The organism is Aeromonas sp. S9(2024), assembly GCF_041403185.1.
Taxonomy (GTDB): domain Bacteria; phylum Pseudomonadota; class Gammaproteobacteria; order Enterobacterales; family Aeromonadaceae; genus Aeromonas; species Aeromonas enteropelogenes.
In genome coordinates, this window is record NZ_JBGLRE010000005.1 from 55,623 (window position 1) to 111,309 (window position 55,687).

General features: G+C 59.1%; 57 protein-coding genes and 2 pseudogenes (2 of these 59 only partly in view). 37 read left to right on the forward strand and 22 right to left on the reverse strand.

The window, feature by feature from the left end; genetic code table 11:
• Together ACB028_RS10010 and lpxL are read right to left on the reverse strand one after the other, a co-directional pair.
• Positions 1-1,392 carry the 5' portion of a PTS mannitol transporter subunit IICBA gene (locus ACB028_RS10010; RefSeq protein WP_223379203.1) on the reverse strand. It extends 537 nt beyond the left edge of the window, so 1,392 of the gene's 1,929 nt are visible here — the first part of the coding sequence; it begins with the start codon at positions 1,390-1,392; its stop codon lies beyond the left edge, outside the window.
• Positions 1,393-2,032: 640 nt separating this feature from the next.
• A complete protein-coding gene (lpxL, locus tag ACB028_RS10015; RefSeq protein ID WP_042025896.1) occupies positions 2,033-2,956 on the reverse strand; it encodes an LpxL/LpxP family Kdo(2)-lipid IV(A) lauroyl/palmitoleoyl acyltransferase in 924 nt (307 codons plus the stop codon).
• 204 nt (positions 2,957-3,160) lie between these two features.
• Here lpxL and hldE point away from each other — a divergent pair, with 204 nt between their 5' ends.
• Positions 3,161-4,588: a bifunctional D-glycero-beta-D-manno-heptose-7-phosphate kinase/D-glycero-beta-D-manno-heptose 1-phosphate adenylyltransferase HldE gene (gene hldE, locus ACB028_RS10020; protein WP_042025895.1), complete on the forward strand. Its 1,428-nt coding sequence runs from the start codon at positions 3,161-3,163 to the stop codon at positions 4,586-4,588.
• A gap of 101 nt (positions 4,589-4,689) precedes the next feature.
• Here hldE and tolC read toward each other — a convergent pair whose 3' ends face one another.
• Positions 4,690-6,012, reverse strand: coding sequence for an outer membrane channel protein TolC (gene tolC / locus ACB028_RS10025; RefSeq protein WP_026456748.1), 1,323 nt, complete (start codon positions 6,010-6,012; stop codon positions 4,690-4,692).
• Positions 6,013-6,321: 309 nt separating this feature from the next.
• Between tolC and nudF the strand changes: the two genes are divergently transcribed.
• From nudF to ACB028_RS10085, 12 genes and pseudogenes are all read left to right on the forward strand, one after another.
• Entirely contained in the window at positions 6,322-6,963 is a 642-nt protein-coding gene (nudF, locus tag ACB028_RS10030; protein WP_026456747.1) for an ADP-ribose diphosphatase, read from the forward strand.
• Between the two features lie 96 nt (positions 6,964-7,059).
• A complete protein-coding gene (locus ACB028_RS10035; RefSeq protein ID WP_342017673.1) occupies positions 7,060-7,509 on the forward strand; it encodes a DUF1249 domain-containing protein in 450 nt (149 codons plus the stop codon).
• 22 nt (positions 7,510-7,531) lie between these two features.
• Positions 7,532-8,350, forward strand: coding sequence for a 3',5'-cyclic-AMP phosphodiesterase (gene cpdA / locus ACB028_RS10040; protein WP_223379197.1), 819 nt, complete (start codon positions 7,532-7,534; stop codon positions 8,348-8,350).
• A gap of 10 nt (positions 8,351-8,360) precedes the next feature.
• Entirely contained in the window at positions 8,361-8,948 is a 588-nt protein-coding gene (locus ACB028_RS10045; RefSeq protein ID WP_371144197.1) for a YqiA/YcfP family alpha/beta fold hydrolase, read from the forward strand.
• Positions 8,949-8,950: 2 nt separating this feature from the next.
• Entirely contained in the window at positions 8,951-9,574 is a 624-nt protein-coding gene (locus ACB028_RS10050) for an NUDIX hydrolase (RefSeq protein ID WP_371144198.1), read from the forward strand.
• Positions 9,575-9,610: 36 nt separating this feature from the next.
• Positions 9,611-9,724 (forward strand): annotated as a pseudogene (locus ACB028_RS10055) (GFA family protein); the annotation flags it as partial.
• Between the two features lie 114 nt (positions 9,725-9,838).
• On the forward strand, positions 9,839-11,725 hold the full coding sequence (gene parE / locus ACB028_RS10060; protein ID WP_042072642.1) for a DNA topoisomerase IV subunit B: 1,887 nt from the start codon (positions 9,839-9,841) through the stop codon (positions 11,723-11,725).
• A gap of 20 nt (positions 11,726-11,745) precedes the next feature.
• A complete protein-coding gene (locus ACB028_RS10065) occupies positions 11,746-12,057 on the forward strand; it encodes an antibiotic biosynthesis monooxygenase (RefSeq protein WP_335837437.1) in 312 nt (103 codons plus the stop codon).
• 63 nt (positions 12,058-12,120) lie between these two features.
• Entirely contained in the window at positions 12,121-14,412 is a 2,292-nt protein-coding gene (gene parC, locus ACB028_RS10070; RefSeq protein WP_335837436.1) for a DNA topoisomerase IV subunit A, read from the forward strand.
• A gap of 1,385 nt (positions 14,413-15,797) precedes the next feature.
• Positions 15,798-16,214 (forward strand): annotated as a pseudogene (locus ACB028_RS10075) (alpha-amylase family glycosyl hydrolase); the annotation flags it as partial.
• Positions 16,215-16,504: 290 nt separating this feature from the next.
• The gene (locus tag ACB028_RS10080) at positions 16,505-16,828 is read left to right on the forward strand and encodes a hypothetical protein (protein ID WP_223379184.1); all 324 of its coding nucleotides are present in this window, start codon (positions 16,505-16,507) and stop codon (positions 16,826-16,828) included.
• 64 nt (positions 16,829-16,892) lie between these two features.
• Entirely contained in the window at positions 16,893-17,105 is a 213-nt protein-coding gene (locus ACB028_RS10085; protein ID WP_026457462.1) for a hypothetical protein, read from the forward strand.
• A gap of 139 nt (positions 17,106-17,244) precedes the next feature.
• Here ACB028_RS10085 and ACB028_RS10090 read toward each other — a convergent pair whose 3' ends face one another.
• On the reverse strand, positions 17,245-17,496 hold the full coding sequence (locus ACB028_RS10090) for a hypothetical protein (protein ID WP_042025886.1): 252 nt from the start codon (positions 17,494-17,496) through the stop codon (positions 17,245-17,247).
• Positions 17,497-18,241: 745 nt separating this feature from the next.
• On the opposite strand from ACB028_RS10090, the gene tnaC reads away from it, so the two are divergent.
• The 3 genes from tnaC to ACB028_RS10105 all read left to right on the forward strand — a co-directional run bounded on the left by tnaC (position 18,242) and on the right by ACB028_RS10105 (position 21,250).
• Positions 18,242-18,316: a tryptophanase leader peptide gene (gene tnaC / locus ACB028_RS10095; protein ID WP_223380490.1), complete on the forward strand. Its 75-nt coding sequence runs from the start codon at positions 18,242-18,244 to the stop codon at positions 18,314-18,316.
• Positions 18,317-18,495: 179 nt separating this feature from the next.
• Positions 18,496-19,953 (forward strand): tryptophanase, encoded by a 1,458-nt coding sequence (gene tnaA / locus ACB028_RS10100; protein WP_338611283.1) that lies wholly within the window; start codon positions 18,496-18,498, stop codon positions 19,951-19,953.
• 82 nt (positions 19,954-20,035) lie between these two features.
• Entirely contained in the window at positions 20,036-21,250 is a 1,215-nt protein-coding gene (locus ACB028_RS10105) for an aromatic amino acid transporter (RefSeq protein ID WP_371144199.1), read from the forward strand.
• Between the two features lie 199 nt (positions 21,251-21,449).
• Here ACB028_RS10105 and ACB028_RS10110 read toward each other — a convergent pair whose 3' ends face one another.
• From ACB028_RS10110 to ACB028_RS10150, 9 genes are all read right to left on the reverse strand, one after another.
• On the reverse strand, positions 21,450-21,890 hold the full coding sequence (locus ACB028_RS10110) for a hypothetical protein (protein WP_197064454.1): 441 nt from the start codon (positions 21,888-21,890) through the stop codon (positions 21,450-21,452).
• Positions 21,891-22,231: 341 nt separating this feature from the next.
• Entirely contained in the window at positions 22,232-23,134 is a 903-nt protein-coding gene (locus ACB028_RS10115; protein ID WP_371144200.1) for a hypothetical protein, read from the reverse strand.
• A gap of 11 nt (positions 23,135-23,145) precedes the next feature.
• Positions 23,146-23,913, reverse strand: coding sequence for a hypothetical protein (locus ACB028_RS10120; RefSeq protein ID WP_042025944.1), 768 nt, complete (start codon positions 23,911-23,913; stop codon positions 23,146-23,148).
• Between the two features lie 12 nt (positions 23,914-23,925).
• Positions 23,926-24,456 carry a hypothetical protein gene (locus ACB028_RS10125; RefSeq protein ID WP_371144201.1) on the reverse strand — a complete coding sequence of 177 codons (531 nt, stop codon included), beginning with the start codon at positions 24,454-24,456 and terminating at the stop codon, positions 23,926-23,928.
• A 6-nt stretch (positions 24,457-24,462) separates the two neighbouring features.
• Positions 24,463-24,747, reverse strand: a complete 285-nt coding sequence (locus ACB028_RS10130) for a J domain-containing protein (protein ID WP_026458058.1) — start codon at positions 24,745-24,747, stop codon at positions 24,463-24,465.
• Between the two features lie 299 nt (positions 24,748-25,046).
• Positions 25,047-25,568: a protein disulfide oxidoreductase gene (locus tag ACB028_RS10135; protein WP_354688476.1), complete on the reverse strand. Its 522-nt coding sequence runs from the start codon at positions 25,566-25,568 to the stop codon at positions 25,047-25,049.
• A 3-nt stretch (positions 25,569-25,571) separates the two neighbouring features.
• Entirely contained in the window at positions 25,572-26,318 is a 747-nt protein-coding gene (locus ACB028_RS10140) for a DsbA family protein (RefSeq protein ID WP_371144202.1), read from the reverse strand.
• A gap of 10 nt (positions 26,319-26,328) precedes the next feature.
• Positions 26,329-28,383: a protein-disulfide reductase DsbD family protein gene (locus ACB028_RS10145; protein ID WP_371144203.1), complete on the reverse strand. Its 2,055-nt coding sequence runs from the start codon at positions 28,381-28,383 to the stop codon at positions 26,329-26,331.
• A gap of 51 nt (positions 28,384-28,434) precedes the next feature.
• Positions 28,435-28,809 (reverse strand): hypothetical protein, encoded by a 375-nt coding sequence (locus ACB028_RS10150; protein ID WP_201979716.1) that lies wholly within the window; start codon positions 28,807-28,809, stop codon positions 28,435-28,437.
• A gap of 164 nt (positions 28,810-28,973) precedes the next feature.
• Here ACB028_RS10150 and ACB028_RS10155 point away from each other — a divergent pair, with 164 nt between their 5' ends.
• From ACB028_RS10155 to pspG, 4 genes are all read left to right on the forward strand, one after another.
• Positions 28,974-29,702, forward strand: a complete 729-nt coding sequence (locus ACB028_RS10155) for a 1-acylglycerol-3-phosphate O-acyltransferase (RefSeq protein WP_371144204.1) — start codon at positions 28,974-28,976, stop codon at positions 29,700-29,702.
• A 211-nt stretch (positions 29,703-29,913) separates the two neighbouring features.
• Positions 29,914-30,576 (forward strand): phage shock protein PspA, encoded by a 663-nt coding sequence (pspA, locus tag ACB028_RS10160; RefSeq protein ID WP_026457502.1) that lies wholly within the window; start codon positions 29,914-29,916, stop codon positions 30,574-30,576.
• A gap of 2 nt (positions 30,577-30,578) precedes the next feature.
• A complete protein-coding gene (locus ACB028_RS10165) occupies positions 30,579-30,785 on the forward strand; it encodes a PspC domain-containing protein (protein WP_026457503.1) in 207 nt (68 codons plus the stop codon).
• A 45-nt stretch (positions 30,786-30,830) separates the two neighbouring features.
• Positions 30,831-31,049 (forward strand): envelope stress response protein PspG, encoded by a 219-nt coding sequence (gene pspG / locus ACB028_RS10170; protein WP_042025875.1) that lies wholly within the window; start codon positions 30,831-30,833, stop codon positions 31,047-31,049.
• 75 nt (positions 31,050-31,124) lie between these two features.
• On the opposite strand, the gene ACB028_RS10175 is transcribed toward pspG, so the two are convergent.
• The gene (locus ACB028_RS10175) at positions 31,125-31,460 is read right to left on the reverse strand and encodes a GIY-YIG nuclease family protein (protein ID WP_342013164.1); all 336 of its coding nucleotides are present in this window, start codon (positions 31,458-31,460) and stop codon (positions 31,125-31,127) included.
• A gap of 44 nt (positions 31,461-31,504) precedes the next feature.
• Here ACB028_RS10175 and ACB028_RS10180 point away from each other — a divergent pair, with 44 nt between their 5' ends.
• On the forward strand, positions 31,505-32,239 hold the full coding sequence (locus tag ACB028_RS10180; RefSeq protein ID WP_124240270.1) for an ABC transporter substrate-binding protein: 735 nt from the start codon (positions 31,505-31,507) through the stop codon (positions 32,237-32,239).
• Here ACB028_RS10180 and rarD read toward each other — a convergent pair.
• Positions 32,221-33,108, reverse strand: coding sequence for an EamA family transporter RarD (gene rarD, locus ACB028_RS10185; RefSeq protein ID WP_042025872.1), 888 nt, complete (start codon positions 33,106-33,108; stop codon positions 32,221-32,223). The two genes, ACB028_RS10180 and rarD, sit on opposite strands and share 19 nt — an antisense overlap.
• Positions 33,109-33,206: 98 nt before the next feature.
• Between rarD and ACB028_RS10190 the strand changes: the two genes are divergently transcribed.
• Complete coding sequence (locus tag ACB028_RS10190) at positions 33,207-33,788, forward strand: uracil-DNA glycosylase family protein (protein ID WP_342017686.1); 582 nt, start codon at positions 33,207-33,209, stop codon at positions 33,786-33,788.
• A gap of 13 nt (positions 33,789-33,801) precedes the next feature.
• Here the strand turns inward: ACB028_RS10190 and ACB028_RS10195 are convergent, their stop codons facing one another.
• Positions 33,802-34,659: a DMT family transporter gene (locus ACB028_RS10195; protein WP_342017687.1), complete on the reverse strand. Its 858-nt coding sequence runs from the start codon at positions 34,657-34,659 to the stop codon at positions 33,802-33,804.
• A 91-nt stretch (positions 34,660-34,750) separates the two neighbouring features.
• Here ACB028_RS10195 and ACB028_RS10200 point away from each other — a divergent pair, with 91 nt between their 5' ends.
• On the forward strand, positions 34,751-35,668 hold the full coding sequence (locus ACB028_RS10200) for a LysR substrate-binding domain-containing protein (RefSeq protein WP_042071046.1): 918 nt from the start codon (positions 34,751-34,753) through the stop codon (positions 35,666-35,668).
• Between the two features lie 97 nt (positions 35,669-35,765).
• On the opposite strand, the gene znuB is transcribed toward ACB028_RS10200, so the two are convergent.
• Together znuB and znuC are read right to left on the reverse strand one after the other, a co-directional pair.
• The gene (gene znuB / locus ACB028_RS10205; protein ID WP_026456077.1) at positions 35,766-36,545 is read right to left on the reverse strand and encodes a zinc ABC transporter permease subunit ZnuB; all 780 of its coding nucleotides are present in this window, start codon (positions 36,543-36,545) and stop codon (positions 35,766-35,768) included.
• A 21-nt stretch (positions 36,546-36,566) separates the two neighbouring features.
• On the reverse strand, positions 36,567-37,331 hold the full coding sequence (gene znuC / locus ACB028_RS10210; protein WP_026456078.1) for a zinc ABC transporter ATP-binding protein ZnuC: 765 nt from the start codon (positions 37,329-37,331) through the stop codon (positions 36,567-36,569).
• Positions 37,332-37,426: 95 nt separating this feature from the next.
• Between znuC and znuA the strand changes: the two genes are divergently transcribed.
• Positions 37,427-38,341, forward strand: a complete 915-nt coding sequence (znuA, locus tag ACB028_RS10215) for a zinc ABC transporter substrate-binding protein ZnuA (RefSeq protein WP_371144205.1) — start codon at positions 37,427-37,429, stop codon at positions 38,339-38,341.
• A 73-nt stretch (positions 38,342-38,414) separates the two neighbouring features.
• On the forward strand, positions 38,415-39,089 hold the full coding sequence (locus ACB028_RS10220) for a transglutaminase-like cysteine peptidase (RefSeq protein WP_371144206.1): 675 nt from the start codon (positions 38,415-38,417) through the stop codon (positions 39,087-39,089).
• Here ACB028_RS10220 and ACB028_RS10225 read toward each other — a convergent pair.
• Together ACB028_RS10225 and ACB028_RS10230 are read right to left on the reverse strand one after the other, a co-directional pair.
• On the reverse strand, positions 39,084-40,013 hold the full coding sequence (locus ACB028_RS10225) for a TAXI family TRAP transporter solute-binding subunit (RefSeq protein WP_371144207.1): 930 nt from the start codon (positions 40,011-40,013) through the stop codon (positions 39,084-39,086). The two genes, ACB028_RS10220 and ACB028_RS10225, sit on opposite strands and share 6 nt — an antisense overlap.
• Complete coding sequence (locus tag ACB028_RS10230; RefSeq protein WP_371144208.1) at positions 40,010-41,308, reverse strand: LapD/MoxY N-terminal periplasmic domain-containing protein; 1,299 nt, start codon at positions 41,306-41,308, stop codon at positions 40,010-40,012. The genes ACB028_RS10225 and ACB028_RS10230 overlap by 4 nt, the downstream gene beginning before the upstream one ends.
• A gap of 260 nt (positions 41,309-41,568) precedes the next feature.
• Between ACB028_RS10230 and mepM the strand changes: the two genes are divergently transcribed.
• Positions 41,569-42,906, forward strand: a complete 1,338-nt coding sequence (gene mepM, locus ACB028_RS10235) for a murein DD-endopeptidase MepM (RefSeq protein WP_026456082.1) — start codon at positions 41,569-41,571, stop codon at positions 42,904-42,906.
• Between the two features lie 75 nt (positions 42,907-42,981).
• Here mepM and ACB028_RS10240 read toward each other — a convergent pair whose 3' ends face one another.
• On the reverse strand, positions 42,982-43,926 hold the full coding sequence (locus ACB028_RS10240; RefSeq protein WP_268855395.1) for a D-2-hydroxyacid dehydrogenase: 945 nt from the start codon (positions 43,924-43,926) through the stop codon (positions 42,982-42,984).
• Between the two features lie 163 nt (positions 43,927-44,089).
• Here ACB028_RS10240 and ACB028_RS10245 point away from each other — a divergent pair, with 163 nt between their 5' ends.
• From ACB028_RS10245 to ACB028_RS10265, 5 genes are all read left to right on the forward strand, one after another.
• Entirely contained in the window at positions 44,090-44,671 is a 582-nt protein-coding gene (locus ACB028_RS10245) for a YjaG family protein (RefSeq protein ID WP_042071060.1), read from the forward strand.
• A 467-nt stretch (positions 44,672-45,138) separates the two neighbouring features.
• Entirely contained in the window at positions 45,139-46,329 is a 1,191-nt protein-coding gene (gene nhaA, locus ACB028_RS10250) for a Na+/H+ antiporter NhaA (RefSeq protein WP_026456084.1), read from the forward strand.
• The gene (locus ACB028_RS10255; RefSeq protein WP_371144209.1) at positions 46,326-46,730 is read left to right on the forward strand and encodes a hypothetical protein; all 405 of its coding nucleotides are present in this window, start codon (positions 46,326-46,328) and stop codon (positions 46,728-46,730) included. Before nhaA ends, ACB028_RS10255 begins: the two co-directional genes overlap by 4 nt.
• Positions 46,717-47,649 (forward strand): transcriptional activator NhaR, encoded by a 933-nt coding sequence (nhaR, locus tag ACB028_RS10260; RefSeq protein ID WP_042025859.1) that lies wholly within the window; start codon positions 46,717-46,719, stop codon positions 47,647-47,649. Before ACB028_RS10255 ends, nhaR begins: the two co-directional genes overlap by 14 nt.
• Positions 47,650-47,697: 48 nt before the next feature.
• Positions 47,698-48,000, forward strand: a complete 303-nt coding sequence (locus ACB028_RS10265; protein WP_026457879.1) for a metalloregulator ArsR/SmtB family transcription factor — start codon at positions 47,698-47,700, stop codon at positions 47,998-48,000.
• A gap of 49 nt (positions 48,001-48,049) precedes the next feature.
• On the opposite strand, the gene rpsT is transcribed toward ACB028_RS10265, so the two are convergent.
• Entirely contained in the window at positions 48,050-48,313 is a 264-nt protein-coding gene (gene rpsT / locus ACB028_RS10270) for a 30S ribosomal protein S20 (RefSeq protein ID WP_042025858.1), read from the reverse strand.
• A 191-nt stretch (positions 48,314-48,504) separates the two neighbouring features.
• On the opposite strand from rpsT, the gene murJ reads away from it, so the two are divergent.
• From murJ to ispH, 6 genes are all read left to right on the forward strand, one after another.
• Positions 48,505-50,070, forward strand: a complete 1,566-nt coding sequence (murJ, locus tag ACB028_RS10275) for a murein biosynthesis integral membrane protein MurJ (RefSeq protein ID WP_225634013.1) — start codon at positions 48,505-48,507, stop codon at positions 50,068-50,070.
• A gap of 61 nt (positions 50,071-50,131) precedes the next feature.
• On the forward strand, positions 50,132-51,106 hold the full coding sequence (gene ribF / locus ACB028_RS10280) for a bifunctional riboflavin kinase/FAD synthetase (protein WP_042025856.1): 975 nt from the start codon (positions 50,132-50,134) through the stop codon (positions 51,104-51,106).
• Positions 51,106-53,967: an isoleucine--tRNA ligase gene (ileS, locus tag ACB028_RS10285; RefSeq protein ID WP_371144210.1), complete on the forward strand. Its 2,862-nt coding sequence runs from the start codon at positions 51,106-51,108 to the stop codon at positions 53,965-53,967. Before ribF ends, ileS begins: the two co-directional genes overlap by 1 nt.
• Positions 53,967-54,482, forward strand: a complete 516-nt coding sequence (gene lspA, locus ACB028_RS10290) for a signal peptidase II (RefSeq protein WP_371144211.1) — start codon at positions 53,967-53,969, stop codon at positions 54,480-54,482. Before ileS ends, lspA begins: the two co-directional genes overlap by 1 nt.
• Positions 54,479-54,931: an FKBP-type peptidyl-prolyl cis-trans isomerase gene (gene fkpB, locus ACB028_RS10295; RefSeq protein ID WP_042071069.1), complete on the forward strand. Its 453-nt coding sequence runs from the start codon at positions 54,479-54,481 to the stop codon at positions 54,929-54,931. Before lspA ends, fkpB begins: the two co-directional genes overlap by 4 nt.
• On the forward strand, positions 54,931-55,687 hold the 5' portion of the coding sequence (gene ispH / locus ACB028_RS10300; RefSeq protein ID WP_026455784.1) for a 4-hydroxy-3-methylbut-2-enyl diphosphate reductase. Its footprint extends 179 nt past the window's final position; the window shows 757 of its 936 coding nt (coding positions 1-757); the start codon lies at positions 54,931-54,933; its stop codon lies off the right edge, out of view. Before fkpB ends, ispH begins: the two co-directional genes overlap by 1 nt.

The window sequence follows — 55,687 nt, forward strand, 5'->3', positions numbered from 1 at the left end:
GCTTTGTACCAGCTCCTGATAGAGCGCGTTGTCGAGGAAGTTGGTGAGCGAAATGTGATGGGCGTGCGGCGCATGGCGGCGGGCCCGCTCGGTCAAATCTTGGTGGGTGATGACCCAGTCCACCTGATCATCGAGCTGATCGATGGCGCGGTTGGTCACGCTGATGTCGAGACCGGCGGCCTGCACCCGTTTGCGCAGCATGCCGGCACCCATGGCGCTGGAGCCCATGCCCGCATCGCAGGCAACCACGATATTGCGTACCGCCATCAGTTCGCCATTGCTCTTCTTGGCGGGGGCGCTTTCCGGTTTGCCGCCTTTCATGGCTTTCATCTTGCGAGTGGCTTCATCCAGCGCATCGGCCTCGTCGGCTTCCGGCTGCTGGGCACGGACAAAGACGGCGGCGACCAGGAAGGAGACGGTAGTAGCGGCAGCGATGGAGAGCAGCACGCCCACCAGAGAAGCCTTGGGTGTCATCAGCAGCACGGCGAATATGGAGCCCGGAGACGCCGGGGAGACCAGACCCGCGTTGAACAGGGTCAGGGTGAAGACCCCTGTCATGCCACCGGCGATGACGGCCAGAATGAGGCGCGGATTCATCAGTACGTACGGGAAGTAGATCTCGTGGATGCCACCGAAGAAGTGGATGATGGAGGCGCCGGCGGCAGATTGCTTGGCGGCGCCGCGACCGAACACCATGTAGGCCAGCAGCACGCCCATGCCAGGGCCCGGATTCGCTTCGATCAGGAAGAAGATGGAGCGACCCTGCTCGGTGGCTTGCTGGATCCCCAGCGGCGAGAAGATGCCGTGGTTGATGGCGTTGTTGAGGAACAGGATCTTGGCCGGTTCGACGAAGATGGAAGTGAGGGGCAGCAGGTTGTTGTCCACCAGGAAGCCGACGCCACCGGCCAGCATGCCGGAGAGCACCTTGACGAAGGGACCGATCACGAAGAAGGCGAGGATGGCCAGCAACATGCCGATGAGACCGGCGGAGAAGTTGTTGACCAGCATCTCGAAACCGCTCTTGACGCGTCCGTCCATCGCCTTGTCGAAGCGCTTGATGGCCCAGCCGCCGAGGGGGCCAACCATCATGGCACCCATGAACATGGGGATGTCGGTACCGACGATGACCCCCATGGTGGTGATGGCGCCCACCACACCGCCCCGCTCACCACCCATCAGCTTGCCGCCGGTGTAGCCAATCAGCAGCGGCAGCAGGTAGGTGATCATGGGACCGACCAGCTTGGCCAAGGTTTCGCTCGGCAGCCAGCCGGTGGGGATGAAGAGGGCGGTAATGAACCCCCAAGCGATGAAGGCGCCTATGTTGGGCATGACCATATTGGACAGGAAGCGTCCAAAATTCTGTATCTTGACTTTGGTATCCGGTGATAACATGACGGCACCCCGTTTTAAGCCTGTTTGATTGAAAGTAGTAGTCGGGATGACGGGTTTTGCCGAACCCCCATCCCTAGTCGTCTAAGCAACTTCAATCTACCAGCTTGCGATCAAATTAGGCTGAAAACGGGGTGTCTTGTGATCTACATCTCACATACCCCGGGGTGGCACATCTATTCATAGTGACGCCGATCACATTAAATTTATGTAATTCGGCTACATTTCGACATTTCCTGTTTTTTACTCCCATTTTTTGTGATCGATATCACCATTTATCGTTTGCGCAAGATACTGCAATAGATGATCTGTATCACAAATTTAATTTTTGCATCCAAACGAGGCTTGCTGGCGAGTGCAACTATTCGGGGTGGTAGCAATCGATTTCTGGCGATCAAATCCTGCTCACCAATGAATCAATAAATTTGTAACCCACTTTCAGTTTTTGCCCTAAGTAACTAGGTCTCGTTCGTTTAGCATCAGGTGTTACTTGCAGAGGGGAGAAAGGGATTTATGTGAGCGTCGATTTCTCTTGCCAAAGGCCGTTTGATGAGGGCGATGAGAGAGCATCGAGGTTCGTGGAAGGCCCATAAAAAAACCGCCAGCAGGCGGTTTTTTTATGGGCTTTTTATCACAGGGGGCGTTAGTAGAAGCCGGCGTCCTCGGGGGAGGGGCGGGTCTTGAAGCGGCGGTGCAGCCACATGTATTGCTCCGGCGCCTGCCGAACGGCGGCTTCTATTTCCCTGTTGGCACGGGCGGCATCGGCCAGGTCATCGCCAGTGGGGTAATCGGCCAGCGGTGCCCCTATGTGCAGGGTGTAGCCCTCTTTGGTGCGGATGTTGTAGCAGGGCAGGGTGACGGTGTTCTTCACCCGCGCCAGGGTGGCGGTGCCTGTGATGGTGGCGGCCTGCTCCACCGCGAAGTAGGGTACGAACACGCTGGCATGAGCACCGTAGTCGTGATCCGGCGCGTACCAGAGCGCATCGCCGTTGCGCAGCGCCTTGATCATCCCCTTCACGTCGGTGCGATCCACCAGGTATTTGTTGGAGGCACAGCGGCCATGGTACTGGGCATATTCCAGCACCGGGTTGGTGTTGGGGCGATAGACGCCGACCCCGGGACGTACCAGACCGAAGCAGCGGGCATTGAGCTCCAGAGTCAGGAAATGACAGGAGAGCAACAGCATGCCCTGGCCCTGTTCCACGGCGGCGATGACGTGCTCTTCTCCTTCTACCTTCATCAGATTGCGCATCCGCCAGTCCGGCCAGAACCAGGCGATGCCCACTTCGAAGATGGCGCAGCCGACGCTCTCGAAATTCTGCACAAGCAGCTTCTCCCGCTGATCCTTGGTCAGCTCGGGCATTGCCAGCTCCAGATTGCGGCGGGCAATTCTGACCCGCGATTTGAGCACCTTGGCGGCGAGACGACCGAGGTGGCGCCCCAGCCACATCTGGCTGCGCCACGGCAGCAGTGTCAGCAGCCAAAGCAGGGAGAGGCCGAACCAGCTGGCCCAGTAACGGGGATGAAACAGGCGGGGCTCAAGGCGGGGAGCGTTGTCGTGTGCCATGGCTAATCTCTTGTTCGCAAACACAATCGGGAGATTCTATCCGAAAAGGGGGCGAGTGGGCGAATGGCCGTGCGCTGGTCAGAGGGGTCGTTGCGTCCGCTTTACGTGACAAGGGTTGGCAACCGCGTTCGGCTTTTTCTACACCGGCTAAAAGAGTGTGATAAAATCGGCGGCTGATTTTTCAGGTTTTGAGAGTCTATACAGATGAAGATCACCCTGCCCGAGTTTGAAAAAGCCCGCATTCTGGTCGTTGGCGATGTCATGCTTGACCGCTATTGGCATGGCCCCACCGGCCGGATCTCGCCCGAGGCACCGGTGCCCGTGGTCAAGGTTGAGCACATCGAGGAGCGCCCGGGCGGCGCTGCCAACGTGGCCCTCAACTCCGCCGCGCTGGGTGCCCAGGCTGTGCTGCTGGGCCTGACCGGTCAGGATGAGGCGGCCGATGCCCTGGCTGGCCAGATGGCCGGCGTCAAGGTCGCCTGTGACTTCGTGCGTCTGGCCGACTATCCGACCATCACCAAGCTGCGGGTGCTGTCGCGCAACCAGCAGTTGCTGCGCCTCGACTTTGAAGAGGGCTTCCATGCGGTCGATGCGTCCCTGCTGATGGGCAAGGTGGAGCAGGCGCTGCCGAACTCCGACGTGATGATCCTCTCCGACTACGGCAAGGGTGCCCTCAACGACGTGCCCGGCATGATCAAGCGTGCCCGCGCCGCCGGTATCCCGGTGCTGGTCGATCCCAAGGGAACCGACTTCGAGAAGTATCGTGGTGCCACCCTGCTGACCCCCAACATGTCCGAGTTCGAGGCCGTGGTAGGTAAGGTGAAGAGTGAAGACGAGCTGGTCGCCAAAGGCCTGGAACTGGTCAAGCGTTTCGAGCTGGATGCCCTGCTGGTGACCCGTTCCGAAAACGGCATGACCCTGATCCGCGAAGGGCAGCCCGAGCTGCACCTGCCGGCCCAGGCTCACGAGGTCTATGACGTCACCGGTGCCGGCGATACCGTGATCTCCACCCTGGCTACCTCACTGGCGGCAGGCAAGAGCCTGGATGAAGCCTGTGCCCTGGCCAACACGGCTGCCGGCATCGTGGTCGGCAAACTGGGTACCTCCACCGTCAGCCCGGTGGAGCTCGCCAACGCGCTCTACACCGAGCAGGAAACCGGCTTCGGCGTCATGTCCGAGGCCCAGCTGAAGGTGGCCGTGCGCGCCGCCCGCCTGCGCGGCGAGAAGGTGGTGATGACCAATGGCTGCTTCGACATCCTGCATGCCGGTCATGTCTCCTATCTGGCCAATGCCGGCAAGCTGGGGGATCGCCTGATCGTGGCGGTCAACACCGACGAGTCGGTGCGCCGCCTCAAGGGGCCGGGCCGTCCGGTCAACCCCACCGAGCGTCGCATGGCGGTGCTGGCTGCGCTGGGTGCCGTGGACTGGGTGGTGCCGTTTGGTGAAGACACGCCGCAGCGTCTGATCGCCGAGATCCTGCCAGATCTGCTGGTCAAGGGTGGCGACTACAAGCCGGAAGAGATCGCCGGTTACGCCGAGGTGACTGCCAACGGTGGCGAAGTGCGTGTTCTCAACTTCGAAGACGGCTGCTCCACTACCGACATCATCAAGACCATCCGCGAACGCGGTTAAGGTCGAGCGGTGCCCGCTAAGGCTGGCCCGGCTTCCTGACCTGGCAACGGGCAGCAAAAAGGCGACCTTATGGTCGCCTTTTTCATATCCGGGTCATGCTATCAGGCCTTGGGTTTGGCGCTGGCGGGCATCAGTCCCTGGTTCACTTCTACCAGATCCTGCTCTTCCAGGATGCCGGCCGCCTGTTTCAGGCTCAGGATGTTGAGGATGTAGTTGTAACGGGCGGCAGAGAGCTTCTGCTTGGCGTCGTACAGCTTGCGGGTGGAGTCCAGCACGTCGACGATGGTACGGGTACCGACCTCATAACCGGCTTCGGTCGCCTTCAAGGCGCTGTCGGCGGAGATGACGGACTGGCTGTAGGCACGTACCGAGCCGATGCTGGCGTTTACGTTGTTGTAGGAAGAGCGCACAGTGCTCTGCACCGAGCGGAAGTTCTTCTCCAGCAGCTCGCTTGCGGCCACATAGTTGAACTGTGCCTGTTTGACCTGGGAGCTGGTGGCGCCGCCGCTGTAGATGGGCAGCTTGAAGGTCAGCCCGACATTGGCCTGGTTGCCATTGCTCTCGGGGTTGATCACTTCATCCTTGTAGTCGGTATTGCTGGCGGAGAGACCGGCACCCAGATCCAGAGTCGGTTCGTGGCCGGTCTTTGCCAGATCGATCTGCTCCTTGGCGATGTCTTTCGCGATGCGGGCACTGTGCAGTTGCAGGTTCTTGTCCAGCGCCAGCTCCAGCCACTTGTCGGAGCCGAAAGCGGTCTTCTGCGGGCTGAAGCGTTCGGTGTTGAGCACATCCAGCGAACGATGGTCGATACCGGTCAGCTCGCGCAGGGTCTCGTAGCTGTTGTCCAGCTCGTTCTCGGCGCTGATCTCGTCCGCCAGCGCCTGGTCACGGGAGGCTTCGGCTTCATGCACGTCGGTGATGGCGGTCAGACCCACTTCGAAACGCTGCTGGGTTTGCTCCAGCTGACGCTCTACGGCCACCTTGTTGGCACGCACGAACTCCAGGGTGTCCATCGCCTTGAGTACGTTGAAATAGGCCTGGGCGGTACGCAGCATCAGGTTCTGGATTTCAAGGTTGTAGGCGACGTCAGACTGGGTGGCACTCTTCTCGGTCAGATCCAGGTTGACCCAGTTGCTGCGACGATAGATGGACTGATCCAGAGAGAGGGAGCCGCTGGCGGTGGTACCGGTCTGGGTATCGTTCTTGTTCTGCAGGTAGTTCAGACCGGCGCCCAGGTTGATCTGGGGCAACAGGGCTGCGCGGGATTCATTGATCTTCTCGAAGGCTTGGTCGCGTACTGCCTTGGATTGCAGTAACTGCGGGTCTTTGAGCTGGGCCTGTTGGTAGATGTCGAGCAGGTTCTCGGCATGGGCACCGGCACTGACGCCCAGCAACACCATGACGGACAAGAGTGTTCTTTTCATAGATCGTTTTAACCTTATGTAGTAACCCAAAATGGTTGCTGGAAGAGGGCAAATATTGTCACCGACCAAGCTTGATTGCAGCTTAATCACTCTACTAGTTAGCAAAATTTAATGCCAAGAGTCTCCGGTCCAGTGACGGGAACGTCAAGAACCGAACGCTATTTTCTCCTCCCTGTGCCTAGCCAAATGGTCTGTGGCTGCTAAAATCCACCCCTCATTGACCTTGGTGCAGAGAGTGAATGAATGTTCATTCATGTTCCTCGGATTTTATGGTCAAACAGATTCAAGTCAAGCTGACGGGAGCCTCGTATGTCACAGCATCCCCTGCCGCAGGATCGGCATTATGCCGCCGAAGACGTAAAAATAATTTCAAAATCATCGGGTTATAACGGCTTCTTCAAGGTGAACGTTTATCGTTTGCAGCACAGGTTATTTGCTGGTGGCTGGAATCAACCCATAGTCCGCGAGCTGTTCGAGCGGGGCCACGCCGCCGCGCTGCTCCCTTATGATCCGGTACGCGACCAGATTGTGCTGGTGGAGCAGTTCCGCATCGGCGCCATGGAAACCAGTCGCACCCCCTGGCTGCTGGAGCTGGTGGCCGGCATCATAGATGAAGGGGAGACTGCCGAGGCCGTGGTACGTCGCGAAGCGGTGGAAGAGGCCGGCATCGAGGTGGGTCGCTGCGAGCACGCCATCAGCTATCTGGTGAGTCCGGGTGGCAGCACGGAGCGGATCGAGGTCTATGTGGGCGAGGTGGATGCCAGCAAGGCCGAGGGACTGCACGGTCTGGCGGAAGAGGGGGAAGATATCCGGGTGCATGTGGTGAGCCGCGAGCAGGCCTATGCCTGGCTCAAGGAGGGGCGCATCGACAACGCCGCCTCCGTCATCGCCCTGCAGTGGCTGGCTCTCAATCATGGCGAGCTGCGCGCCCGCTGGTTGGCGGATCGCTGAGATGGCGATGACCCGGCTTCAGGCCAGCGTTCACATGCCAGATCTGCTCGCCTGCGAGTTCAACTACCCGTGGGATTGGATTGATGGAGCTGCAACATGGCGTTAGTCCAGAGCCCGTTCAAACGCTATGTGCCTGATTTGATGTCCTTGCAGCGCACCTGTGAGGTCAACTACATGGCGCTGATGAAATTGCTGCCCCCGGGTGGAGAGGTAGGGGCCGAGCGGCGCTACCGGGTCGGCAACGATCTGCAGTTCCAGCTTACCGTCTGTGGCGAGAGCCGCTTCACCAGCGAGGTGTTGCTGAGCCAGCACAACCCCGAATTGCCCGAATATCTGCAGGCGCAAATAGAGATTCGTTTGTATCATGATGTGCGAATGGCGGAAGTGTGTGCAACGCAACAGATTTCTCGTTTGCAACCACGTTATGATTATCCCAATAAAAAGATGCACCAGCGGGATGAAAAGGAGCAGGTAAATCTGTTTCTGGCCGAATGGCTGAAATTTTGTCTCAGACATGGTACCAGTCCGATCAATATCTCCAGTTGAACAAATATAAAGAAGCGTGATTTTGGAAACAGAGCTACCTCAGGCGCAGGATGGCAGTGTGCACCTGCTGCAAATTACCGATACCCATCTTTTCGCCAGCGCCGAGGGTCGGCTGCTGGCTGTGCGCACCGCAGAGAGCCTGGCCGCCGTGCTGGATCAGGTGCAGGCCAACGCCCACCCTTACGACCTGATCCTGGCCACCGGCGATCTGTCGCAGGATCACAGTCCGGAGTCCTACCAGCGCTTCGCCACCATGATGGCGCCGCTCTCCCGCCCCATCTACTGGCTGCCCGGCAATCATGACGACAGCCCCCTGATGACGGAGCACCTGCATGCCGCCGGGATCAGCGAGGCCAAGCAGCTGGTGGGCGAGCACTGGCAGGTGATCCTGCTCGACACCCAGGTGCGCGGCAAACCTCACGGCATGATTGGAGATCACCAGCTGGAGGCGCTCGACAACGCCCTGCGCCAATATCCGGATCGTCACGCCCTCATCGCCCTGCACCATCAGGCGGTGCCGGTAGGCTGCGCCTGGCTGGATCAGCACAACCTCAAAAACGCCGACGACCTGTTTGCCGTGCTGGCCCGCCACCCGCAGCAGAAGACCATACTGTTTGGTCACGTTCATCAGGAGTTCGACGAGGTGCACCGCGGGGTGCGGCTGATTTCCAGCCCCTCCACCTGCATCCAGTTCAAGCCGCTCTCCGATGGTTTCGCGTTGGACGAGTCCGGCCCGGGCTGGCGCTACCTCACCCTCTACCCGGATGGCCGCATCGCCAGCCAGGTGTGGCGTCTGCCGGTCGGCCAGTTTGTGCCTGACCCCAATGCCACCGGTTACTGAGGAGCACTGCATGAAGCCCGTCCTCCTCTACCTGCACGGTTTCAACTCCTCGCCGGGTTCCGCCAAGGCGCAACAGATGGCGGCCTGGGTGGCAGAACACAGGCCCGATATCGAGGTGGTGATCCCGGCCCAGCCCAATACTCCGGCGGCGGCCTGGGCGGCCATCGAGCAGACCATCGCGGATCTTGTGGCTCGCCATGGCGCTGCGCTGCGGCTCGGCGCCGTGGGCAGCTCTCTCGGCGGCTTTATGGCGACCAGGGTCAGTGAGTTGTATGGCTGCCGCGCGGCCCTGATCAATCCGGCGGTACGACCCCATGAGCTCCTGTGCGACTATCTTGGCCCCCAAACCAATCCCTATACCGACGAGCGCTACGAGCTGTTGCCGGCGCACATGGACGAGCTGAGAGCGCTGGCGGTGCCGGTGACCGCCCCCGAGCGGCTCTGGGTGCTGCAACAGCAGGAAGATGAAGTGCTGGACTATCGCAAGGCGCTGGAGGAGTACCGCTTCGCCCGCCTGTCGCTGGAGTGCGGTGGTAACCACGCCTTCGTGGCGTTCGAGCGTTACCCCGCCCAAATCGTCCGCTTCCTCGGGCTCTGATCATGCCACCGCCGCTGGCCGCCTTTCTGGAACAGGTACTGGCCACGGCCCAGACTGGGCTCACCTACTCCAAAGACCCTTTCGATATCGGCCGCTTCGAGGCGCTGAGAGCGGCCACGGTTGCCCTTATTGTCAGCCAGAGCGAGCTGGCCCCCGAGGCCATCGGCGACTGGATCGCCCTCGACACTGGCTATCCCACCCCCAAGCTGGATGTGCGTGCTTTCATCGTGGATGAGGCAAGACGGATCCTGCTGGTGCAGGAGCGCAGCGACGGCGGCTGGACCCTGCCAGGTGGCTGGTGCGATATCGGCGACTCGCCGGCAGCTGCCGTGGTGCGGGAAGTGGTGGAAGAGACCGGCCTCGAGTGCCGGGCGGTGCAACTGCTGGCCCTGTTCGACAAGCTCAAACACCCCCATCCGCCCCAGCTGCCCCACGCTCACAAGGCCTTCTTCCTGTGCGAGGTGACCGGCGGCCAGCTGCTCACCGAAACCGATGAAACTCGGGGGGCGGCCTATTTCCCCATCGAGGCACTGCCCCCACTCTCCCGCCACCGGGTGGTGGAATCCCAGCTGCATACCCTGCACCGGCATGTGCAAGAGGGGCGGTGCGATACCCTGTTCGATTGATTCACTCGGCACGTGGATTGGCGGCAAGGAGGCAAGATGATCAAGCGTATTGGCAATACCCCCATTCAGGTGAAGCACAAGGCCAGCTGCGATTGCGGGGCCCTGGTGCTGGAACTCAGCTTGCCGTACGGCATGGTGATGCCTCGCCGATGAGTCAAAAGCGGGCCGCGCGCCTATTCAGATCAAGCTTTCTGTGCGGGGCGTTTGTCCTGATCCCGCCTAGCAGTTAAGATTCCCTCCAAACGTCAATTCGCAAGGCCCTCCATGTCTACTCAATACAATGCGGATGCCATTGAGGTCCTCAATGGCCTTGAACCGGTGCGTCGTCGCCCCGGCATGTATACCGACACCACCCGGCCCAATCACCTCGGCCAGGAGGTCATCGACAACAGCGTCGACGAGGCGCTGGCGGGGCATGCCCGCAATCTGGAGGTGATCCTCCACGAGGATCAGTCCCTCGAGGTGATCGACGATGGCCGCGGCATGCCGGTCGACATCCACCCGGAGGAAGGGGTGTGCGGGGTGGAGCTGATCCTCTGCAAGCTGCACGCGGGGGGCAAGTTCTCCAACAAGAACTATCAGTTCTCCGGCGGTCTGCACGGGGTGGGGATATCGGTAGTGAACGCCCTCTCCGATCGGGTCGAGGTGACGGTGCGCCGCGACGGCCAGGTCTATGACATCGCCTTCGAGCGTGGCGACAAGGTGCAGGAGCTGACTATCACAGGCACTTGCGGGCGCCGCAACACAGGTACCCGGGTGCGTTTCTGGCCGCAGGCGAGCTATTTCGACTCCCCCAGGTTCTCGGTCTCCAAGCTCGAACATCTGCTCAAGGCCAAGGCCGTGCTCTGCCCTGGCCTCACCATCAAGTTCCTCGACAAGAACACCGGCATCAAGCTGGAGTGGTGCTACGAAGACGGCCTCAAGGATTATTTGATCGACGCGGTCAAGCAGTTCACCTGCTTGCCGGAGCAGCCCTTCGTCGGTACCTTCAGCACCGATCAGTCGGCGGTGGACTGGGCCCTGTGCTGGCTGCCGGAAGGGGGCGAATGCCTCGCCGAATCCTATGTGAACCTGATCCCCACCGCCCAGGGCGGTACCCACGTCAACGGCCTGCGTCAGGGCCTGCTCGACGCCATGCGCGAGTTTTGCGAGTTCCGCAACCTGTTGCCGCGCGGGGTCAAGCTGACCCCGGAAGACATCTGGGATCGCTGCGCCTACATCCTCTCCATCAAGATGCAGGATCCGCAGTTTGCCGGCCAGACCAAGGAACGGCTCTCCTCGCGCCAGAGCTCGGCGTTCGTCTCCGGCGTGGTGAAGGATGCCTTCAGTCTTTACTTGAACAGCAACACCGAGCTGGCGGAACAGCTGGCCGAGCTCTGCATCTCCAGCGCCCAGCGCCGGATGCGCGCCGCCAAGACGGTGGTGCGCAAGAAGATTACCCAGGGCCCGGCCCTGCCCGGCAAGCTCACCGACTGCGGCTGCGCCGATCCCATGCAAGGCGAATTGTTCCTGGTGGAGGGTGACTCCGCGGGCGGCAGCGCCAAGCAGGCGCGGGATCGCGAATTCCAGGCCATCATGCCCCTGCGCGGCAAGATCCTGAACACCTGGGAGGTGGAGGCCGGTCAGGTGCTTGCCTCGCAGGAGGTGCACGATATCTCGGTGGCCATCGGTCTCGATCCCGACTCCAACGATCTTTCTGGCCTGCGTTACGGCAAGGTGTGCATCCTGGCGGATGCAGACTCCGACGGTCTGCACATCGCCACCCTGCTCTGCGCCCTCTTTGTGAAGCACTTCCGCGCCTTGGTGGAACAGGGCCATGTCTATGTGGCCATGCCACCTCTCTACCGGATCGACATCGGCAAGGAGGTGTTCTACGCCCTCGACGAGGACGAGAAGAACGGCGTGCTGCAGCGGGTCGAGGCCGAGAAGAAGAAGGGCAAGGTGATGGTGACCCGATTCAAGGGCCTGGGCGAGATGAACCCCAAGCAACTGCGGGAAACCACCATGGATCCCAACACCCGTCGCCTGGTGCAGCTCACCATGGACGAAGGGGAAGAGACGTTGCAGCTGATGGACATGCTGCTGGCCAAGAAGCGCGCCGGTGATCGCCGCGAATGGCTGGAAGAGAAGGGCAACCTCGCCGAAGTGTGAGAGCCGGACAAGGAGCACAGATGATAGCCAATACCCCGGAACCCCCTTACTACGCGGTGATCTTCACCTCGGAGCGCACCGACGTGGACGAGGGCTACGCCGCCATGGCCGAACGCATGCTGGCACTGGCCCGCACCCAGCCGGGTTTTCTCGGTGTGGAGTCGGCCCGTGACGGGGTGGGCATCACTGTCTCCTACTGGCGCGATCTCGAGTCGATCCGCCACTGGAAGGGCGATCTCGAGCACCAGGAGGCCCAGCGCCTCGGCCGCGAGCAGTGGTATCGCACCTTCAAGACACGCATTGCAAGGGTGGAGCGCGATTACGCTCTGTAACGCGCCCTTGCCCACGATTTTGGCGGCCACGGCCGCGACCCAAATAACCAAGAGAAGCACCACATGAGTGATCTAGAGCTCAGTCTGGACGGGGTAGAGCGCCAGCCCATGCGCGCCTTTACCGAGCAGGCTTACCTGAACTACTCCATGTACGTCATCATGGACAGGGCCCTGCCCCATATCGGCGACGGCCTCAAGCCCGTGCAGCGGCGCATCATCTATGCCATGAGCGAGCTGGGGCTCTCCGCCCTCTCCAAGCACAAGAAGTCGGCCCGTACCGTGGGTGACGTACTCGGTAAGTACCATCCCCACGGCGACAGCGCCTGTTACGAAGCCATGGTGCTGATGGCCCAGCCTTTCTCCTACCGCTACCCGCTGGTGGACGGTCAGGGCAACTGGGGCGCGCCGGACGATCCCAAATCCTTCGCCGCCATGCGTTATACCGAGGCGCGCCTGTCGCGCTTCTCCGAGCTGCTGCTCTCCGAGCTCGGCCAGGGCACGGTGGAGTGGACACCGAACTTCGACGGCACCATGAAAGAACCCGTGGTACTGCCAGCTCGCCTGCCGCACATCCTGCTCAACGGGGTGACCGGCATCGCGGTGGGCATGGCGACCGACATCCCGCCCCACAACGCCCGCGAAGTGGCCCACGCCTGCGTCGAGCTCCTGGACAACCCCACTGCCGGGCTGGATGCCCTGATGGCGCACATCCAGGGGCCGGATTACCCGACCAACGCCGAGATCATCACGCCGCGCGACGACATCCGCAAAATCTACGAGACCGGCAAGGGATCCATCAAGCAGCGGGCGGTGTGGAGCGAGGAGGATGGCGACATCGTCATCACGGCGCTGCCCCATCAGGCCTCAGGCGCCAAGATCATGGAGCAGATCGCAGCCCAGATGGTGGCCAAAAAGCTGCCCATGGTCACCGATCTGCGGGATGAATCGGACCACGAGAACCCGACCCGTCTGGTGATAGTGCCGCGCTCCAACCGGGTGGACGTGGAGGGGCTGATGGCCCACCTGTTCGCCACCACGGATCTGGAGAAGAACTACCGGGTCAACCTCAACATCCTGGGTCTGGACAACCGGCCCCAGGTGAAAGACCTCAAGACCATCCTCACCGAGTGGCTGAGCTTCCGCCGCGAGACGGTGCGCCGTCGCCTGCAGTATCGCCTCGACAAGGTGCTGGCTCGCCTGCACATCCTCGAAGGCTTGCTCATTGCCTACCTCAATATCGACGAGGTGATCGAGATCATCCGCACCGAGGAGGAGCCAGGCCGGGTGATGATGGAGCGCTTCAACATCAGCGAGACCCAGGCCGAGGCGATCCTCGAGCTGAAACTGCGCCACCTGGCCAAGCTCGAAGAGTTCAAGCTGCGCGCTGAACAGAACGAACTGGCGGAAGAGCGCGACAAGCTGGAACTCATCCTGGGCTCCGAGCGTCGCCTCAGCACCCTGCTCAAGAAAGAGCTGCTGGCCGATGCCGAGAAGTACGGCGACGATCGTCGCACTCCGCTGGTGGAGCGCGCTACCGCAGTAGCCCTGACCGAGAAGGAGCTCACCCCGAGCGAGCCGGTCACCGTGATCCTCTCTGACAAGGGATGGGTGCGCGCGGCCAAGGGCCACGATGTGGATGCCGAGGGGCTCTCCTACAAGGCGGGGGATAGCTACCTCACCCACGCCTGCGGTCGCAGTAACCAGCAGGCGGTGTTCCTCTCCACCCTGGGACGTACCTATTCGCTGGAGGCCCACACCCTGCCATCCGCCCGCAGTCAGGGCGAGCCGCTCACCGGCCGCTTTGCGCTGGGGGCCGGGGAAGAGGTGCGCCATCTGGTGATGGGCAACGAAGGCGAGCCGTATCTGGTCTGTTCCGACGCCGGTTACGGCTTCGTCTGCAAATATGACGACCTGATCGGCAAGAACAAGAACGGCAAGGCGCTGCTCACCGTGCCGGAAGGGGGCATCGTCATGGCGCCCCAGAGGATAGGCGCGCCGGACACGGATCTCTGCATGGCCATCTCCAACGAGGGGCGCATGCTGCTGTTCCCGCTCAATACCCTGCCGGTGCTCGGCAAGGGCAAGGGCAACAAGCTGATCAGCATCCCGTCGGCGCGGGTGAAGGCGCGGGAGGAGTTTGTGGTGATGGCCGCCGTCATCCCGCAAGGCCAGTCGGTGACTCTTTTTGCCGGCAAGCGCAAGCTGACCCTCAAGCCGTCCGATCTCGACTACTACCGCGGCGAGCGCGGTCGCCGCGGCGCCAAGCTGCCCCGCGGTCTGCAGCGGGTCGATCGCATCGAGATTGAACCCGCCGCCGGTGCCGAACCGGCTGCCGGGGAAAATCAGGAAGGGTAATAAATAAAAGGGAGCGGGAGCTCCCTTATTATATGTATGGAGTTAGGCCCATGATGGTGTACAACTTAATTTTCAAAAAACAATTACAAAGTATTAATTGTTAAAGGTTGTATTTCTCAGCCCAAACAGTGGAATAATTATTCTGAATGCAGTAGTCATACATGCCTGCGAAGTCGTGAATACCGAGGCGTGTCAGGTCAGCGTGGATGTGCTTAAGAATTATTACACCATTGTCAATGTTTAACGCTAACAGCGGAGCAGTTGTAACACTCTCGATATGAGCAAACTGCACTTGCGAATTGTTAGTGAAGATGTTGTTGGTAAATTCACATTGTTGGATGTTGTAGTATGATATTCGCTGTTCTTTTAGTTCTCCTCGTTGGTTATTTATATTTATTGAAAATGACGTTCTTAGGTCGCTGATGATTGACGACGATGTAATTGATATGTAAAGAGCCCTCACATACTTTAGATATAAGTGTGTTTTACCGGCGGTAAGCTGTATTCTGGCATCTAGTAGACCAAAAAAATCAGGACCGGATATATAGATGTCATCACCTAGTTCATGGGGTGATGAGGGTGAAGAATAGCCGGAAATACCCTGTTGCCAGTAATAGTTTTCCGCCCCGGAGCTACCAGTCCTTAGTAAATTATTTAACTCAGAAACCTTTACATAACATAGCCCATTTTGCCAAACCAATATGCTTCTAGAAAATGCATTTTTTATCGCTGACAAGGTTTTTGAACTTAGGGTATTGAGCAACGCATTATTATATCAAATTATTTCATTTTGCAGTTTGATATCAAGGGAGGCCAATGTGTAAAAATGAGTGGATGGAAGGTTGGTAGTCATAACTTCCCTCCTGAAACGCGATGGAAAATGGTGCTTATATCTGCGCAAATATCGTCATAGTTCAAGCCGTTATCCACATCTTTCTTGCGGTCAGGATGAAAAATACGTAAGTATTCATTCTTCAACTCTTTCGCCTTTCTCACATCAATCATATGTATTTTTTTATGCCAAGGTATTTATCAAAGGCCTGATTATTTATTTTTAAATAAAACGCAAGCTCGTGCTCCTTACTCTTAAAATATTTTGAGTAATCATTTTCACTTGACAGTATGTTGCTTTTTATAGGGTGTTTGTCTTGATCTACTGCAAGTAATATCTTCATTTTTTACCTCAAGGTAGTAATGTAAAATATAGTTAAGTGTACTTATCTGCTTACCACTTTGAATTTAAATGTTATCGATTGTAATGGTCAACTAATATCTGGACTCTAGGCTAGGGCTGTAGGTCCAAAAACAAAAACTGGGACACCCACCTTTGTGACCGCGGCGTAATCCTGTACTTGCCTTGAGGAATCACTGTCGAGGGATGCGCCATGACCATTGCCCGGTCACGTCAAATCAGTTTGCAGGATACGCCTTACTACCACGTGGTCAGTCGCTGTGTACGGCGGGCTTTCTTGTGTGGGGAAGAGACCCATTCTGGTCAGAGCTACGAACATCGGCGCCTATGCAGCGATGAGCAGCCATTACCACCTGGTGCTCAAGGTTGATCCCGATACCGCCGCCAACTGGAGTGAGCGGGAGGTGGCCGAGCGCTGGGCTGCGTTGTTCCAATGGTCGCTGTTGGTGCGGCGCTGGTATCAGGGGGAATCCCTGATTGAACCTGAGATTGCAGTGGTTAAACAACTTATAGGCAGTGGCGCGAGCGGCTTTACTCCATCAGCTGGTTTGTGCGACAGCTCAATGAAACTCTGGCTCACCAGGCCAATCTGGAAGATGGCTGCAAGGGCCGTAGGTTTGATTAGCGAAGCGTAATCAGACGATCGCGAAAACAAGTTACCGCAAGGTTACCGGTCATCCATCAGATCTTCTTTCCCATTGGCATGGAGTCTGCGGTGCGATCGATTACGCTGCGGCTCGATATGGTTTTTGTTGCCAGGTAAGAGGGATAGTAGCAAAGCGATTCCGATTCTTGCCGTCGTCATATATAGCGGGTTCTGTTTGGATGTCTTTCAGGGCATGATGGTTAAGTGCCAATCGAATCAAATGTTGGCGTTGTTGATGCAAGGAAGGTGAGAGGATGAGAGTTGCCCTGTTTTTGTTGTGTGCTGCCTGGCTATTGCCGCTGCATGCCGAGACCCGTGAACCCGTGCAGGAGGGGACCATGGCCAACCAGCAACTGATCCGGGATGCCATGGTCGGTGTCGCGGGCTGGGTGGCAACCAAGGGTTGCGAGGCGCCGGAGCGTTTTGTACCTGCCGTGCTGCAACTGCCCAAGGGGGAGCCGGGTAGTCGCTACTGGCAAGAGCGTTGGACTGTGACGGGCTGCGGCACCGAGTATCCCGTGGTCATCGATTTTCGCGAGACCGGGATGGATAGCGCCATGTGGACCATCACCCCCTGACCCTGCCAACTTCCTGCCCGGGGCCTAAACTGGAAGGGGACACCCCAGTGCCAGGAGGCCAATCATGGAAACAGAAAAAGCCATCGGGCTTATCGAGGCTCACGGGATCTTTCACGGGGATCACTACAGCTTCAACAGCGACGATTTTGTGCAGTGGTGCGAGGAGGATGCCCAGCAGACCCTCACGCTGGAGCAGGCCAATCAGGACCTCTCGCCGTTTTGCATCCGGGTCGGTTACTCGGAGCCGGTGCGGATGTGGCGCTACTACCTGACCTGATCAGGTCAGGCTGCGCCACCTTAGATAACAAGAAGGAGCCGATAAGGCTCCTTCTTCCATTCTGGTTTGCCAAAGCAGGTGCGGGAGCGCTGGCTTCACTCCGCCAGCCGTATCAGAGGTGTATGACGCAGCGAAATGGTCAGGCGGGGATCCGGCCATTGCGCACCAATGCCCGCCGGATATTGCGGCACATCTTGCCAAAGCTGGATAGCTCGTCAAAGGTGGGCGGGATGCCGCGATTGATCTGGTATTGCCAGTAGCAGAGCTCGGTATCGACCAGTTCCATCAGCTTCTTCGGGCAGCCGATGCAGGTGTTGTCGGGGCCGCATTTGAAGGTGTCGGCCTGATAGAGGGGGAACTCCTGTTTGACGGCATCGATGATCTGCTGCATCGCGGTAATGCGGTCCGGTTTTCTGCTCATCTTGTCAAATACCCCACTTCATATCAGGCGGGGATTATAAACGCTGAGCCTGGCGGCACAATTGCGCAAAGGGGGTAGACAAGGTGACTGGATATATCCAGAGCTTTTGTTGGGGAGGCTGTTTATCACGAAATGCCGATGATAGTGAACGTAACGAGTCGGTTTAATCTGTCTGTAAAATTATCTATTGATTAATAACCTATCATCTCATTCCAATGGGTAGCGTATTTATGGTTTTCTCTTTTTATATTGAGTGACGACCCCTGACCTTAATCTCTTGAATACAGAGGGATATAAAAGGTTGGCCATCAGTCGGTCATCTTGTGGCCAGGAACAGGGGTATATGATGGTCCTTGATAAGGGGAGGGTGGGGAACCAAGCTGATTGCAAGTGCAACAAAATTTAACATGGACTGATGGCCATCCGTTGGTGAAATCACCCGGTAGGCGGATGACTTCTTATATTTTCCTGTATTGAATAATTTGTTAAATATCAATGAATACAAGGTGTTACGTTTGATTGTGTTATGTTCATACTTTATTTGGCTGCGCTTGGCTCTATGCCGTGACAGGGCGAGCGTCACTCCCGTCACAAAAAGAGTTGTATAAAATGTTATCAAGATCCCAGTTTACTTATCTGGCGTATTGAACCCGGATGCCTTCTGTTCATAATGAGCTGGTCATATCGACATTTTATTTTCAACTGGGTGGGCACCATGAATCGCACATTCACTTCCTGCAAATGGTTCAATCTTGATCGCAAGATAGCCTTCTTCTTCCCAATCAAATAAGCCTTCCGCTGTGGGCCGGTGGCCCCTTCTGCACATATTCCTGTGCTGACATTCTGTCTCTGATATCTGGTTTGTCGCCATATGTAGCCAAGCCGGGTCTCTATTTATCTATTTTCCTGCGCATCCTTTAATTTGCGCCGGATGGCGATCCTGTTCGCCAAATAATGCCGAGGTTTACCATGGAACATTTCAAACACCTGCCCGAGCCGTTTCGCATTCGCGTTATCGAACCGGTAAAACGGACCACTCGTGACTACCGCGAGGCCGCCATCAAGCAGGCCGGCATGAACCCCTTCCTGCTCGACAGCGAAGACGTCTTTATCGATCTGTTGACTGACAGCGGCACCGGCGCCATCACCCAGGACATGCAGGCGGCCATGATGCGCGGCGACGAAGCCTACAGCGGCAGCCGCAGCTTCCACGCCCTGCGCAAGGCGGTGCAGGAGATCTTCGGCTACGAGCTGACCATTCCGACCCACCAGGGGCGCGGCGCCGAACAGATCTATATTCCGGTTCTCATCAAGAAGCGTGAGCAGGAGAAGGGGCTGGATCGCAGCAAGATGGTGGCGCTCTCCAACTACTTCTTCGACACCACCCAGGGCCATACCCAGATCAACTGCTGCGTAGCAAAGAACGTCTATACCAAGGAAGCGTTCGACACCAGCGTCACCGCCGATTTCAAGGGCAATTTCGATCTCGACAAGCTGGAGGCGGCCATCCAGGAGGCGGGTCCGGCCAACGTGCCCTATATCGTCAGCACCATCACCTGCAACTCGGCCGGGGGCCAGCCGGTCTCCATTGCCAACCTCAAGGCGGTCTATGCCATCGCCCGTCAATACGAGATCCCGGTGATCATGGACTCCGCGCGCTTCGCCGAGAACGCCTACTTCATCCAGCAGCGCGAGCCCGGCTACGCCGACTGGAGCATCGAGCAGATCACCCGCGAGGCCTACAAGTATGCAGACGGCCTCGCCATGTCCGCCAAGAAGGACGCCATGGTGCAGATGGGCGGCCTGCTCTGCTTCAAAGATGAGTCGATGCTGGACGTTTACAACGAGTGCCGCACTCTGTGCGTGGTGCAGGAGGGCTTCCCCACCTATGGCGGCCTGGAAGGGGGCGCCATGGAGCGGCTGGCGGTCGGCCTGCGCGACGGTATGCGCCAGGACTGGCTCGCTTACCGCATCCAGCAGGTGCAGTACCTGGTGGACGGGCTGGAGGCGATCGGCGTGGTCTGCCAGCAGGCAGGGGGACACGCGGCTTTCGTCGATGCGGGCAAGCTGCTGCCCCACATCCCGGCAGATCAGTTCCCGGCCCACGCCCTGGCCTGCGAGCTCTACAAGGTCGCCGGCATTCGTGCGGTCGAGATAGGCTCCCTGTTACAGGGTCGTGACCCGGCCACCGGCAAGCAGATGGCCTGCCCGGCCGAGCTGCTGCGCCTGACCATACCGCGCGCCACCTACACACAGACCCACATGGACTTCATCATTGAGGCTTTCCAGGAGGTCAAAAAGAACGCCGCCAATATCAAGGGGCTGACCTTCACCTACGAGCCGCCGGTACTGCGTCACTTCACCGCCCGGCTTGAAGAGGTGGCGCCAAATACGGCGACGACGGCCAGACAGCTGGCCGAAGCATAACAACCAATAAGCAAAGCAAGGCACAGAAGATTCTGTGCCTTTTTTGAATCTGCATTCAGGGAATAAGACAGGGGGGAATACGATGGCCAAAAATCCATCCATAGTGGGGGGCGCTTGTATCATAGCGAGCGTCTGTGTCGGGGCAGGGATGCTGGGGCTGCCCAGCGCCGGGGCGGGGGCCTGGGCCAGCTGGTCCACTCTGGTCATCACCCTGACCATGATAGTGATGACGGTCTCGGGCTGGATGCTGCTGGAGGCATTCAAGGGCTACGAGCTGACCGTCTCCTTCAATACGGTGACCCGGGATCTGCTGGGATCCAGGGTCAATATGTTCAACAACCTGGCGGTCTATTTTGTCGGCGGGATCCTGCTCTACGCCTATATCACCTCGTCCGGGCTGATCCTGCATGGGCTGCTCGGCATCGACAGCAAGATCGCCTCCGTGCTGTTTGTGCTGCTCTTCTCCAGTCTGGTGTGGCACTCGACCCGGGCGGTGGACCGGATCTCGGTGGTGCTGATCGCCTTCATGCTGTTGAGCTTCGTGTTCGGGGTCTCCGGGCTGGCGATGCGGGTCAATGTGGATCAGCTGTTTGACTCCATGCACCAGGAGATGGGGTATGCCCCCTACGCCCTGGCCCTGCTGCCGGTGGCGCTGACCTCGTTCGGTTATCACCACTCGGTGGCCTCGATGCGGGCCTATTACGGGAGCGAACACAAGGCCAAGAGGGCCATTCTGGGAGGCACCCTGATCGCCCTCGGTTTCTACATCCTCTGGTTGGTGAGCATCTTCGGCAACCTGCCGCGCCAGCAGTTTGGCCCCGTCATCGCCCATGGGGGCGAGGTGGATGCGTTGCTCAATGCGCTGGGGTCGGTGATCGACTCCCGCAGGGTCGACCATGCGGTGCACGCCTTCTCCATAGCGGCGATTCTCTCCTCCTTTATCGGGGTGGGGCTCGGGGTATTTGATTACCTGGCGGATCTGTTCAAGTTCGACAACAGTCGCCGCGGCCGTGCCAAGTCGTGGGCGGTGACCTTTCTGCCGCCGCTCCTGATGTCACTCCTGTTTCCGTTCGGCTTTATCATCGCCATCGGTTATGCCGGAGCGGCCGCCACCGTCTGGACCTGCATAGTCCCGGCCCTGCTGGTGATGAAAGCGCGCAAGGCGGAAGGGGGAGATCAGGGCTTCGTGGCACCGGGCGGCCAGGGCATGGTGATGGGGGTGATCCTGTTTGGCATCCTGATAGCGCTGTTCCATCTGCTCAATATGGCAAACCTGCTGCCCATCTTCACCGGGTAGTGGCGCAGGCAGAAATCGGATAGCACAACGCCCGGTAAGCCGGGCGTTGTTATAAGGAGAGAGGGGAGATAACAGGCAAGATGGATTCGTTAGGCGGCAACATGAGATCTGTTACCCAGCCAACGGATCAATAAATCATGACCAATTTAATTTCATCCGGGAGATGACGATATTTCCCCCACCCTCCCTTCTGGCCAAATTATTTTTTCATCAACTTTTCAAATTCAGCCTTATCGATTCCTTTCTCAATACCAGACATGGCCTTCTGCACTTCAGGAGCGGAAAACAATTCGCTGGCGGCGACCTGTCCCAATAACTGGAAGCTGGTACTGATGGTATTGGTTCCTTCATAAGTCAGTGCTTTGGTTGCCTGATCCCGGCATGAACTGGTCAATAATTTGGTAAAGAGTTTGCCCAGCGTGGCATTGGAATCATCCAGTTCTTTTTGTGATACGTTGCTGATGGATTTGACGGCCGGGTGTGCCGATGCCGAGGCGAACATCCACTTGACGAGAGACGTTCTGTCATCTTTTGTTGTTGATTCTACAAGGCATTTCGCAAGATCATCCCCATAGGGGCCGGCATTGGCGGTGTGCGACAGGAAAAGAGCTGCGATGATCGCCAAGTATTTCATTTTCATGATGTGTCTCATGGATAATAGTGGATCGGTTTTGGATTAATGCACTGAACTGTGAGTATCAATCACGGGCATATTAATCGAGAGCATACCAAAATCAAATGGCTCCCTTTTGTGACCGATATCCTCCTTCCTGCGGCTTCTCCCGGTGTTTCATTACATCTTGACCCCGGTGTTTATTTATTCCCGTGCTGTGATGAAAAATACCAGTCGTTTGATGTGTGCTGATCTCTTGGCCTGTTTTTGATTTCAGGGGGAAATATTGTGCTGGTTGCCGGATAGCACAACGCCCGGCAAGCCGGGCGTTGGATTACAGAGAGAGCCGCCTGTTGGCAGGCTGGCTATCAGAAGTCGTGATAGAGGGGCCAGCCGAGCAGCGGGTGCTTGATGCCGGCGCGCATCTCGAAGTTGTCGAGCTTCTCCGGCGAGGCGCTCTCTTTTTGCAGCAGCTGGTACTGGCGCACAAACCCAAGGGTGTGGAGCAGGTTGGGGACAAAGCCCGGGCTCAGCTCCTGGCGGATCGCCGCGGCCATGTCGGCGGGCAGTTCGCCAAGCATCAGGGCGAGCTGGGTCGCCAGATGGTCGGTGTCGTACCACTCCTCCTTGAGCTCAATCTCCCGCGCCAGTTTGCGCTTGAGATCCTGCTTCACCTTGAGGGGGGCGGCGCCACTGCCCTTGCCGCAGAGGATGCGATAGAGCAGGGCCTCGGCCAGCTTGTCTTCCATGGTGGGGTGATCGTTCTCGCAGGCGAAGAAGTGCTGGTCGATAAGCCCCATCAATCGGTTCTTGTTGTGCTCGGCCAGCGCCTTCTCGTACTCCTGCCACCCTTGCCACTCCTCCACATCGGGGGGGCTGGAGATCTTGTCCAGCAGGCGCGCATCCACGTCACCATAGAGGCTGTTGCCGCTCTGCCTGGGACTGACGGTGATGAGCATGGACCAGCCCTTCTGGAACGGCTTGATGGGCCCCTCCGGCGCCTGCAAGAGGGCCAGCGCCTTGGCCGGATCCCGCTGGGACAGTTCCTGCAACCCCAGGCTCACCACGCCGATGACGTCGTGAGCGGCCTGTTCCAGCAGGTGCATCTTGTACTTGTTGTAGTACTTGTCGGCGAATTTGAGGCTCATCAGCACCGCCTTGCCCTTGATGGCGGCCAGTTGCTGTTGGCTCAAACGCTCGTTGTCGCGGCCAAAGCGCAGCACCTGGGTGAGAAAGGGGCCCTGGTTGGCATCGCGAATGACTAACTGCATGAATGGGCTCCTTAATCCAGAAAGCTGAACATGTCGTCGACGTCGCCGTACTCGTCTTCCTCGACCTTGTTCTTCTCTTTGGCCTGCATCACCAGCTCGGCGGCGAACTTGTTGATGATGCCGTCCCAGGTGGAGTGCTCATTGCGCAGCAGCGCCTTGATGGATTTCTCCACCTCGGGAGCCAGCTCGCGGATGAGCATCAACAGGCTTCTCGGGTCATCCAGGGCGTAGTCGTGCACATCCTCGCTCTGCTGGCGTTCGCTGTAGCGCAGGGACTCTTCGAGATCTTCCTCCTCGGCGTGCAGCACGTCACGATAGCCTTCGTCGTCCTCGTAGCGATCGCCGCGATAGAACTCGATAAAGGGGATGGCGAGGTAGAAGAGGCCGGCCGGATCCTCGGCCACGCACTCGAGGATCTCGCGCTGCTTGGCTTCGCTCTCCTGGGTGCGGATCAGGTAGTTGAGGAAGTCGAAGGTGTGCTGCTGCAGCTCGTCGGCGTTGTTCTTGATCGCCTCTTCCCAGTAGAGGGGCTGCTGGCAGACGATGTCGCGGATCCGCTCCGGGGTCATCAGCTCGGAGATGATGGAGGGGAAGGAGATGTCGTGCTGGCCGTTGATCTGGGTCAGGGTAACGATATCAATGTTTTCAATCACTTCTGCCAGCTGATCGTCAGACATGGTCTTGGCGATCAGCTCGAACTTCTCGCTGGCCTGTTTCGGCTCGACCACGGCCAGCTCTTTGATCTCGATGGCGGTAATTTCTATCAGACTGTTGTTCATGCGTTGCCCCAATTAGAAACGTACTTCGTCGTACATATCCTGATCGCCGTCGTCGCGCTCATCGCCATTGTAGTCGGCGTCGGCATCTTCCCCGTCTTCATCCTCGTCGTCGCGCAGCTCATAGTCGTCATCGGCACGGCGGCTGCCGCGCGGCAGCGGATTGTCGAGCTGGAACAGCACGGCGCAGGCTTCCATCAGCTGATCTTCGCTCTGGGCGCGCACTGCCTTGACCAGCGGCAGCTCGGCGTTGCTGAACGCCACCGACACCTTGAACTCGTCCCAGGAGGGCTGCTCGTCACTGGTGAGCCAGCGGGCCCACTGCGGTTTGGCCTTGGCCGGAAACTGCACCCGGCCATAGAGGGCGAGCGGCAGGTATTCGGGCATAAACTCCAGCATGCTCATGTCGGCCAGCAGCAGGGCCTTCATCTTGCCGGTGAACTGTTCCAGCGCCTTGGGATCGTCCTGATCCCGGTAGGATTCGATATTTTCACTGGCATCGCTCAAGAGGGCCTTGAGTCGTGCCTGATCCCATTTTTTTTGCATGATGCCTCAGGGGTAGAATTGGTCCCACATCTCCTGCATGGCAGAAGCGGGATCGGTCACGATGACGTTGTTGAAATCCTTGATAAAAGCGGCCCGCTGCTTTGGATCAGACAGCACTTCATAGGCCTGCTTTATCTGGTGCAGCTTGATGGCAGCCTGCTCTTTCTCGTCGTCAGTGGCCCCGATCAGCTTGTCGGGGTGGTACTGGTTCGACAGCCGTCGATAGGCTTTCTTGATGTCGTTTTCACTGGCGTTGGACTTGACGCCCAGCACCCGAAAGTAGTTGTTCATGGCAGATCCTGCATCGCTGGCATCTTGGAATTCACACTGCGGGTGCCTGGTCGGGCTTGGCAAACCAGGCACGGCAAAAACCCGTCATTTTAACGGAAACGGATCCGCACCGCCACGCATTGGCGATGATATGGCGAGCAAGTTGCATCACCGGGCTCGTTGGCAGGCGGACGAATGGCGTCAGACACAGCGTAAGTGCCGATTGTTACCATTCTGGCAATGGCGAGAGGTGCTATCTGTGACGGCGGTTGAAAAAATGCCCGGCATGGCCGGGCATTTGCAATTGGCGTGGCGCCGGGTTAGTGAAGGCTCGCCCACCACAGGCGCAGCGTCAGCCCGAGCCCCGAACTCCAGCCCGTGGTGCTGCTTACCAGCTCCCCATCCTTGACGATGAGGAAGGTGGGGGTCACCCCCACCTGCCAGCGGGCGGCGAGCGCTCCCGATTCGTCATTGTGGGTGGGAAAGGTGAGCCCCTTCTTCGCCATCCCTTCACGCAGTTGGGCGTCGCTGCCGGAGCGTAGCGCCACTGTCAGCACGTTCTCCCCCTCCTGCCACAGGGTCTCCACGGTCGGCGTGGTGAAACGGCATACCCCGCACCAGCTGGCCCAGTAGTAGACCAGCAGCGGCTTGCCCCGGCTCAGTGTTGCCAGATCCGTGGTGGTGCCATCCTGCAGGGTAATGGGGGCGCTCATGGCTCCCTCAGGCAGGGTGGGGCTGCGCCACAGATCCAGCAGGGTGGAGATAACCAGCGCCATCAGCAGCAGCCAGAGCGCCTCCTTGCCCCAGCGTTGCCAGCGGGGCCGGGTGGGTGTGGTCGCCATGATTTACCCCAGCTTGGCCAGCTCGTCTTTTACCAGCTGCTCCAGCTCCTCATAGGGGATGGCCCCCGGCACCAGCTGGTTGCCGATCAGGGTTGCCGGCGTGCCCTGCACCCCCAGGATGGTGCCGATGCGCAAGCTGTTGCGCAGCTCCTCGGTGGCCTTGGCATCGGGCTTGAGCGTCGTGTTGCCGGTGGCGGCCAGCGCCTTGTTGATGTCCGCCTCGGTCAGCATGCCCTGCTTGCTCATCAGCTTGTCGTGCAGGGTGAGGAAGCGGGCCGGATCCTGTTGCCACAGGGTCAGGCTGTACTGGGCCGCCTTGGCGGAGCTCTGTCCCTTGAACGGCAGCAGCTTGATCACCAGCCCCAGATCGTTGGGATAGGCCTTGAGCAGCTTGGTGAGACGGGGATCGAACTGCTTGCAGTAGGGGCAGTTGTAGTCGGTGAACAGCACCAGGGTCAGCTTGGGATTCTTGGCGCCAAGGCGCGGGCTGGTGGTGCTGTTGAACAGCACATCCTTGTTGCCCTTGATGAAATCGCCGAGCTGGGCCGCCTGTGCCGCGGCATTCTGCTTCTCCCAGGATTCGGCCGCCTCGTCGAGGATCTTCGGGTTGGCCACCAGGGTTTCGCGAATGAGCTCCTTGATGCGCGCCTCCTGCTCCGGGGTAAAGGGCGCGGCGTGCAGGGACGGCGCCGTCAGCATACCGGCAGAGAGGGCGGTAAACAGGGCGAGGGTGCTGAGAGTCGGTTTCATGAGGTTCTCCTTAGAATCGGGTTATGCCGGGGCGGATGAGGCCCGCCTGGCTCAACAGGGTAAGCAGGTCGTCCTGGTCGAGCAGGGGCGAGAGGGTCTCCCCTTGTGGCAGGCCGGGGCCGTAAATCTGGTTGAAAGGGACGGCAGCGGCGCCGCGCTTGCGCAGGAAGGCTGCGATGGCGTCGTCGGGTCTGCTCCAGTCGCCGCGCAGGGCCACCACATCGGGGGCCGAGAGGGCGGTTTGTACCTCATCGCGCAGCAACACGTTGTATTTGTTGGCCTTGCAGGTCACGCACCAGTCGGCGGTGACATCGACGAAGACCCGTTTCTTCTGGGCCAGCGCCGCAGTGATGGCTTGCTCCGAGAGAGGCTGCCAGACTACCCGATCGACGCTGTTGCTGCCCTGAACGGTGAACGCGCCTCCCAGCAGCAGGGCACCGCCGATGAGGGCCGAGAGGGAGAGGGCCAGCGTGAAGCCCCGGATGCCGTAACGCCAGATGATACCTACCAGCAGCACCAGCACCATGACCACCATCAGCCAGCCGGTGGTCGTGCTGCCCAGATGATTGCCGAGCAGGCTGGCGAGCCAGAGGCTGGAGCCCAGCATCATCAGCCCGAGCAGGAGGCGCAGATGGCTCATCCAGCGGCCGGGTTTGGGCAGCCAGAGCGCGATGCGCGGCACGGCAGCCACCAGCAGCCAGGGCAGGCTCATGCCGATCCCAAGTGCCGTGAAGACGAGCCAGAGCTGGCCGAGTGGCGCCGCCAGCGCAAACGCCACAGCTGTGCCGAGGAAGGGGGCCGAGCAGGGGGTGGCCAGCAGGGTGGCAAAGCTCCCTTGCAGGAAGTGGCCACCCAGACCCTGGCCACCGCGGGTGGCGAGCCGGGTGGTGAGGGAGCTGGGCAGACGGATCTCGAACAACCCCAGCAGATTGGCGCAAAACAGCAGGGTTACCAGCACCATGAAGCCGATGAACGTCGGGCTCTGGAACTGGATCCCCCAGCCAACCGCCCCACTCATTCCGAAACTTGGGGCGCGCAACAGGCTGCTCATGGCTGCCAGCACCCAGAAGGAGGCGATGATCCCGGCGCTGGCGGCGAGGAACTGCTTGCGCACATCGCTTTGTTTTCGCTCCTGATGTTGCAGCACGGAACCCAGCTTGAGGGCCAGCACCGGCAGCACGCAGGGCATCAGGTTGAGGATGAGGCCGCCAAGCAGCGCCGCTCCCAGCAACCAGAGCAGGGGCTGGCTCGGTTCGGGCAGGCTGAGGGCCTCGCCGATGGGGGCCTGGCCCTGCCAGGCCTGCTCCCCGCTGGTGAGCAGTACCCCGAGCGCCTTGCCGCGCAAGTCAGGTGCATTCCCCTGCCAGCCATCGCTGACCGGAACCCGGGCGATCAGGGTGGTCTCCTTCACTTCAAGCTCGGGCTTGCCGAATTCCGCTCCTTCAAGGGCATCGATAAAGAGCGCCGGCGTCTGCCAGCCGGCGGGCCGCTCGGCCATCAGTTGCAGCTGGTTTTGCTGATAACCCAGGCTGATCCGGATATCGGCGGGCAGCGGCCGGGGCAGGTTGCTCGCCGCCTTCGCATAGGCAAAATCAAAGCCGGCCGGCGCCTCGCCTCTGGCCGCGAGGGTGAAGGGGTAGTCGGTGAGGATGCAGACATTGCTGCAGGTCGAGAGGCGCAGGGTCCCCTTGAGCGGCTTGTCAGCGGGATAGCTCAGGCTGAGCGGGAAGCTTACGTTCTTTTCGTAACCCTGGGTGCTGAGGCCGGCCACCTCGAAATGGCGCGGCGCGGGCCAGTGCCACTGGAATGCCTCGACCGGCTCGTCCCACAGGATCCGGGGCGCAATCCCCCCTTCACCCGGGCTGTGCCAATAGGTTTTCCAGCCCGATTCGAGTTCGACATCGAGCAGGATGCGGGCCTGATTCGGTGTGCTGCGGTCGGCCTGCAGCCGCACCCTGGCGTGATCGTTCTGGGGGCTGGTGAGCCAGCCCGTGTCGCTGGCCAACCCTATGGGTTGCCACAGCAAGCAACCCAGCAGCAGGGTTGCCTTGAAGAGATTTGACATCTGTTTGGTCTCGCAAAAATGAGTGATGACTGACGAAAAACGCAGCCGGGCTCATTCCCGCCAGACGCAGAGGGTGAGGTGCAGACGCCGCTCCGGCGGCGAGATGGCCCTGGGGGGCGGCAAGGGTGGCGTGTAGCGCCAGAGCGGCGCCAGCAGGGCGATCAGCAGTGCGACGGCAAAGAAGATCTGTTCGATGCAGAGCAGGGTGGTGGCACTCAGCCATTTGCCATTGAGCTGGCAACTGGTGGGTTGCGGACTGGGGCTGGCCTCGGCCTGCTCGTCGTCCGTTACCTGGGTGAGCTGGATCTGGCAGCCGATGGCCTGATCGAGCAGGGCCAGCCGGGCCAGCGGCTGGGCCGCACAATTGAGCACCAGCAGGCAGACCAGCAGCAGTAGGTGTTTCGCCACGCGTTGTTGGTGAATCATGCTCGCCCCGTCCATCAAGATGGCCACATCCTAGCGAGCAATGGCAAGCGGGGCAAGCCGGGGGCCCGGCCGTGGCGGTGAGCTTGGTCAGTTCTGTCTGGCGAACGCTTGTTCGCTAAAAGGGGGATCAGTATACTGCGCCGAGTTCAAATTCGAGGTGTTCGATGCTCAAACTTGCCCGTGTGCTGCTGCTTGGTCTGCTGCTCGTCTTCTGGTTCCTGTTCGGTCTGCTGCTCTGTCTGGCCCGTCCGCGTCACCCCAACAACGTCTATGTCTTTGCCCGCATGTATCACGCGGTGTGTCCGCTGATCGGGATCCGGGTCAAGGTGACGGTGGATGAGGCGGTCAAGTCGGTGGGGCCGGCGGTCTATGTCTGCAACCACCAGAGCAACTACGACATCTTCACAGTGACCGGCGCCGTGCAACCCGGCGTGGTGGCGGTGGGCAAGAAGAGTCTGTTGTGGCTGCCCTTCTTCGGCCTCATCTTCTGGCTCTCCGGCAACGTGTTGATCGACAGATCCAACCGTTCCCGCGCCATTGGCACCATTGGCCAGGTGGTGGATCGCATCAAGGCGCGCGGCACCTCCATCTGGATGTTCCCGGAGGGGACCCGCTCCCAGGGGCGTGGACTGCTACCGTTCAAGGCCGGTGCCTTCCATACTGCCGTGCAGGCCGAGGTACCCGTTGTGCCCATCGTCTGCTCCAGCTATTTTGGCCAGATCGACCTCAATCGCTGGGACAACGGCGAGGTGTTGTTGGAGGTGATGGCTCCGGTATGCAGCAAGGAGCACGGCGCCGCCGGCATCCGCGAGCTGTCCGAGGTCTGCCGCAGCCGGATGGAGGAGAAGCTGGTCGAACTGGACAGCAAGCTCGGCCACCACAAGGCCGCATGACGCCTCGTCGCGCAACAAAATGAAGGGGAGCCGCTGGCTCCCTTTTTTATTGGTGAATTTAACCATCCTGTTGGTGATATTCGCCAACTCATTGCCGATCATTCGGTGCCATCAATTCCCATCTCGTTGTAAAACAACATAAAAATATCTTGGCACGGCACTTGTAATGCTTTGAGAAGAGCTAACCATCCCATCAACAAGGAGCCAGACCATGAGCGTATTCAGCCGCCTGACCGACGTGATCAATGCCAACCTGCACAGCCTGCTCGACAAGAGCGAAGAGCCGGAAAAGATGTTGCGCCTGATGATCGAGGAGATGGAGCAGGTCCAGGTCGAGATGCGTACCCAGGCCGCCCGCATCATCGCCGAACAGAAACAGCTGGAGCGGCACCAGCAGACATTGCAGCACCAGATCCAGGAGTGGTCGGCGAAGGCTGAGCTTGCCCTGCAGAGAGGGCGTGAGGATCTGGCTCGTGCCGCCCTCACCGAGAAGCTGGCCGAGGTCAAGCGTTGTGAGCAACTGGAGCAGGACAAGGCCCGGGTGGCCGAGGTGCTGGCCCAGCTGACCGCCGACAGCGAACGGCTGGCGGCCAAGCTGACCGAGGCCCGCGAGAAGCAGAAAATGCTGACCCTGCGCGAGCAAACTGCCCACAGTCGCCTGCGGGCCCGCGCCCAGGTCGACAACCAGCGAATGCACGAGCTGATGGCCCGTTTCGACGGTTTTCAGGGACGGATCGATCAGCTGGAAGCCCAGCTTGAAGCGGCGACCCTGGGCCAGAATCCTTCGCTTGAGGCCCAGTTCCGCGAGCTGGAGCTCAATGACGAGATAGAGCGTGAGCTGGCGCGCCTGAAAGGCCAGAAGGCGGAGGTGTGATCATGCGCCCCTGGCCCAAGGATCTGGTGCATCGCAAGCTGACCGGGGTGTGCGCCGGGATTGCCAATCGGCTGGGGGTCTCCCGTGTCACGGTGCGAATCGTGGCACTGATCGCCCTGATCCTGCTGCCGCCCGTGACTCTGGCCGCCTATCTGTTGGCAGTGCTGGTGATGCCACCCCGTTATGAATTGAAACGCTGGCTGGATTGACCGCTGGGTCAGCGAGTCGGCCCCATCCTCTGTAAGGAGCAAGATATGCTGGAATTTTTCGTATTGCTGGTGGTGTTGGTGATCATGGCGCTGACCGGCTTTACCCTGATTGCCATGTTGCTGGTCAGCGGTCTGTTCGTGCTGCTGGGGGCCCTGGGCGGCATGCTTGCTCTCATCATCAAGCTGGCGCCCTGGCTGCTGCTGGTACTGGTGGTCTGCTGGCTCATCAGCAACCGCAAGCGCCGCACCAACACCTACCTCTAGTTGTCATGCGTTGTTAATGCTTCCCGAACTCCCTTTGTTGGCCACTCAATAGAGTGGCCTTTTTTATGTTTGCGCTCAAACGTGTCGGGATTGCCACTCCCGATACCAGGTTGGCCAGAAGGCGGGCTCCTGCACCAGTCGCTCCTTGACCGCTTTGGGCTGCTGCTTGAGACGGTATTCGATGCGCAGGGCCGTGCCCTTGTCTGCTACCTGTTGTTGCCATGCCAGGATAAGCGGCCCCTTGCCACGCAGGGCACGGGATCCCTTGCCACTTTGGTGCTGGCGCAGGCGGCGAACCGGATCCGTGCTGATCCCGGTGTAAAGGGTGCCTGTGGCCGTGCGCACCATATAGACGAACCAGTCGGTGGGCGGGGAGGAAGATAAGGCGGGCTGTGCCGCGGATTTTTTCATTCGTGCTCTCTGTGCCAAACTCAAGGCTAACCTTGGGAGGTGCAATGCGATTCTGGCTCTGGTTGTGGTTCCTACTGGCGACACCCGCGATGGGAGAGACGCTCCGTCTCTACGATTACCATCAGCATCCCCCTTTCAACACCGGGCCTGATGCGGGGATGAGTCGGGAGCTGGTCAAGTATCTCAATGAAAAGCTGGGGGGTGAACCCAGAATAGAGCTCTGGCCGGTCAATCGTGCCAGACTGGCGCTGGAGATGTCGGATCCCGGCTTCGACAGCCTGGTTGCCTGGGTCAATCCGGCCTGGATGGGTGATCCCATGCGCGAACGCTACCTCTGGACCCTGCCCATCATGCGCGATACCAACGAACTCATCTCCAGCGTGAACAAGCCGGTCATCTATCACGGGCCGGATTCACTCAAGGGGCTGGTGTTCGGGGGCGTCGAGGGGTATCGCTATCAGGGTATTGATGAGGCCGTGGCGAGGGGAGAGGTCATTCGCCATGATTCCAAGAAGGTGAAGAGCAATTTCAGCATGCTGGTACGGGGCCGTATCGATGTGACCCTGGTCCCGGGCTCGGCGCTGGCCTTCTTCACCCGGGATCCTGCGTTTGAGGGCAAGCTGTTCGTCTCTCCCTTTGCCCAGTCCACCTATTCCCGCCACATATTGCTGCCCAAGTCTCGCCGCGATCTGCATACCAGATTGAACGACATCGCCGAGCAGATGGACAGGGATCCCCGCTGGCATCAGGTTCTGGAGTCTTACCGCACGGCCCCCTGAGGTCGTCTGAGGCGATGCAGGGGTAGCAGGCTGACCAGCAGGCCGGCCCAGACGAAGGCAAATCCCACCGATTTCACCGGATCCGGCGTCTCGCCAAACCAGTAGATGGCGATCAGGAAGGCGAGGCTCGGCTCGATATATTGCAGCAATCCCACCGTGCTCATCCGGGTTCTGGCGACGGCGTAGCAGAACAATCCCACCGGCAGCAGGGTAGCGGGAGCACTGCCGATCAGCAGCAGCTTGTCGGTCAGATCGCCATTGACGAACATTCCCTCGCCCTGCCACGCCAGCAGGCCGATCAGCAACAGGGCGACGGGCAGCTGCACCAGCGCTTCAAGGTAGAGGCAGGTGCCGGTGTCGTAGTGGATCTTCTTCTTGATGAGGCCATAGAGGGCGAAGTTGGCACCCATGATGAGGGAGAACCAGGGCAACTGGCCGTAGCAAAACAGCATGTAGGCGAGCCCCGCCAGCGCCAGGGCGACCGCCAGGTGCTTCTGCGGGGTGAGCCTCTCTTTGAGGAAGAGCACGGCGAACACGATATTGAACAGCGGTGTCATGAAGAAGGCGAGGCTGGTTGCCAACACCTGGCCGGTGGTCAGGCACCAGGTGAACATGCACCAGCTGATGGACATGACGGGGCCCGCCAGCAGGATGAGGCCAAGCTGGCGTGGCTCGCCGCGCAGGCTGGCCCAGGGAACCTTGTGACCGATCAGCACGAACAGGGCACCCAGCAGCACCACGGACCAGAGCACCCGGTGAGAGATGAGCTCCCACATGTTGACCTCGGGCATGAACTGATAATAGAGCGGCAGCATGCCCCACAGAATGAAGGAGAGGGCGGCCGTGCCTGTACCTAGCCAGTTTTTCATGATTACCTGTTTATTAAATTAAACGCACGTTGAGATGATATGTGTCTCGTTTGGCTTTCACAAGAGGAAAGCTGGCAAAAGCTGTTACTATGAGCCCCATGCAACGAATCGATATCCTGTTTGAGCAAATCAGGGCCTGCCGTCTGTGCGAAGCCCATCTGCCGCTGGGGCCGCGCCCGGTGATCCGGGGGGTCGGGAGTGCTCGCCTGCTGATCATCGGCCAGGCGCCCGGTACCCGGGTTCATGCCAGCGGCATCCCCTGGGACGACGCGTCCGGCGACCGGCTGCGTCACTGGCTCGGAGTGGACAAGGACACCTTCTACGATGAATCCCGCATCGCCATCATGCCGATGGGCCTCTGCTACCCCGGCAAGGGCAAGTCGGGGGATTTGCCGCCCCGACCCGAGTGTGCCCCGACCTGGCACGACAAGGTGCTGATGTTGCTGCCCAATATCGAGCTGACCCTGCTCATCGGCCAGTACGCGCAAAATTATTATCTGCGCGAGGTGGGCAAGGGGTCGCTGACCGAAACAGTGCGCAGCTGGGCAGAGTACGGGCCCGGCTGGCTGCCGTTACCGCACCCTTCACCGCGCAACACCTTCTGGCTCAGGAAAAATCCCTGGTTCGAGCAGGATGTGCTCCCGCACCTGAGGAAGAGGGTCGCTCCACTGCTGGCGTGACCCTAGGTTTCGTTCAGATCGCAGGTTCGGCCAGCGGTTTTGGCTTGCCACGGGCCATGGCCACCAGCGGCAATATGATGCACAAACAGCCCAGCAGCAGCGGCAGGCCGGGCTGCTCGTCAAACAGCCAGACCCCGATGGCGACCGCCATCAAAAGCCCCGTGTATTCCGCCGAGGCGATCTTGCTCGCTTCCGCCTTGCGATAGGCCATCACGCACAATCCGGCATAGACCATGATGAGCGCCGATGATCCGAAGGCGGGCCACCACATCTGCCACTGCCACTCTCCCCCTTCCCAGAAGGCCAGCGCCAGGATGAAGGGCATGCTCAGCACATTGGTGAAGAACAGGGTCTGGGCGATGGGCTGCTTGAGCGGGATCCGCTTGATCAGCAAATTGTTGACCGCCATGGAGAGCGCTACTCCGAGTGCCGCGAGTGCAGCCCAGTTTACCTCGGTCGGGCGCAGTACGATGAGCACCCCGACGAAGCCGATAAAGGCCGTCAACACCTTCTGGCGCGAGATGGCCTCCCCCGCCAGCCATACCGCCAGCGGCACCATCATCAGGGGCGCAGCGTAGAAGAGGGCGTTGGCGGTGGCGAGTGGCAAGCGGGTGAGGGCGATCACCATCAGGCAGACGCCGACCGCCCAGATGTGGGCACGCAGCAGATGCCACTTGAGCGCCACCGGCGGGTGGCGACGCCACGACCAGAGCAGCCAGGGGGCCAGCAGGATGGCGGCAGAGAGCTGGCGGAAAAAGACAAACTGAAAGACGGGCTGGCTCGGTTCCAGCACCTTGACCAGCGCATCAGAAAAAACCGCCACCATGTTGCCCAGCACCAGATAGAGGATGCCGATCCCGACTGCATTCATACCGCCTCCCGTTTCAGAGTAGAGAAGGGTAGCCCGAGCGCAGTTATCCAGTAAAATGATAAAAAATAACCATCTATGAGATTTTTGGATAATGAAATTGCCCCCCCTGCGCGCCGTCCAATATTTTGAGGCGGTTGCCCGTTTGTTGAGCTTCTCCCGCGCCGCCCTTGAGCTCAACGTCAGCCAGAGCGCGGTCAGCCACCAGATCCGCTTGCTGGAGGATTTTCTGGGAGAACGGCTGCTGTTGCGCCAGGGGCGAGCGCTGTCACTGACGCCGCAAGGGGAGGTCTATTTCGAGGGCATTGCTGCGGGTCTGGCCCAGATTGCCCAGTGCAGCGAGCAACTGCGCGGTGGCGGCGAGATGCGGCTGCGCCTCGCGGTCTACAGCTCGTTTGCGGTGAAGTGGCTGATCCCGCGCCTGGCCGGTCTGCGCCAACTCTATCCCGAACTGGATCTGAGCCTGGAGATGGTGGCAGAGGATCCCGAGCTTTCTGATCGGGTGGCGGATTGCTTCATCACTGTCTCCCCCGAGGGGCGCGGCTATGTCCATGATCTGCTCTATCGGGAGCGGTTGATGCCGGTGTGCAGCCGGCGCCTGTGGCAGCAGGTGGAGGGGGAGTGGCCTGCTGCCCTGTGGCAGCTGCCGTTGCTCTCCATCCAGGCGATTTACAGGGAGAAGGGGGAGGATTGGCGGCGCTGGGCGGAGGCGGGCGGGCTGATGATTGCGCCCGAGGCAAGAATGCACCACTTCAGCCACATCCTGCTGGCGCTGGAGGCTGCCAACTGGGATCAGGGGGTGGCACTCATCAATGACTACATGCTGCAGCCGGAGGATCCCCGTCTGGTGCGCTTGCCGCTGCATGCCCTCGAGACCGGGGACAACTTCTATTTTGTCTGCAAGCGCTCGCGGGCCCATGAACCCGCCATCAACCGGCTGCGCCAGTGGCTCTGGCAGGAGGCGCAGGCCAGCCTGCGCCCCGGGGAGACGGAGCCGCTCAGGCGCGTTTGAACTGTGCTCTGGATAAAGAGACTGGATGGCCGAGGGGCCGATCCCGGGCGTGCCCTGATAGCGGTGGAGAGTCCACCGCTATCAGGAGGTGCGATGTTTAAGCGCGTTTGAACTGGCTCAGGATAAAGAGGCTGGTGGCGCAGACGACGACCGATGGACCGGCCGGGGTGTCCTGATACCAGGAGAGGGTGAGGCCGCCCAGTACCGCCAGGCAGCCGATCAGCGCGGCAAAGCCGGCCATCTGCTCCGGCGTCTGGCTGAAGCGGCGAGCGGTGGCAGCGGGAATGATCAAGAGCGAGGTGATGATGAGCGCCCCGACAAACTTCATCGCCACGGCGATCACCAGGCCAATCAGCAACATCAGCACGCAGCGCAGCACATCGACCCGGATCCCTTCAACCCGCGCCAGCTCCTCCGAGATGGTCATGGAGAGCAGGGGATCCCACAATCGCCACAGGGTGAGCAGCACCAGGGCGCCGCCACCATAGATCCAGATCAGGTCCATCGGCTGCACCGAGAGCAGGTCACCGAACAGGTAGGCCATCAGATCGACCCGCACGTTGTCCATAAAGCTCAAGGTAACCAGACCCAGCGACAGGGCGCTGTGGGCCAGGATGCCGAGCAGGGTGTCGGTGGCCACCTGCTGGTTGCGGCTCATGATCACCAGCAGCATGGCCATGGCGAGGCAGCAGACCACCACCGCCAGAGTGAGATCCACCTGCAGCAGGATGCCCAGCGCGATACCGAACAGGCAGGCGTGGGAGAGGGTGTCGCCGAAATAGGCCATCTTGCGCCATACCACGAAGCTGCCGAGGGGGCCGGCCAGCAGGGCGATGCCGAGACCTGCCGCGAGGGCATATAACAGAAAGCTGTCCACTTGAAGGTCCTATTGCTTGCGCTATTTGTTGCGAGAGGGCAGGCGAATGACGGGAGCCTGCGGTTCATGATGATGGTGTTCGCCATCGCAGTGGTGATGGTGGGTGTAGACCGCCAGCACCTCCTGCTCGGGCCGCCCGAACAGACGGGCAAATTCGGGGTGGCGTGCCACGCTCTCCGGTTCGCCATGGCAGCAGACGTGGCGATTGAGGCAGATCACCTCGTGGGTGCTGGCCATCACCAGGTGCAGGTCGTGGGAGACCATCAGTACGGCGCAGTTGAGCTCGGCGGCCAGTTGACCGATGAGGGCATAGAGCTCGATCTGGCCGTTGATGTCGACACCCTGTACCGGTTCGTCAAGCACCAGCAGCTCGGGTTTGACCAGCAGGGCGCGGGCAAGCAGCACCCGCTGCATCTCGCCGCCTGAGAGTTTCTGCATCCGGTTGTCCAACAACTCCTGGGCGCCGACCCGGCCCAGTGCCTCTTCAATGGAGAGGCGACTGTTTTTGCCCAGTTGCAGGAAGCGGCGAACCGTCAGCGGCAGGGTGGGATCGAGATAGAGGCGCTGGGGGACATAACCGACCCGTAAATCACGGCTACGGTTGATCTCGCCGGAATCCGGGGTGAGCAGGCCCAACACCAGTTTGCTCAGGGTGCTTTTGCCCGCCCCGTTGGGGCCGACCAGGGTGGTAATTTTGCCTTTATTGAGGGTAAAGGAGACCTTGTCGAGCACAGAGCGTCCATCGAACGACAGACTGACCTCTTTCAGCTCCACCAGTTGGGTCATGACAACTCCGGGGTTTACAGCCAGTGAGAGTTATAATATAACAAAAAAATTGGTTTGTTATATTATCACACTGACACCTGCTGACGAGACCCCCAATGCGAATTATTGCCCTGATCACTGCCCTGCTGGCAGTGAGTTTGCCCGTTCGTGCCCTCGAGGTACTGACTACCATCAAGCCCCTCGGTTTTATCGCCGCCGCCATCACTGACGGCGTGAGCGAGCCCAAGGTTTTGCTGCCAACCGGCGCGTCTCCTCATGATTTCTCCCTGCGTCCTTCCGATATTCGCAGCATCAATGGCGCCGATCTGGTGGTGTGGGTCGGCCCTGAACTGGAAGGCTTCATGGCCAAACCACTGGCCAACCATCCTCATGTGTTGACCCTGACACAGGTCGAGGGCATGCCGCTGTTTGACTACGCCAGGCAGGAGGGGCATGAAGAGCACGCAGATGAAGAACATGAAGGTCATGACCACGATGGCCACGAGGGACATCACCACGAGGGCATCGATCCCCACCTCTGGCTGGGACCGACCCAGGCCAAGGTCATCGCTCGCGCCATCGCCGTCGAGCTCGGCAAGCAGGATCCGGCCAACAAGTCTCGTTATGAGGCCAATCTCGCCGCCTTTGATGCCAAGGTCGATGCCAAGGACAAGATCATTGCCGAACAGATGAAGGCGGTGAACCAGAAGGGATATTTCGTGTTCCATGAAGCCTATGGCTACTGGGAGCGCCACTACGGCATGAGTTCGAAGGGCCACTTCACCGTGAGTCCGGAACGCCGCCCGGGAGCCAGGACGCTGGTGGAGATCCGCAAGGCGCTGGAAGAGAAGCAGGCCAGTTGCATCTATGCCGAGCCGCAGTTTTCCCCCGCCGTCATAGAGTCGGTGGCCCGCAATACCGGGGCCAGGGTATTGCTGCTGGACGAAGTGGGTGAGCAGGTGCCGCTCGGTCCGGATGGCTATCCCCAGTTCATGCAGCAATTGGCGGATGCCTTCGCCCAGTGCCGTTAAGCCTGTCCTTGTCGCGATAGCGCTTGGCCCGCCTACTATACTGACCTCCAGCATCTGGCATGGAGTGTCCGGTATGAAATGGTGGCTCATCCCTGCCTGTGCGTTGGTCCTTTTGGGGAACAGCGTGCAGGCCTCTCGTCTCTCCGACTATATCGCCAGCCCCGAATTGCAGGCCAAATTGCAGGAAGTGTATGGCGGCAGGGCGATCCAGCGGGCCGAGGCATTCTCCCGCCTGCTTGCGCCGCGGGCCGGCACCACGGATCAGCAAAAGCTCGAGCTGGTGAACAATTACTTCAACAATCTGACCTACAGCGATGATCCCAAGCTGTGGGGGATGGAGGATTACTGGGCCAATCCGCTGGAATTTATCGGCGCCCGCGGTGGTGACTGCGAGGACTACAGCATTTCCAAATACTACACACTCATGGAGCTGGGGGTAGCGGAGGGGAAGTTGCGGTTGGCTTACGTCAAGGCGGTGAGATACAACCAGTTTCACATGGTGACGCTTTATTTTCCGACCCCAAAATCAGACCCGCTAGTGCTCGACAATATCAACAGCCGGATCCTGCTAGGCAGCAAGCGCACCGATCTTATTCCCGTCTACAGCTTCGATGCCAAAAGCATCTGGATCATGAAGTCCCGTCGGGAGGGAACCCTGGCGGGGAGCGCAGACAGGCTGGCGCAGTGGACTGCCATGAAGACCCGCTTTTCCAGCGAACATCTGCGCACGCCACGCCGTCAGTTATAGTTTCCCGGCCGCTTTCAACTCGGCAAAATAACGCGCCGCACCGGGGTGTTGTTCAATGCTCAGCACAGGACCCGTCTTGTTGCGGGCCCGATAAAACATATTGGCATACCCATAGGTCTGTTCATTGAACTTGGTTTGCTGGTCCACCATGGCCTTGGTCAGCTGGTAAACTGCCTCTTCCGGCATGGTGGCATTGGTGACCAGAGTGGCGGCGATGGCGAAGGTCGGGGTCGCCTTGAGATTGCCCGGATAGATGCGGGCTGGTATTTGACTGCGCTGGTAGTATTTGACGTCTTGGATCAGTTGTTCCCTGAGCTCACCATCTACCGGCAAGAAACTAATGGCGCAGCGTTTGGCGGCATTGAGTACATGGCGGTTCGGATGGCCCATGACGACGGCGAAGGCATCTATCTGTTTGCTGCACAGGGACTCGGGCAGGTTCGCCATGCTCTTGAGGTCGAGATCCTGCTCTTTTATTCCCAGCAGGTTGAACAGCGCCAGAGCGGTTTGGCGGGTACCGGAGTTTTTCAATCCCATGTCGATGGGGGCAAGTTTGAGCTGCTCCAGTTTGGTGATATCACCATCGGCGCGGATCACTATGGTAAAAGGCTCAGCATGAGTGGCGAACAAGGCTCGCAACTCGGGTTGTGGCTTGCCGGTGAAAGGGCCTGCGCCCTGGCTGGCCTGGTAGAGCCAGTCTGACTGCACCATGGCGTAAGAGACGTCACCACTCTTCAGGCGCTGCAAGTTCTCCAGTGAGCCGGAGGTGGCTTGCAATTGGCAGTTCAACTGCGGAGCCAGGCGACAAAATTCCCCCATGATTTGATGGTATATCCCCTGTTCACCCCCGGTGCTAATGGTGACGGAGGCTGCCGTGGCAGCCGGTTGCCAAAGCAGGGCCAATAACAGGCTTATCCTTCTCATGATTGAACCTCCCTGGCATATCCGTCGATCCCCCAACTGCGCAACTTGTCCACGTCAGCCAGCTCGCCCGCCTCGGCCAGCAGGGTGTAACCGGCTGCATGCATGGTTTGCGAGACCAGATGCCAGTAAAGAGGAACCTCCGTTATCTGGCAGCAGATAAACACGGGATTGAGAGGGTCGAGCTGATTGAGGGTGTCCGCATTGAGAGGAATGGCGCTGAAAGCGAGTTCAACCCCCTGCTCTTGCAGTGAGAGCAGGAGGGACTGCCCTTGATTCGGAAAGGCGGGGAGATCCCAGCGCCAATCCAGTGTCTTGCCACGGCCCTGGGTCAGCAAGGGGGCTATTTCCGGCCATTGTGGATGGTTGAGCAGGGAAAGCGGCAAAGAGATGCCCTCGACGTTTTGTTGTAGCCATGGCGCCAGGGCCGCTTCGATAACAGTGAGCTCACTGTCAGCTGACACTGTTTGCTCAGGCAGGAATCGTTGATAGAGGGGGATCTCTCCCTGGGTCGAGAAAAATGTTTGCAGATAGCCTCCTCTAGCTTGTGAAACCATTCCATGCAACGGAACGTGAGGTGTCATTGGAAGCTGTTTACCCAGTTGGGTGATCTTGAGGCGTTGTTGCAGCAGATCCCGTTTTCGTTCCGAGATCAGTTGATTGATGGAGGATGTCACTTCTCTGAGATCGTGCAGCCAGGGGGTGGACAAGGTGTTGTTGTACTGATGCTTGCGAAGCCGGCCAAGTTGCAGGTTGATATCTGTCAGTGGTCGCAGCAGTCGCTTGCAGGCCCAGGAGATCGCCAGGGTAAAAACCAGCAGCCCTGCCAGCAAGGCAAAGCCGGTGCGGCTGATGGCATTCCACAGATGCTGATAGGCATAACCACTGTGTCCTTCCAGCGTCAGTGTGCCCAGTATGCGCCAACCATCGGTCAGCTCTTGTTCGCTCCTGACAGGTGGCATGTCAATGGCCGAAGGGAGCCAGGACGGCACATTCTGCTGGGAGGATTGAAATACCTTGTTGAGCAGTATTTGGCCATCGGGATCAACCAGGGTCACAGCGCTGACAAAACCGCCATCGAACATGGCATTGACGATGGTTTCGGCCAGTACCTTGTCATCGTTGAGCAGGGTGCCCTGCAGTACCAGACCCAGGGCGGTAATCGCCGTCTCCAGATTGGCCGACATCTGGTCGATGATGGATTGGCGGACGGTCGTGATCTCAAGCAGAAGCAGCAGAACGGCACCGATTAGAAACAGAACGAAAATCATTCTGTTTAACAATTTGGCTAGCGACATATCCACTCCATGGAAAAGTTATTGCAACATTTATGTGCCTTGTTCCGAATCGAGTCTGACCCAGTTCTTAAAAATAAGAAAAAATCGTTAAAAAAGGCGATCATTTCTGCCCATAAGGGAAGGTTATGCATAAAATGTGAGGTTCATGCAGATTGCGATGAACTTTTTGTATCTTTATTTGTCCAAAAATCAGTTTTATACGGTTTTGTCACAACTGACATCGCAACTCACACTATTTAGATCTAAACACAGGATAGCGGATGAAACGTCTCCGTCCCTTGGTCGCGCAGGCTGCCAACTGGGAACCACCGGTTCCCCGCAAACACTTTTATGCCATGGTAATGCTGACGGCCATGACCCTTTCAGCCGTCGCATTGCTCCCGGCACCAGGCGATATCCTGGAACGGCCGTTGCGCCTTGAGTTGCCAATTGATACTGCCGGTACGGCAACCAACGAAAACAACACCGACTTCAACGAAATCCCGGATCACGAGCTGGTTGAGCCGAGCACACCCGAAGATGACATCCCGGTCGATACCACCCCACAATGGCAGGATTATCAGGTCCGCAGTGGCGAGAATCTGACGGCGATCTTTAACAATCTGGGACTCTCTACCACCACCCTTTACAAGGTGCTGGATGCTGACAACAAGAACTATCTGGCTCGTCTCAAACCCGGGCAAAATATCGAGCTGCTGATCGATCAGGACAACATACTGCAGCAACTTAAGATCCGTCTGAATATCAAGCAAACACTGGTAATGTCGCGCAGCGATGATGCCTACACCTCCTCCATGCTCAACGAAAAGGTGGAGTGGCAGCCGCAGCGTTACAACGGGGTGATCAACGGCAGCTTCTATGTCAGTGCACGTAATGCTGGCATTCCGGCCAACCACATCCAGAAGATCGCAAACCTGTTTCAATGGCGGCTCAACTTTGCCAAGGACTTGAAAAAGGGCGACAAATTCAAGGTGCTGGTGCGTCAGGAGACGGTTGAAGGCAAGGGCACGGGCAACAGCCAGCTGCTGGGAGTCGAAGTGACCAGTCAGGGCAAGACGGTATCGGCCTGGCTTGCCGGAGATGGCAACTATTACGATGGTGAGGGTAACAGTCTGGAGCGCGGTTTCCGCCGTTATCCCACCCACAGCCGTTACCGGATCAGTTCCAACTTCAACCCGGCGCGCAAACACCCTGTGACGGGGGCTATCCGTCCCCATGAAGGCACCGACTTTGCTTTGCCGATAGGGACGCCAGTGTTGGCAACCGGTGATGGCGTCGTCCAGAAGGCGACCAGTCACCCGCTGGCGGGCACCTATATCGTAATCAAACATGGACGAACCCTGGCGACCCGCTATCTGCACCTGAGCAAGCTGCTGGTCAAGCCGGGCCAACGGGTGAAGATGGGCGACAAGATTGGCCTGTCGGGCAATACCGGCCGCTCTACCGGAGCCCACCTGCACTACGAGCTGCGCATCAACAACCGTCCGGTCAACGCCATGACCGCCAAGTTGCCGATGGCCGAAGCGCTCAGTGGCAAGGAACGTCGTCAGTTCCTGGCCCAGGTGAAGAGTTATCGCAAGGAGCTGGAGGCGAGTTGATATCGTCTCTTGCTGACGCAATAAAAAGGCCCCGCCACACAGGCGGGGCCTTTTTCATTGGGAGGTGGGGCCGGATCAGTACCCCTTGTCGAAATCGATCTTGCCCTCCAGCGGTTGACCGTCGATGAAGCGGATATAGTTGCGCACGAAGATCTGGGCCACATCTTCCGGGAAACTGTAGGCTCCGTTGTGCGGGGTCACGATTAGATTGGGCTGCCCCCAAAGCGGGCTATCAGCCGGCAGGGGCTCCTGTTCGAACACATCCAGTACCGCCATGGCCAGCTTGCCGGTGCGCAGGGCAGTAAGCAGATCATCGGATTGGACCGCGCTGCCACGTCCCACATTGAACAAAATGGCCCCCGGCTTGCAGTGTTCGAAACGGGCCGCATTGAAGAGATGGCGAGTTTCCCGCGTGGCAGGCAGCACGCTGACGATGACATCGGCCTGGGCCAGCAGCTTGTTCAGGGCTGGGAGCTGATAGACCTGCTCAAATCCGGCTCGTTCCCGCCCGGATCGGCTGATGCCGAGCACCTTCATCCCAAAGTGTCTGCCGGTATGGGCGATATGTTGGCCAATGCTGCCGGTACCCAGGATCAGCATGGTGCGCCCCTTGAGACCCTGATAGGGGTGGCTCTGCCACAGGCGTTGCTTCTGTTGCTCCCGGTAGAGCGGCAGTTGACGCATCAGGCTGAGCAGATGGCCGAACACATATTCGCTCATCAGCGGTCCGAAGATGTCGCGTACATTGGTGAGCTGGTAATCTCGACGGCTACCCGCCTCCAGCAAGACGTCGACCCCCGCATAGGTGGATTGCAACCAGGTCAGCTTGCGGGCTTTTGTGATCAGGGGTTTGGCGCGGGCCGGTTCCGCCATCAGGATATGGGCTTCGCCGATCAGTTTTTCCGCATCGGCCTGATTGTCTGCCCGCAGAATGCGCAGGTGAGGGAGGTTGGCGGCCTTGAGCAGACGTTCGTAGTGAGCATTATCCTGGCTGAGCAAAAGAAGGGTGCGTTGGCTCATACTCTTGTTCCTTATCAGAATTCGCGGCGCAACGAGATGTCGCCCTTGCCCTCATCTTACCCGAGTTGATGTTGCAACATAGCTGACCAGGGCGCATTTTCGTTTTCGCCACGTCCTGTGTGGGCTACAATCTGCCCCACATTTTGCAAAGGATCCGACTCCAGTGTTTGGTGACAAGTTTTATAAGCGACTGGCCGAGCTACAGCCTTGGCAGCAGACCGTCTACACCCTGGCGCTGGCAGAGCGCATGTACCCCAACTATGCCTTGTTCAGCCAGGCCTCCGGTTTTGGCAATGCCGCTTCTTTCCGGCATGCGCTGGACCAGATGTGGAACTACCTCACCGTCAAGGGATCCCGGGTCAATCTGGGGGCAATCCTCGAAGATTTCGAGTCGCACATTCCGGATCCCCGCAAGTTTGAATCTTACGGTGCCTACCCGGCGCTGGATGCCTGTGTGGCGCTGGGTTGTGCCTACAACTCTGTCATTTGCCGAGTGGGGGAAGAGGCCAATGACGCCAGCCATGCCTCGGTTGGTACCGTGGCCGGCTTTATTGATATGCTGGAAGAGCGCGAGCTGACCGAAGAGGAGCTCTACGAGCACGAATACATGGAGGCCGAGCTGGAGTTTCAGGTTGAACTACTCAAGCGGGTTGCTCACGAGCGCGACAGTGATCGCATCCTTGCCATCAAGAAGTTTGCCTCCCAGGGGGGGGTTTCCAACATAGGCATCAGCCTGGAAGAGTAATCTCTCTTTAGTTCGAGGTGACACCTTCGTCACTCAATCAAAAAGCCAGTCATTCTCCTGACTGGCTTTTTTTATCGAGTTTTTATTTACCGCCTCAGGGTATAGCCTTAAGTCAGGGGGAGGGGTGACTGGCGCGTCATATGTTGTTGCTTGCGAAGATTTCCAACGCACCAGGATGAACATGACTCAACCACTCCGGCGACGGCTCATGGGGCCTTTGAGCAAGCCTGTGACAACCTGGATGGAGCAGTACCAACCAGAGTGGAGTTTATTCATGAAAATAACTGGAAATTCATTTTAATGACTAGGTTGTCGGTAGTGAATGGGGATGGAAAAGGCGCATGGAAATTGTGCGCCTTCGTTTTTCGTTTCGGTATTTCCGTTGTATTGAGCAACAAGAAACGATTTTCCATCAGTTGTTACGCGTTATAGACTCAAACAAAAGCAATACTGTGGACTTTTTAACCATGAGTGACGTAATCAAGAAGTTTCTGAAACTGGAGGCTGCCTCCGGGATTATTCTGATCATGGCGGCATTGCTGGCAATGGTATTGGCCAACACAGGATTGGCTGGTGGGTATCAGGCATTCCTCGATACCCAGGTACAGGTACGTATCTCCGCCCTTGACATCAACAAGCCGCTGCTGCTCTGGATCAACGATGGCTTGATGGCGATCTTCTTCCTGCTGGTTGGGCTGGAAGTCAAACGCGAAATGCTGGAAGGGGCGCTCTCGTCCCGTGTGCAGGCGACCTTCCCGGCCATTGCGGCCGTAGGCGGCATGCTGGCTCCGGCCCTCATCTATGCCTTCTTCAACTATTCGGACGAAGTAGCCCGTGCTGGCTGGGCGATCCCTGCCGCTACCGATATTGCATTTGCCCTTGGCGTGATGGCGCTGCTGGGCAAGCGAGTGCCGGTGAGCCTGAAGGTGTTCCTGCTGGCGCTGGCGATCATGGATGACCTGGGGGTCATCATCATCATTGCGCTCTTCTATACCCAACAGCTGTCGTTGGCAGCGCTGGCGGTAGGCATCATGGCGACCCTGATCCTGTTCTGGATGAACCGCCGTGGCGAGGACAGGATTAGCCTCTACATGGTGGTGGGTCTGGTACTTTGGGTGGCCGTGCTCAAGTCCGGTGTTCATGCGACTTTGGCTGGTGTGGTGGTGGGCTTCATGATCCCGCTCAATGGCAAGCGTTATGCGTCGCCGCTCAAGCATCTGGAGCATGCGCTGCACCCCTGGTCCGCCTTCCTGATCCTGCCGCTGTTTGCCTTTGCCAACGCCGGGGTCTCGCTGGAGGGGATTGGTCTCTCCTCCCTGATGAGCCCGGTGCCCATGGGGATCATGCTGGGGTTGTTTGTCGGCAAGCCGCTCGGGGTGTTTACCATCAGCTGGTTGTCGGTCAAGCTGGGGATCGCTCAGTTGCCGAATGGAGTCAATTTCAAGCAGATTTTTGCGGTCAGCATTCTCTGTGGTATCGGTTTTACCATGTCGATGTTTATCGCATCGCTGGCCTTCGAGCATGGCGGGATGGATTATGGCAGTTACTCCCGTCTCGGGATCCTGGCGGGTTCCACCATGGCAGCGCTGGTTGGCTATCTGGCACTGCGGTTGTCTCTTCCCAAGGGGGAGGGAGATCAAAATGCGGAGGGATTATGAAAACACCATGGTTGTTACTGTTGCTGGGCAGCCCCCTTGTCTGGGCTGATGGTCTGGAAGAGTGCAAGCGGGACGCAGCCTCGGCCAGCTGCTCTACCTACCTGAACGGAGTAGTGGACAGCGCCCTGCTGCTCGGTGACAAGCAGGCCAAGGCTCGTTTCGGAGAAACCTTCTATGAGCGGGCCTTGAGCAGCCGGGCGGGGGAGCGGCTCAAGCACACCAACAAGCGCTATTGTGGTGATCGCCAACCGGATAAAGATCGTCTCAAGGCCAGCTTGATGGAGCAGTTTACCTTGAACAAGGTTGACTCGGTCAGCGACATGTATGACATTCTGGCGGTTGAACTCAGCTGCTACCGGAGCCCGCGAAAAGCGGTAACCCCATCGGATGTCACACCTTAACTACAACCACCTCTATTATTTCTGGATGACTCAAAAGAAGGGCTCCGTTACCCAGGCAGCGGAAGCCCTTTTTTTGACACCACAAACCGTGACTGGCCAGATCAAGCTGCTGGAGCAGCGCCTGGGTGGCAAACTGCTCAAGCGCAAGGGACGTTCCCTCGAAGCGACCGAACTTGGCCAACTGGTTTTTCGCTATGCCGACAAGATGTTCAGCCTCTCCTACGAGATGCTGGATATCGTCAACTATCGCAAGGAGAGCCAGATCCTGTTCGACGTCGGTATTGCCGATGCCCTCTCCAAACGCCTTGCCAGCCGGGTGCTGCTATCTGTCATCCCCAACGATGGCTCCATTCATCTGCGCTGTTTCGAATCGACCCACGAACTCTTGCTGGAGCAGCTCAGTGAGCACAAGCTCGACATGATCCTTTCCGACTGCCCGGTGGATTCCAGCCAGCATGCGGGGCTGCTCTCCAAGCGGCTCGGGGGGTGTGGTGTCAGCTTCTTCTGCAAGGCGCCGTTGCCCGAGAAACCCTTCCCGGCATGTCTGGAGGAGCGCAAGCTGCTTATTCCCGGACGTCGTACCGCTATGGGGCGTCAACTGACCCAGTGGTTCGAGCAGCAGGGGGTATCGCCGAGTATCCTGGGTGAGTTTGACGATGCGGCCCTGATGAAGGCATTCGGTTTCTTCAATCAGGGTATCTTCATGGCTCCCACCATCTACCGGGAGGAGATCCTGGAGGGGGAAGAGGTGATGTTGCTGGGGGAAACCCAGGATTTGACGGAGGAGTACTACGTCATCTTCGCCGAGCGGATGATCCAGCACCCCGCAGTCAAACGGGTATGCGAGAGTGATTTCACCTCCCTGTTTGCCGGGCAGGAGAACTTCTCGGCGATCCAGCCTGCCACCCTGTCATTTTAAAACGACTCGTCACCACGTATCATCGCCGACTGGCAGAGGAGAAATGTGATGCAACTGGAAGAGATGGAAGCCAAAGCCGGTCAGGCGGTGGCGCTTCTCAAGGCGCTGGCCAATGAACGCAGGCTGTTTATCCTGTGCCAGCTACTGGAGAGAGAGCTGTCGGTAGGGGAGCTTAACGAGCGGTTGGGGCTGAGTCAGTCTGCCCTGTCACAGCACCTGGCTTTGTTGCGGCGGGATGAATTGGTCACGACCAGAAAAGAGGCCCAGACGGTCTTCTATTCGCTGCGTAGCCATGAGGTGCGTGAGGTGATCAGTTTGCTGCATCGACTCTACTGCAGCGAAGAGAAATAAAAAACCGGCACAATGGCCGGTTTTTTCAGCTTTGATCAGCGTGAGCTGATTAAGCCATAGCTTTGATCTGGGCAGACAGGCGGCTCTTGTGACGAGCTGCTTTGTTCTTGTGGATCAGGCCTTTAGTCGCCATGCGATCCATGATCGGCTGAGCAACAGCGAAAGCAGCAACAGCAGCAGCTTTATCGCCAGAGGCGATGGCAGCAATTACTTTTTTCAGGTAGGTACGGGTCATGGAACGACGGCTGGCGTTGTGCTGACGGCGTTTTTCTGCCTGAATCGCGCGCTTCTTAGCAGATTTGATGTTAGCCAAGGTAAAACTCCTAAAACTGTCTTAGCGAGTGTATTGAAAAGGCCCAGAAATATGCCTTCCCAACCACATATTGTCAAATGATTTGTGCAAATAAACACCGCCCCCCGGTGGTGTGTCAGATGGGAGACGGTTAAACTGTCGGCCGATTCTAGCAGCATTCTTTTCATTCTGACAGTTCCAGAGGCCCCGTCTTGAGTAAGAAATTGATCAAATCCGGCATGATAGTGTCCGGAATGACGTTGGCATCCCGTGTGATGGGGCTGATCCGCGATGTGGTCATCGCGAATCTGCTCGGTGCCGGGGTGGCTGCCGACGTCTTCTTCTTTGCCAATCGCATTCCCAATTTTCTGCGCCGCCTGTTCGCCGAAGGGGCTTTCAACCAGGCATTTGTCCCCGTGATGACTGAGTACAGAAAGAACGGTGACGAGCGGGAGGTGCGCGAGTTGCTGGCCGCCGTAGCGGGCACTCTGGGGGGAATAGTTACCGTGGTGACCCTGCTCGGCGTGGTGGGATCGGGCGTACTGACCGCCATCTTTGGCTGGGGCTGGTTCTGGGACTGGCTGCATGGCGGACCTGCCGCCGAGAAGTTCGAGCTGGCCAGTCTGATGCTCAAGATCACCTTCCCCTATCTCTGGTTCATCACCTTTACCGCCATGGCGGGGGCCATCCTCAATACCTTCGGCCGCTTTGCCGTCTCGTCATTTACCCCGGTATTTCTCAACATCACCATGATTGCGGCCGCCTGGTGGATAGCGCCCATGATGGAGAAGCCCGAGCTCTCGCTGGCAATAGGGGTATTTTTGGGCGGCTTGGTTCAATTTTTGTTCCAGTTCCCGTTTTTACGGCAAATCAACATGCTGGTCTGGCCCAAGTGGGGATGGCATCACCCCGGTGTAGTGAAAATCCGCACCCTGATGATCCCGGCGTTGTTCGGCGTCTCGGTCAGCCAGATCAACCTGCTGATCAACACCATGCTGGCTTCTTTCCTGGCTACCGGTGCCATCAGCTACCTCTACTATTCTGATCGCCTGCTGGAATTCCCTCTCGGCCTGTTTGCAGTGGCCATCAGCACAGTGATCCTGCCAGCCCTGTCGAAGAAACATGTGGATGCCGACCCGGCCGATTTCTCCCGCACCATGGATTGGGGAGTGCGGATGGTGGTGCTGCTTGGTTTGCCTGCCATGGTGGGGATTGCTGTGATGCGTGAGCCCATACTGCGGGTACTGTTCATGCGCGGCGAGTTCGGGCTGCACGAGGTGAGCATGTCCAGCGCGAGCCTGCTGGCTTCCACCACAGGCCTTCTGTCGCTGATGCTGATCAAGGTGCTGGCGCCCGGTTACTACGCCCGTCAGGACACCAAAACCCCGGTACGCATCGGCATCATGGCCATGGTGGCCAACATGGTATGCAACCTCATCTTTATTTATCCCCTGGGCTATGTGGGGTTGGCGCTGGCCACCGCTTGCTCCGGCACCCTGAACGCGGCCTTGCTGTTCAAGGGGTTGTATCAGCAGAGCGTCTACCGTCCATCCCGCCAGACCGGAGTGTTCTGTCTCAAATTGCTGGTGGCGACCTTGTTGATGGGGGGCGTGCTGGCTTATCTGTCGCCGGATCTGGCCCAGTGGGGCGCCTGGGGCATGGGCAAGGCCACCCTGGAACTGGCCATGTTGCTCTCCCTGGGGGCTGCCATCTATGCGGTGGCGCTGCTGGCGCTGGGAATTCGGCCAAGACACCTGAAATCGGGGCATGAGGGCTGATCCTGATTGCTGCCTGATATATAATCCGGCGATTTTCATAACAGCAACGTACAAGGCACCGATGGAGCTTATTCGCGGCATTCATAATCTCAAGCCCCGTCACCGGGGATGTGTATTGACCATTGGCAACTTTGATGGGGTTCATCAGGGTCACCATGCGGTACTGGCACGTCTCAAGGAGAAAGCGGCCCATCTGGGATTGCCCGCCTGCGTCATGCTGTTTGAGCCCCAGCCGCTGGAGCTGTTTGCCGGCGCTGCGGCCCCGGCCCGGCTCAGCCGGTTGCGGGAAAAGTATGAAGCGCTCAAGGGGCTGCAGATCGATCGCCTGCTCTGCGTGCGCTTCAGCCACCGTTTTGCCGGACAGGCGGCGTCCACCTTTATCGAGCAACTGCTGGTCGAGAAACTCGGCGTGCGCTACCTGGTGGTCGGCGATGACTTTCGCTTCGGCAAGGGGCGGGAAGGGGATTTTCACCTGCTGGAAGAGGCGGGCCGCCGCTTCGGTTTCGAAGTGATCAGTACCCAGAGTTTCCAGCTGTCCCGCCAGCGGGTGAGCAGCACCCTGGTGCGCGAAGCCCTCAAGGCTGGCCGGATGGCCGAGGTGGAGCTGATGCTTGGCCGCCCCTATACCATCAGCGGCAGGGTGGCCCACGGCGACAAGTTGGGGCGCACCATAGGTTTTCCTACCGCCAATCTGGCCCTCAAGCGCCAGGTTATCCCGGTCGGTGGCGTGTTCGCGGTGGAAGTGTTATGTTCCGGCAAGACCTTCCCCGGTGTCGCCAATGTGGGTGTACGGCCTACCTTGAGCGGCACACAAGCTAGATTGGAAGTACATCTATTTGATTTTTCTGGTGATCTATATGGTCAACAGGTCAAGGTGCTGCTTCGCCACAAGCTGCGCGAAGAGCAGAAGTTTGCCTCTTTCTCTGCCTTGAAAGAGCAAATCGAACGAGATGCCCTGGCGGCCCGAGCCTGGTTCGGGCTGCCACAATTTCATTTACCCAGCACTCTTTTAGAAAAGAAGGGAACCCAGGACTGATGAGCGACTATAAACACACCCTGAATCTTCCGGAAACCGAGTTTCCGATGCGTGGCGATCTGGCCAAGCGCGAACCCAACATGCTCAAGCGTTGGTACGATCAGGATCTCTACGGCGCTATTCGCCGCGCCAAAGCGGGCAAGCCTTCTTTCATTCTGCACGATGGCCCCCCCTACGCGAACGGCAACATTCACATCGGTCACTCGGTCAACAAGATCCTCAAAGACATCATCATCAAGTCCAAGGGCCTGTCCGGCTTCGATTCCCCCTATGTCCCGGGTTGGGACTGCCACGGTCTGCCCATCGAATTGAAAGTGGAAGGCATGGTCGGCAAGCCGGGCGAGAAGGTTTCCGCCGCCGAGTTCCGCGCCGAGTGCCGCAAGTATGCCAAGACCCAGATCGAGGCCCAGAAGGCCGACTTCATCCGCCTGGGTGTGCTGGGTGACTGGGAACACCCCTATCTGACCATGGATTTTGGCACTGAAGCCAACATCATCCGCTCCATGGCCAAGATCGTCGAGAACGGCCACCTGCACAAGGGCTCCAAGCCGGTGCACTGGTGTACCGATTGCGGCTCTGCCCTGGCTGAAGCCGAAGTCGAATATTACGACAAGAACTCCCCCTCCATCGACGTGCGCTTCAAGGCCGTCGATGAAGCAGCCGTGGCCGCCAAGTTTGACTGCGCCGAAGGGCACACCGGCAAGGGCACCCTCTCTGCGGTGATCTGGACCACCACTCCGTGGACCCTGCCGGCCAACCGCGCCATCGCCATGCACGCTGATCTCGACTATGCCCTGGTGCAGGTCGAAGGTGACAACCCCGAGCGCCTGATCCTGGCTGCCGAGCTGGTCAAGGATGTGATGGATCGTGCCGGCATCGAGCACTTCCACAACCTGGGTTACGCCAAGGGGGCTGCACTTGAGCTGCTGCGCTTCAACCACCCCTTCTACAGCTTCGACGTGCCTGTGGTGCTGGGTGATCACGTCACCCTGGATGCCGGTACCGGCGCCGTTCACACAGCTCCTGGCCATGGTCAGGAAGACTTCGTGGTCGGCCAGAAATACGGTCTGGAAGTGGCCAACCCGGTGGGCAGCAACGGCGTCTACCTGCCGGATACCGAACTGTTTGCCGGCCAGCATGTTTTCAAGGCCAATGCGGCCGTGGTCGAGGTGCTGACCGAGCGCGGCGCCCTGCTGCACCACAAGGTGTTCAACCACTCTTATCCGCACTGCTGGCGCCACAAGACTCCGATCATCTTCCGCGCTACCCCGCAGTGGTTCATCAGCATGGATCAGAACGGTCTGCGCAAGCGCGCCCTGGAAGAGATCGATCGCATCGAGAAGGATGGCATCACTCAGCACGGCCAGAGCGGCTGGGTCCCGGCATGGGGCAAGAACCGCATCCAGGCCATGGTGGAAGGTCGCCCGGACTGGTGTATCTCCCGTCAGCGTACCTGGGGCGTGCCCATCTCCCTGTTCGTCCATAAAGAGACCCAGGAGCTGCACCCGGAATCCGTGCGCCTGATGCATGAAGTGGCCAAGCGGGTCGAGCAATCCGGCATCCAGGCCTGGTGGGATCTGGACAAGGCCGAGCTGCTCGGCGCCGATGCCGATCTGTACGACAAGGTGCCTGACACCCTGGACGTCTGGTTCGACTCCGGCTCTACCCACGCCTCCGTGGTCGACGCTCGTCCCGAGTTCAACGGCAAACCGGCCGACATGTATCTGGAAGGCTCTGACCAGCACCGCGGCTGGTTCATGTCCTCCCTGATGATCGGCGTGGCGATGAAGGACAAGGCCCCCTACAACCAGGTGCTGACCCACGGCTTCACCGTGGACGGTCAGGGCCGCAAGATGTCCAAGTCCATCGGTAACGTGGTGAGCCCCCAGGACGTGATGAACAAGCTGGGTGCCGACATCCTGCGTCTGTGGGTTGCCAGCACCGACTACACCGGCGAGATGACCGTCTCCGACGAGATCCTCAAGCGCTCCGCCGACGCCTATCGTCGCATCCGCAACACTGCCCGCTTCCTGCTGGCCAACCTGAACGGCTTCAATCCGGCGACCGACATGGTCGCGCCTGCCGACATGGTCGTAGTGGATCGCTGGGCCGTGGGCCGTGCCAAGGCAGTACAGGCCGAGATCGTGGCTGCATTCGACGAGTACAACTTCCATGGCGTTACCCAGAAGCTGATGCAGTTCTGCTCCATCGAGATGGGCTCCTTCTATCTGGATGTCATCAAGGACCGTCAGTACACCGCCAAGGCAGACAGCCTGGCCCGCCGCTCCTGCCAGACTGCTCTCTATCACATCGCCGAGGCCATGGTGCGCTGGATGGCACCCATCATGAGCTTCACCGCCGACGAGATCTGGGCACTGCTGCCGGGCGAGCGTGGCGAGTTCGTGTTCACTGAAGAGTGGTACGACGGCCTGTTCGGACTGGAAGCTGGTGAATCCCTCAACGATGCCTTCTGGGCCGAGATCCTCACCGTACGTGGTGAAGTGAACAAGGCGCTGGAAGCCGCCCGTGGCGAGAAGCGCATCGGTGGCTCCCTGCAGGCCGAAGTGACTCTGTTCGCCAAGCCAGAGCTGGCTGCCCGCCTCAACACCCTGGCCGACGAGCTGCGCTTCGTGCTGCTCACTTCCAAGGCCAAGGTGGTCGTAGCCGATGCGGCTCCGGAAGGGACTGTAGCGACCGAGCGTGATGACCTGTGGCTGAGCGTGGCCCAGTCTGCCGCCGCCAAGTGCGACCGCTGCTGGCACCATGTGGAAGACGTGGGTACCATCGCCGGTCACGAAGAGATCTGTGGCCGCTGTGTCACCAACGTCGAGGGTGACGGCGAAACTCGTCAATTTGCCTGATGAACATGACTCACCATAAAAGCGGCCTGCGTTGGCTGTGGCTGGCGGTGCTGGCCTTCATACTGGACCAGGCGAGCAAGCTCGCCGTGGTCAAGTTGCTGCCATTTGGCTACCCGGGGGTGGAGATCACCCCCTTCTTCAATCTGGTCCACGTCTACAACAAGGGCGCAGCGTTCAGCTTTCTGGCCGATCAGGGGGGCTGGCAGCGCTGGTTCTTCGCCGTGCTGGCCTTTGCCATCTGCGGTCTGCTGATCCACTGGCTGCGCAAGCAGTCGGTGACCGAGCGCTGGAGTGGTATCGCCTACAGCCTCATTATCGGCGGGGCGCTCGGCAATGTGTTCGACCGGCTGGTGCTGGGTCATGTGGTCGATTTCCTCGACTTCTACTGGGGCCGGGCCCACTGGCCGGCCTTCAATCTGGCCGATACCTTCATCTTCATCGGTGCCGCCATGATAGTGCTGGACGGCTTTCGCTCATCCAAGGGTGAGCAAGGCGAGAAAAAGGGGGTGGCATGAGCCGACAGATTGGTGCTGACAGCAGCGTGCTGTTTCATTTCGCCATCAAGCTGGAAGATGGTTCGGTTGCCGACAGCACGGCGCTGCACGGCAAGCCGGCCCGTCTGCGGATGGGGGATGGCAGCCTGACTTCGAGCTTCGAGCAGTGTCTGCTCGGCCTGGGCGAAGGGGAGAGCAAGAGCTTTACCCTGGCCCCTGAACAGGCCTTTGGTCTCTCCAACCCGGACAACATCTACCATCTGGACCGCGCCAAGTTTGGTACCGATGCGGAGCCGAAAGTCGGCACCATCATCCTGTTCGACCAGCCCAACGGTAGCGAGCTGCCCGGCATCATTCGGGCGGTGGAAGGGATGTCGGTGACGGTTGATTTCAACCACCCGCTGGCCGGCCATACGGTCACCTTCGAGGTGGAGATCCTGGGCGTTGACGACGAGGAGAAAGTGCTCTGATGGATATCTTGCTGGCCAATCCCCGCGGCTTTTGCGCCGGTGTCGACCGCGCCATCAGCATCGTCGAGAGCGCACTGGAGAAGTTCGGTGCCCCCATCTATGTCCGCCATGAGGTGGTGCACAACCGCTATGTGGTGAACAAGCTCAAGGATGCCGGAGCCGTGTTCGTTGAGGAGCTGGATGAGGTACCCGATGACAGCATCGTTATCTTCTCCGCCCACGGTGTCGCCAAGACGGTGCGCGAGATGGCCAAGTCCCGTGCCCTCAAGGTGTTCGATGCCACCTGTCCGCTGGTGACCAAGGTACACATGGAGGTCCATCGCGCCAGCCGCAAAGGCTCCGAAGCCGTGCTCATCGGTCACGCCGGCCACCCCGAGGTGATCGGCACCATGGGACAGTACGAGAACCGCGAGGGGGGCATGTATCTGGTGGAGACGCCAGATGACGTAGCCAAACTCCAGGTGAAGAACCCGGATGATCTCTGCTTCGTCACCCAGACCACCCTCAGCATGGACGAGACCGCCGAGGTGATTGATGCCCTGCGCCAGCACTTCCCCAAGATCCAGGGGCCGCGCAAGGACGATATCTGCTACGCCACCCAAAACCGTCAGGACGCGGTACGGGAGATGGCGGAGCTGGTAGATGCCATGCTGGTGGTGGGTTCCCGCAACTCCTCCAACTCCAACCGGCTGCGCGAGCTGGCCGAGAAGGTGGGCACCAAGGCCTATCTCATCGATGATGCTTCCATGATCGATG

Coding starts and splice junctions, on each gene's coding strand:
- mepM (WP_026456082.1), top strand. CDS start 41,569: ATGAAACGTCTCCGTCCCTTGGTCGCGCAGGCTGCCAACTGGGAACCA.
- ACB028_RS10130 (WP_026458058.1), bottom strand. CDS start 24,747: ATGAACAACTACTTTCGGGTGCTGGGCGTCAAGTCCAACGCCAGTGAA.
- nhaA (WP_026456084.1), top strand. CDS start 45,139: ATGAGTGACGTAATCAAGAAGTTTCTGAAACTGGAGGCTGCCTCCGGG.
- ACB028_RS10240 (WP_268855395.1), bottom strand. CDS start 43,926: ATGAGCCAACGCACCCTTCTTTTGCTCAGCCAGGATAATGCTCACTAC.
- ACB028_RS10135 (WP_354688476.1), bottom strand. CDS start 25,568: ATGGCGACCACACCCACCCGGCCCCGCTGGCAACGCTGGGGCAAGGAG.
- ACB028_RS10120 (WP_042025944.1), bottom strand. CDS start 23,913: ATGAACAACAGTCTGATAGAAATTACCGCCATCGAGATCAAAGAGCTG.
- ileS (WP_371144210.1), top strand. CDS start 51,106: ATGAGCGACTATAAACACACCCTGAATCTTCCGGAAACCGAGTTTCCG.
- parE (WP_042072642.1), top strand. CDS start 9,839: ATGTCTACTCAATACAATGCGGATGCCATTGAGGTCCTCAATGGCCTT.
- ribF (WP_042025856.1), top strand. CDS start 50,132: ATGGAGCTTATTCGCGGCATTCATAATCTCAAGCCCCGTCACCGGGGA.
- ACB028_RS10165 (WP_026457503.1), top strand. CDS start 30,579: ATGCGCCCCTGGCCCAAGGATCTGGTGCATCGCAAGCTGACCGGGGTG.
- pspG (WP_042025875.1), top strand. CDS start 30,831: ATGCTGGAATTTTTCGTATTGCTGGTGGTGTTGGTGATCATGGCGCTG.
- ACB028_RS10190 (WP_342017686.1), top strand. CDS start 33,207: ATGCAACGAATCGATATCCTGTTTGAGCAAATCAGGGCCTGCCGTCTG.
- ACB028_RS10230 (WP_371144208.1), bottom strand. CDS start 41,308: ATGTCGCTAGCCAAATTGTTAAACAGAATGATTTTCGTTCTGTTTCTA.
- rarD (WP_042025872.1), bottom strand. CDS start 33,108: ATGAAAAACTGGCTAGGTACAGGCACGGCCGCCCTCTCCTTCATTCTG.
- ACB028_RS10065 (WP_335837437.1), top strand. CDS start 11,746: ATGATAGCCAATACCCCGGAACCCCCTTACTACGCGGTGATCTTCACC.
- znuC (WP_026456078.1), bottom strand. CDS start 37,331: ATGACCCAACTGGTGGAGCTGAAAGAGGTCAGTCTGTCGTTCGATGGA.
- ACB028_RS10265 (WP_026457879.1), top strand. CDS start 47,698: ATGCAACTGGAAGAGATGGAAGCCAAAGCCGGTCAGGCGGTGGCGCTT.
- znuA (WP_371144205.1), top strand. CDS start 37,427: ATGCGAATTATTGCCCTGATCACTGCCCTGCTGGCAGTGAGTTTGCCC.
- ACB028_RS10155 (WP_371144204.1), top strand. CDS start 28,974: ATGCTCAAACTTGCCCGTGTGCTGCTGCTTGGTCTGCTGCTCGTCTTC.
- ACB028_RS10035 (WP_342017673.1), top strand. CDS start 7,060: ATGGCGTTAGTCCAGAGCCCGTTCAAACGCTATGTGCCTGATTTGATG.
- ACB028_RS10255 (WP_371144209.1), top strand. CDS start 46,326: ATGAAAACACCATGGTTGTTACTGTTGCTGGGCAGCCCCCTTGTCTGG.
- ACB028_RS10125 (WP_371144201.1), bottom strand. CDS start 24,456: ATGCAAAAAAAATGGGATCAGGCACGACTCAAGGCCCTCTTGAGCGAT.
- ACB028_RS10200 (WP_042071046.1), top strand. CDS start 34,751: ATGAAATTGCCCCCCCTGCGCGCCGTCCAATATTTTGAGGCGGTTGCC.
- ACB028_RS10045 (WP_371144197.1), top strand. CDS start 8,361: ATGAAGCCCGTCCTCCTCTACCTGCACGGTTTCAACTCCTCGCCGGGT.
- ACB028_RS10115 (WP_371144200.1), bottom strand. CDS start 23,134: ATGCAGTTAGTCATTCGCGATGCCAACCAGGGCCCCTTTCTCACCCAG.
- lpxL (WP_042025896.1), bottom strand. CDS start 2,956: ATGGCACACGACAACGCTCCCCGCCTTGAGCCCCGCCTGTTTCATCCC.
- pspA (WP_026457502.1), top strand. CDS start 29,914: ATGAGCGTATTCAGCCGCCTGACCGACGTGATCAATGCCAACCTGCAC.
- lspA (WP_371144211.1), top strand. CDS start 53,967: ATGAACATGACTCACCATAAAAGCGGCCTGCGTTGGCTGTGGCTGGCG.
- ACB028_RS10105 (WP_371144199.1), top strand. CDS start 20,036: ATGGCCAAAAATCCATCCATAGTGGGGGGCGCTTGTATCATAGCGAGC.
- ACB028_RS10140 (WP_371144202.1), bottom strand. CDS start 26,318: ATGAAACCGACTCTCAGCACCCTCGCCCTGTTTACCGCCCTCTCTGCC.
- ACB028_RS10110 (WP_197064454.1), bottom strand. CDS start 21,890: ATGAAAATGAAATACTTGGCGATCATCGCAGCTCTTTTCCTGTCGCAC.
- ACB028_RS10050 (WP_371144198.1), top strand. CDS start 8,951: ATGCCACCGCCGCTGGCCGCCTTTCTGGAACAGGTACTGGCCACGGCC.
- hldE (WP_042025895.1), top strand. CDS start 3,161: ATGAAGATCACCCTGCCCGAGTTTGAAAAAGCCCGCATTCTGGTCGTT.
- nudF (WP_026456747.1), top strand. CDS start 6,322: ATGTCACAGCATCCCCTGCCGCAGGATCGGCATTATGCCGCCGAAGAC.
- tolC (WP_026456748.1), bottom strand. CDS start 6,012: ATGAAAAGAACACTCTTGTCCGTCATGGTGTTGCTGGGCGTCAGTGCC.
- nhaR (WP_042025859.1), top strand. CDS start 46,717: ATGTCACACCTTAACTACAACCACCTCTATTATTTCTGGATGACTCAA.
- tnaA (WP_338611283.1), top strand. CDS start 18,496: ATGGAACATTTCAAACACCTGCCCGAGCCGTTTCGCATTCGCGTTATC.
- ACB028_RS10090 (WP_042025886.1), bottom strand. CDS start 17,496: ATGCAGCAGATCATCGATGCCGTCAAACAGGAGTTCCCCCTCTATCAG.
- ACB028_RS10080 (WP_223379184.1), top strand. CDS start 16,505: ATGAGAGTTGCCCTGTTTTTGTTGTGTGCTGCCTGGCTATTGCCGCTG.
- ACB028_RS10195 (WP_342017687.1), bottom strand. CDS start 34,659: ATGAATGCAGTCGGGATCGGCATCCTCTATCTGGTGCTGGGCAACATG.
- ACB028_RS10180 (WP_124240270.1), top strand. CDS start 31,505: ATGCGATTCTGGCTCTGGTTGTGGTTCCTACTGGCGACACCCGCGATG.
- ACB028_RS10150 (WP_201979716.1), bottom strand. CDS start 28,809: ATGATTCACCAACAACGCGTGGCGAAACACCTACTGCTGCTGGTCTGC.
- ACB028_RS10145 (WP_371144203.1), bottom strand. CDS start 28,383: ATGTCAAATCTCTTCAAGGCAACCCTGCTGCTGGGTTGCTTGCTGTGG.
- ACB028_RS10225 (WP_371144207.1), bottom strand. CDS start 40,013: ATGAGAAGGATAAGCCTGTTATTGGCCCTGCTTTGGCAACCGGCTGCC.
- ACB028_RS10175 (WP_342013164.1), bottom strand. CDS start 31,460: ATGAAAAAATCCGCGGCACAGCCCGCCTTATCTTCCTCCCCGCCCACC.
- fkpB (WP_042071069.1), top strand. CDS start 54,479: ATGAGCCGACAGATTGGTGCTGACAGCAGCGTGCTGTTTCATTTCGCC.
- ACB028_RS10085 (WP_026457462.1), top strand. CDS start 16,893: ATGGAAACAGAAAAAGCCATCGGGCTTATCGAGGCTCACGGGATCTTT.
- parC (WP_335837436.1), top strand. CDS start 12,121: ATGAGTGATCTAGAGCTCAGTCTGGACGGGGTAGAGCGCCAGCCCATG.
- ACB028_RS10220 (WP_371144206.1), top strand. CDS start 38,415: ATGAAATGGTGGCTCATCCCTGCCTGTGCGTTGGTCCTTTTGGGGAAC.